45 protein-coding genes and 1 pseudogene (2 of these 46 running past the window's edge) are annotated in these 57671 nt (G+C 57.9%); 31 read left to right on the forward strand and 15 right to left on the reverse strand.

Features of this window, described 5'->3' with window-relative positions; genetic code table 11:
* The 13 genes from glgP to ACPOL_RS11445 all read left to right on the forward strand — a co-directional run.
* Window positions 1–1060, forward strand: the 3' portion of a protein-coding gene (glgP, locus tag ACPOL_RS11385; RefSeq protein ID WP_114207173.1) for an alpha-glucan family phosphorylase. It extends 713 nt beyond the left edge of the window; only the last 1060 of its 1773 coding nucleotides appear in the window; its start codon lies beyond the left edge, outside the window; it ends in the stop codon at window positions 1058–1060.
* Window positions 1061–1140: 80 nt separating this feature from the next.
* Entirely contained in the window at window positions 1141–2349 is a 1209-nt protein-coding gene (locus ACPOL_RS11390; protein ID WP_114207174.1) for an acyltransferase family protein, read from the forward strand.
* Window positions 2350–2935: 586 nt separating this feature from the next.
* Window positions 2936–5584, forward strand: a complete 2649-nt coding sequence (locus ACPOL_RS11395; RefSeq protein ID WP_236657528.1) for a non-ribosomal peptide synthetase — start codon at window positions 2936–2938, stop codon at window positions 5582–5584.
* Between the two features lie 30 nt (window positions 5585–5614).
* A complete protein-coding gene (locus ACPOL_RS11400) occupies window positions 5615–6355 on the forward strand; it encodes a DUF6875 domain-containing protein (RefSeq protein WP_150132959.1) in 741 nt (246 codons plus the stop codon).
* Window positions 6356–6422: 67 nt separating this feature from the next.
* Entirely contained in the window at window positions 6423–7028 is a 606-nt protein-coding gene (locus ACPOL_RS11405; RefSeq protein WP_114207177.1) for an SIS domain-containing protein, read from the forward strand.
* Entirely contained in the window at window positions 7025–7639 is a 615-nt protein-coding gene (locus tag ACPOL_RS11410) for a D-glycero-alpha-D-manno-heptose-1,7-bisphosphate 7-phosphatase (RefSeq protein WP_161557301.1), read from the forward strand. The genes ACPOL_RS11405 and ACPOL_RS11410 overlap by 4 nt, the downstream gene beginning before the upstream one ends.
* Before the next feature lie 123 nt (window positions 7640–7762).
* Window positions 7763–8518: a sugar phosphate nucleotidyltransferase gene (locus ACPOL_RS11415; protein WP_114207179.1), complete on the forward strand. Its 756-nt coding sequence runs from the start codon at window positions 7763–7765 to the stop codon at window positions 8516–8518.
* A complete protein-coding gene (locus ACPOL_RS11420) occupies window positions 8515–9549 on the forward strand; it encodes a GHMP family kinase ATP-binding protein (RefSeq protein ID WP_114207180.1) in 1035 nt (344 codons plus the stop codon). The genes ACPOL_RS11415 and ACPOL_RS11420 overlap by 4 nt, the downstream gene beginning before the upstream one ends.
* Before the next feature lie 265 nt (window positions 9550–9814).
* Window positions 9815–10981, forward strand: coding sequence for an efflux RND transporter periplasmic adaptor subunit (locus tag ACPOL_RS11425; protein WP_236657406.1), 1167 nt, complete (start codon window positions 9815–9817; stop codon window positions 10979–10981).
* A complete protein-coding gene (locus tag ACPOL_RS11430; protein ID WP_114207181.1) occupies window positions 10982–14119 on the forward strand; it encodes an efflux RND transporter permease subunit in 3138 nt (1045 codons plus the stop codon).
* Window positions 14119–15468, forward strand: a complete 1350-nt coding sequence (locus ACPOL_RS11435) for a TolC family protein (protein WP_114207182.1) — start codon at window positions 14119–14121, stop codon at window positions 15466–15468. Before ACPOL_RS11430 ends, ACPOL_RS11435 begins: the two co-directional genes overlap by 1 nt.
* A gap of 145 nt (window positions 15469–15613) precedes the next feature.
* The gene (locus tag ACPOL_RS11440) at window positions 15614–16171 is read left to right on the forward strand and encodes a GAF domain-containing protein (RefSeq protein WP_114207183.1); all 558 of its coding nucleotides are present in this window, start codon (window positions 15614–15616) and stop codon (window positions 16169–16171) included.
* Between the two features lie 107 nt (window positions 16172–16278).
* Window positions 16279–16614, forward strand: coding sequence for a hypothetical protein (locus ACPOL_RS11445; RefSeq protein WP_114207184.1), 336 nt, complete (start codon window positions 16279–16281; stop codon window positions 16612–16614).
* Between the two features lie 59 nt (window positions 16615–16673).
* Here the strand turns inward: ACPOL_RS11445 and ACPOL_RS11450 are convergent, their stop codons facing one another.
* The 5 genes from ACPOL_RS11450 to ACPOL_RS11470 form a co-directional block, all read right to left on the reverse strand.
* Complete coding sequence (locus tag ACPOL_RS11450; RefSeq protein ID WP_114207185.1) at window positions 16674–17426, reverse strand: P-loop NTPase family protein; 753 nt, start codon at window positions 17424–17426, stop codon at window positions 16674–16676.
* Complete coding sequence (locus ACPOL_RS11455) at window positions 17407–19005, reverse strand: GumC domain-containing protein (protein ID WP_114207186.1); 1599 nt, start codon at window positions 19003–19005, stop codon at window positions 17407–17409. The genes ACPOL_RS11450 and ACPOL_RS11455 overlap by 20 nt, the downstream gene beginning before the upstream one ends.
* Complete coding sequence (locus ACPOL_RS11460) at window positions 19002–20489, reverse strand: hypothetical protein (protein WP_114207187.1); 1488 nt, start codon at window positions 20487–20489, stop codon at window positions 19002–19004. Before ACPOL_RS11460 ends, ACPOL_RS11455 begins: the two co-directional genes overlap by 4 nt.
* Window positions 20486–21139 (reverse strand): polysaccharide biosynthesis/export family protein, encoded by a 654-nt coding sequence (locus ACPOL_RS11465; protein WP_114207188.1) that lies wholly within the window; start codon window positions 21137–21139, stop codon window positions 20486–20488. The genes ACPOL_RS11460 and ACPOL_RS11465 overlap by 4 nt, the downstream gene beginning before the upstream one ends.
* Window positions 21140–21268: 129 nt before the next feature.
* Entirely contained in the window at window positions 21269–23017 is a 1749-nt protein-coding gene (locus tag ACPOL_RS11470; protein ID WP_236657407.1) for an NHL repeat-containing protein, read from the reverse strand.
* Between ACPOL_RS11470 and ACPOL_RS34670 the strand changes: the two genes are divergently transcribed.
* The gene (locus ACPOL_RS34670) at window positions 23010–23570 is read left to right on the forward strand and encodes a hypothetical protein (RefSeq protein ID WP_236657408.1); all 561 of its coding nucleotides are present in this window, start codon (window positions 23010–23012) and stop codon (window positions 23568–23570) included. The two genes, ACPOL_RS11470 and ACPOL_RS34670, sit on opposite strands and share 8 nt — an antisense overlap.
* 95 nt (window positions 23571–23665) lie before the next feature.
* Here ACPOL_RS34670 and ACPOL_RS11475 read toward each other — a convergent pair whose 3' ends face one another.
* The gene (locus ACPOL_RS11475) at window positions 23666–25576 is read right to left on the reverse strand and encodes an AI-2E family transporter (RefSeq protein WP_236657409.1); all 1911 of its coding nucleotides are present in this window, start codon (window positions 25574–25576) and stop codon (window positions 23666–23668) included.
* Between the two features lie 230 nt (window positions 25577–25806).
* Here ACPOL_RS11475 and ACPOL_RS11480 point away from each other — a divergent pair, with 230 nt between their 5' ends.
* The 10 genes from ACPOL_RS11480 (at window position 25807) to ACPOL_RS11525 (ending at window position 36547) form a co-directional block, all read left to right on the forward strand.
* Entirely contained in the window at window positions 25807–26169 is a 363-nt protein-coding gene (locus tag ACPOL_RS11480; RefSeq protein WP_150132960.1) for a hypothetical protein, read from the forward strand.
* 420 nt (window positions 26170–26589) lie between these two features.
* Window positions 26590–26853 carry an acyl carrier protein gene (locus tag ACPOL_RS11485; RefSeq protein WP_114207191.1) on the forward strand — a complete coding sequence of 88 codons (264 nt, stop codon included), beginning with the start codon at window positions 26590–26592 and terminating at the stop codon, window positions 26851–26853.
* Window position 26854: 1 nt separating this feature from the next.
* Window positions 26855–28090: a beta-ketoacyl-[acyl-carrier-protein] synthase family protein gene (locus ACPOL_RS11490; protein WP_114207192.1), complete on the forward strand. Its 1236-nt coding sequence runs from the start codon at window positions 26855–26857 to the stop codon at window positions 28088–28090.
* A gap of 97 nt (window positions 28091–28187) precedes the next feature.
* Window positions 28188–29093 carry a hydrogen peroxide-dependent heme synthase gene (gene hemQ / locus ACPOL_RS11495; RefSeq protein WP_236657410.1) on the forward strand — a complete coding sequence of 302 codons (906 nt, stop codon included), beginning with the start codon at window positions 28188–28190 and terminating at the stop codon, window positions 29091–29093.
* A 79-nt stretch (window positions 29094–29172) separates the two neighbouring features.
* The gene (locus ACPOL_RS11500; RefSeq protein ID WP_236657411.1) at window positions 29173–30066 is read left to right on the forward strand and encodes a formate/nitrite transporter family protein; all 894 of its coding nucleotides are present in this window, start codon (window positions 29173–29175) and stop codon (window positions 30064–30066) included.
* Between the two features lie 265 nt (window positions 30067–30331).
* Window positions 30332–31069, forward strand: a complete 738-nt coding sequence (locus tag ACPOL_RS11505) for an ROK family protein (RefSeq protein WP_114207193.1) — start codon at window positions 30332–30334, stop codon at window positions 31067–31069.
* A gap of 167 nt (window positions 31070–31236) precedes the next feature.
* Window positions 31237–32007, forward strand: coding sequence for an SDR family NAD(P)-dependent oxidoreductase (locus ACPOL_RS11510; protein WP_114207194.1), 771 nt, complete (start codon window positions 31237–31239; stop codon window positions 32005–32007).
* A 2-nt stretch (window positions 32008–32009) separates the two neighbouring features.
* Window positions 32010–33839: a glycoside hydrolase family 15 protein gene (locus ACPOL_RS11515; protein ID WP_114207195.1), complete on the forward strand. Its 1830-nt coding sequence runs from the start codon at window positions 32010–32012 to the stop codon at window positions 33837–33839.
* A 53-nt stretch (window positions 33840–33892) separates the two neighbouring features.
* Entirely contained in the window at window positions 33893–35620 is a 1728-nt protein-coding gene (gene treZ, locus ACPOL_RS11520) for a malto-oligosyltrehalose trehalohydrolase (protein WP_114207196.1), read from the forward strand.
* Window positions 35621–35668: 48 nt separating this feature from the next.
* Window positions 35669–36547 (forward strand): CPBP family intramembrane glutamic endopeptidase, encoded by an 879-nt coding sequence (locus ACPOL_RS11525; RefSeq protein ID WP_236657412.1) that lies wholly within the window; start codon window positions 35669–35671, stop codon window positions 36545–36547.
* Here the strand turns inward: ACPOL_RS11525 and ACPOL_RS11530 are convergent.
* On the reverse strand, window positions 36533–37258 hold the full coding sequence (locus ACPOL_RS11530; RefSeq protein ID WP_114207198.1) for a CPBP family intramembrane glutamic endopeptidase: 726 nt from the start codon (window positions 37256–37258) through the stop codon (window positions 36533–36535). The two genes, ACPOL_RS11525 and ACPOL_RS11530, sit on opposite strands and share 15 nt — an antisense overlap.
* Before the next feature lie 119 nt (window positions 37259–37377).
* Here ACPOL_RS11530 and ACPOL_RS11535 point away from each other — a divergent pair, with 119 nt between their 5' ends.
* Window positions 37378–38466: an ATP-dependent DNA ligase gene (locus tag ACPOL_RS11535; protein WP_114207199.1), complete on the forward strand. Its 1089-nt coding sequence runs from the start codon at window positions 37378–37380 to the stop codon at window positions 38464–38466.
* Window positions 38467–38472: 6 nt separating this feature from the next.
* Here the strand turns inward: ACPOL_RS11535 and ACPOL_RS11540 are convergent, their stop codons facing one another.
* Window positions 38473–39807 carry a DNA polymerase domain-containing protein gene (locus tag ACPOL_RS11540; RefSeq protein WP_114207200.1) on the reverse strand — a complete coding sequence of 445 codons (1335 nt, stop codon included), beginning with the start codon at window positions 39805–39807 and terminating at the stop codon, window positions 38473–38475.
* A gap of 70 nt (window positions 39808–39877) precedes the next feature.
* The gene (locus ACPOL_RS11545) at window positions 39878–41461 is read right to left on the reverse strand and encodes an acido-empty-quinoprotein group A (RefSeq protein WP_114207201.1); all 1584 of its coding nucleotides are present in this window, start codon (window positions 41459–41461) and stop codon (window positions 39878–39880) included.
* A 15-nt stretch (window positions 41462–41476) separates the two neighbouring features.
* Between ACPOL_RS11545 and ACPOL_RS11550 the strand changes: the two genes are divergently transcribed.
* Window positions 41477–41686: a hypothetical protein gene (locus ACPOL_RS11550; RefSeq protein ID WP_114207202.1), complete on the forward strand. Its 210-nt coding sequence runs from the start codon at window positions 41477–41479 to the stop codon at window positions 41684–41686.
* Here the strand turns inward: ACPOL_RS11550 and ACPOL_RS11555 are convergent, their stop codons facing one another.
* Window positions 41687–43282: a rhamnogalacturonidase gene (locus tag ACPOL_RS11555; protein WP_114207203.1), complete on the reverse strand. Its 1596-nt coding sequence runs from the start codon at window positions 43280–43282 to the stop codon at window positions 41687–41689.
* 731 nt (window positions 43283–44013) lie between these two features.
* On the opposite strand from ACPOL_RS11555, the pseudogene ACPOL_RS36140 reads away from it, so the two are divergent.
* Together ACPOL_RS36140 and ACPOL_RS35715 are read left to right on the forward strand one after the other, a co-directional pair.
* Window positions 44014–44393: pseudogene (locus ACPOL_RS36140) on the forward strand (PAS domain-containing protein); the annotation flags it as partial.
* Window positions 44394–44420: 27 nt separating this feature from the next.
* Window positions 44421–45155, forward strand: coding sequence for a sensor histidine kinase (locus ACPOL_RS35715; RefSeq protein ID WP_414633367.1), 735 nt, complete (start codon window positions 44421–44423; stop codon window positions 45153–45155).
* 7 nt (window positions 45156–45162) lie between these two features.
* Here ACPOL_RS35715 and hutI read toward each other — a convergent pair whose 3' ends face one another.
* The 3 genes from hutI to hutH all read right to left on the reverse strand — a co-directional run bounded on the left by hutI (window position 45163) and on the right by hutH (window position 49798).
* Entirely contained in the window at window positions 45163–46455 is a 1293-nt protein-coding gene (hutI, locus tag ACPOL_RS11565) for an imidazolonepropionase (protein ID WP_114207204.1), read from the reverse strand.
* The gene (gene hutU / locus ACPOL_RS11570; RefSeq protein WP_201759165.1) at window positions 46452–48146 is read right to left on the reverse strand and encodes a urocanate hydratase; all 1695 of its coding nucleotides are present in this window, start codon (window positions 48144–48146) and stop codon (window positions 46452–46454) included. The genes hutI and hutU overlap by 4 nt, the downstream gene beginning before the upstream one ends.
* A gap of 80 nt (window positions 48147–48226) precedes the next feature.
* Complete coding sequence (gene hutH / locus ACPOL_RS11575; RefSeq protein ID WP_114207205.1) at window positions 48227–49798, reverse strand: histidine ammonia-lyase; 1572 nt, start codon at window positions 49796–49798, stop codon at window positions 48227–48229.
* Between the two features lie 94 nt (window positions 49799–49892).
* Here hutH and ACPOL_RS11580 point away from each other — a divergent pair, with 94 nt between their 5' ends.
* Window positions 49893–50411, forward strand: coding sequence for an Lrp/AsnC family transcriptional regulator (locus tag ACPOL_RS11580; protein ID WP_114207206.1), 519 nt, complete (start codon window positions 49893–49895; stop codon window positions 50409–50411).
* Window positions 50412–50445: 34 nt separating this feature from the next.
* Here ACPOL_RS11580 and ACPOL_RS11585 read toward each other — a convergent pair whose 3' ends face one another.
* Window positions 50446–51747, reverse strand: coding sequence for a sugar MFS transporter (locus ACPOL_RS11585; protein ID WP_114207207.1), 1302 nt, complete (start codon window positions 51745–51747; stop codon window positions 50446–50448).
* A 290-nt stretch (window positions 51748–52037) separates the two neighbouring features.
* Here ACPOL_RS11585 and ACPOL_RS11590 point away from each other — a divergent pair, with 290 nt between their 5' ends.
* Window positions 52038–53336, forward strand: coding sequence for a hypothetical protein (locus ACPOL_RS11590; protein WP_150132961.1), 1299 nt, complete (start codon window positions 52038–52040; stop codon window positions 53334–53336).
* Window positions 53337–53396: 60 nt separating this feature from the next.
* Window positions 53397–56426: a TonB-dependent receptor gene (locus ACPOL_RS11595; RefSeq protein ID WP_114207209.1), complete on the forward strand. Its 3030-nt coding sequence runs from the start codon at window positions 53397–53399 to the stop codon at window positions 56424–56426.
* A gap of 75 nt (window positions 56427–56501) precedes the next feature.
* Here the strand turns inward: ACPOL_RS11595 and ACPOL_RS11600 are convergent, their stop codons facing one another.
* Window positions 56502–57671, reverse strand: partial view of a prolyl oligopeptidase family serine peptidase gene (locus ACPOL_RS11600; protein ID WP_236657413.1) — the 3' portion only. 987 nt of this gene lie beyond the right edge of the window; 1170 of the gene's 2157 nt are visible here — the last part of the coding sequence; its start codon lies beyond the right edge, outside the window — the gene reads right to left on this strand; the stop codon is at window positions 56502–56504.

Here is a 57671-nt window from a genome sequence, read left to right on the forward strand (position 1 = left end):
TTCGATGGAACAGGCAAAGCGGATTCTCGGGGAGGATTGTGCGGGGACCTTGGAACGCCTTGGTTGCTGCCATGAGAATCTGCTGAATATGACCTACATCGCGCTGCGTTTTTCGCGATTCGTCAACGGCGTCGCCATGCAGCATGGGATTGTTTCCCGGGTGATGTTCCCTGAGTACAAGATCGATGCAATCACAAATGGGGTGCACGCCGCGACGTGGACGGCATCCTCGTTTCAGGCGGTCTTCGATCATGCATTGCCGCGATGGCGCACCGACAACCTTGCGCTACGCTACGCAATCGATATTCCTGAAGACGATATTGCGGCAGCGCACGATGTCTCGAAACGGATCCTGCTCAGTGAAGTCGAGAAAAGGACCGGGGTCCTGCTCGATGCCAATGTCTTCACAATCGGGTTCGCGCGGCGGGTGGCGACCTACAAACGGGCCGACTTGCTGTTCTCCCAGCCGGAGCGGATCGTCGAACTCGCCGACAAGTTCGGGGGATTGCAAATTCTTTATGCGGGAAAGGCGCATCCGGCAGATGATCCTGGTAAAGCACTGATTCGACGAGTGGTGGAACTGGCCAAGGGATTAGAATCGGGGAAACTCCACATCTTTTATCTGGAGAACTACGAATGGACTCTCGGCAGCATGATGACGGCGGGCGTCGACCTGTGGCTGAATAATCCCAAGCGCCCCTATGAGGCATCGGGCACCAGCGGCATGAAGGCGGCGCTGAACGGCGTGCCCAGCTTGAGCGTACTGGATGGATGGTGGATCGAGGGCTGCATTGACGGCGTGACCGGCTGGGCGATTCCCGATTTCGAAGAGGAAGCGCAGGAGAGCGCGTCGATCTACGATCAATTGGAGAAGACGATTCTTCCCATGTATTATCAGCAGCCTAAGGTCTGGCATGGGATCATGCGCTCCACCATTGCCTTAAACGGATCGTTTTTCAATACTCAAAGAATGCTAGGGCAGTATGTCCTCAATGCATATTTTCCGCAAAAGAGGATGGATTTCTCAGCTGCCGCTCTCGAACATGCGCTCGCTCGCTGAATCGATAGAATAAATCGTCGGTCGTGCCGATCTTTAAATTAGGCGACCACTCCGAGCCCACGGCTCGAATCTAAACTCGTATGCCCACGCTGACCAAGGAACGTGACCTCGAAAGAGGCGAAGTTGACGCTCGCGCTGTTCCTGAATATTCCGTCCACCTTGATGCGGTTCGAGGCGCAGCAGCCTTGTTGGTCTTCCTCGTGCACGCGCGGATGTTCTTTTTACAGTCCCTGTTGAATCATCATCGAGCCGTCAGCGCGTCCACTCTCGGCCCGGTTGCGTCCTCCTCTGTCCATCTCTCCCGTACCGTACGCAGCGACTACGCACACCAGGCGGTGATGGTCTTCTTTGTTTTGAGCGGCTACCTGGTAGGGGGAAGCGTACTCCGATCCATCCACCGGAACGATTGGTCCTGGAAGCGCTATCTGGTCCACCGGACGGTGCGGCTTTGGATGGTGCTCGTTCCGGCGCTGATTCTCGGGCTGGTCTTCGATCTGGCGGGGAGCCATCACTTTGCTGGAGAAGGGACAATTTACAGCGGCCCCCCGGGGCAAGATCTGATCCCTCCCGGCTTGAGCAACCGTCTCAGTCCGGGGACTCTTCTCGGCAACCTGTTTTTCCTGCAAACCATCCGGGTCACTCCGCTAGGCACAAATCAACCGCTTTGGAGCTTGGCAAACGAGTTTTGGTATTACCTGGCTTGTCCATGTCTAATGCTTAGTCTTCTTGCTCCCTGGAGTTGGTGGAAGAGGATGCTGGCGATAGCGGGCATGGGCGCGATTCTCTTGTTCGCCGGTCAAGAGATTGCCTGGTATTTCAGTATTTGGCTTTTAGGCGCGTTGGCGGCGTGGCTTCCTTTGAAGATCCCGGCGAGGCAGCAAAGGGCGTTCGTCTTCGCAGCGCTGACCATTTTCCTGGCTGGGAATCTTTTAGTAAGCTACGACCATCCCAATCACTTTCCGGTCGACTTCTTCTTGGGAATTTTATTTTCGATTCTGATTTATGGTCTTGCTCACTTGCGGCTGCCAGCACGGAATGGGATTTACCGGCGGAGCGCCAGATTCATGTCAAAGATCTCGTATAGCCTTTACTTGACCCACGGCCCGGTTTTTTGCCTGATGAGCGCGATCCTGGTCGGTAGTTGGAGGTTGTTGCCGATGGGCGGTCATGCCGTCGCAGTGTTGGCCGAAGCCTTAACGGTTGCCTTCCTAATCGCCTGCACTGTTCACTTCCTCTTCGAGTCGCGAACCGATCGGGTGCGGAGTTATCTGGAGGCGAGACTGCGGTGAGAAGACTATGTCCTTGATGCTTTCAGGAGGAAGTGCTCCATTTTTTGCCAAGGGAAGTGTCTCTCACGGGATCCTTTCAAGCTGCAGGTCTTTGTGTCTGAGAGAGAAACTTTTCGTGGTACGGGGGGTTAGTCTTCTTCAATGAGTGGGATAGCGCACTCGGTACTGCTATTTTCGTTGGCTTTCACTGGCTGGAAAGGTTAAAATTGCAACTTGTCGCACGGTGTTCTCATGAAATGGCTCCATTCGCCGATTTTGGAGAATAAGGAACAGAGCGGGTTATGACGAAACTTCTGGTAGAATCCGCCGATAACTGGAAACGGGATCATACTAGAGACGTTCCTGGTAAGTGAGGCAAAGGACCGAACGCCAGGTTGCGAATTTTCTTTTGTAATTCTGATTCACTTAAGTCTGCCGAATACTTTTCTCTCTGACCGGAAATGGGTTTATCGGGCGTTCAATGCCGATATTCGTCCCGGGCAGGTTCGTTGAGGGGTGCCTATTTTAGGGCTGATCTTCCTCAGGCTACTGCATCCGACTCAGGGAGAGTACCTCTCTTTCTGTGCGAGGGCCCGCTTTGACATCAGTGCTCCGATTATTTGAAGAGCGTACGCGGTCGCAACCGGATGCGATTGCCATTTCGTTTGCCGGACGCAGGGTGACGTATGCCCAGCTGGATGCGAGGGCCAATGAAATCGGGTGTGTGCTACGCAATGCCAAAGTCACCACCGAGTCACTTGTCGCGATTTATCTGGAGCGATCTCCGGAGCTGATTGCCAGCCTGCTGGGGGTTTGGAAGGCGGGGGGTGCTTACCTGCCGATCGATCCCACGAATCCCCGTCAACGCGTCGAGTTCACCCTGAAGGATTCTCAGGTCAATTACGTCCTAACGGAACGGAGTCTGCTCGACTCCCTGCCCCCGACTAGCGCTCGAGTCCTGTGTGTCGAGGACGTTTGCGGGCAATTGGACACAACAGCAAGCCCGCTCGCACCGGGGACCTTCGTTCCCGCCGACCCGATGCCGGATCAATTGGCCTATGTGATTTATACCTCTGGCTCGACCGGAAAGCCCAAGGGGGCCGGCGTTTGCCACCGGGGGCTGTTGAATGTAGTCCAGGCAATCGGGAAGGACCTGGCGCTTGAACCGGAACAAGTGGTTTTGGCCACCGCAACGATTGTCTTCGATATATCAAATCTAGAGCTGTATGTTCCGTTGACGGCCGGGGCGACGATCCATCTGATGGAGCGGCATTTTGCCGGGGACGGTCCAAAGCTGATCGAGATGATTCGGAGCACGAGTGCAGCCCTGGTTTTCGGCACTCCGACGTCGTGGCGGCTTATGTTGGAGGCCGGCTGGACGGGTAGCCCCAATCTGCAGATCATTACGGGAGGGGAGGTTTTGCCCCTCTCGCTGGCGAATACGCTGACCGGGCTGACCCGGGCGTTGTGGAATCATTACGGGCCAACGGAAACCTCCATTTGCGCCACCCGCGAGCGAGTGTTACCTGGTGCGGAGCTGATCACTCTGGGCTGGCCGATCGACAATGTCAGCATTTATGTCCTAGACGAACACCAAGAGCCGGTACCAGAAGGCGAGACGGGCGAGATCTATATCGGCGGCGTGGGCGTCGGGCGAGGGTATATCAACCGTCCCGAGCTTACCGCCCGCACCTTTTTGCCGGACCGCTTTGACAAGACGCCCGGGGCGCGGATGTACAAGACCGGAGACCTGGGTCGACTGTTGCCTGACGGCCGGTTAGATTTCCAGGGCCGGGCCGACAATCAGATAAAGCTCCGAGGTTTCCGGATCGAGCTGGAGGAGATTGAAGCAGCGATCCGCGAGTACAGCGGTGTGCACGCGGCGGTCGTCCAGGTTGTCGAGTATGGCCCTGACGATCAGCGGCTGGTGGCCTATTTCCTTAGCGACGAGTTGGTGACCGTGATCCACTTGCGCGACTTTCTGCGTCAGCGGCTACCCTATTACATGCTGCCTTCGGAGCTGATTCCGCTCGCGACCCTGCCAATGACGATCAACGGAAAGATTGATCGGCAGGCACTGGATGCGATTCGAGTGGAGTTTGAGGCGCAGCAGCATGCCGAACCGACTCAGCTGCCGGCAGATGATCTCGAAGGGCGGCTGACCATGATCTGGGAGCGGCTTCTGAAGGTCCATAGCATAGGGCCCTGGGACGACTTTTTCGATCTCGGCGGCCATTCCCTGCTGGCGACAAGGATGTTTACGGAGATTGAAAAAATCACCGGCCGCAATATACCTTTGTCGGTGCTCATTCAAAATCCAACGGTCCGGCAGCTGGCCAACTACATCCATAACCGGCCCGACATCGGCTGGCCGGGGCTGGTTCCCCTTCAGGACCGGGGAACTATGCCTCCGCTCTTCATCGCCCACGGATTGGGCAGCAACCTCCTGCTTTTCCGAGAGCTAGCCGAGGAGCTAGGCGACAATCAGCCGGTTTACGGCATCCAGCTTAACGCGCCGGCGAACGCCACTTTGCAGGAGCTGAGGCTCGAGGCCTTCGCTGCGCGTTTCATCGATGAGATCCTGGCCGTGGACGCTCTGGGACCGTACTATCTTGCCGGCCACTCTCTCGGTGGATTTCTGGTTTTCGAGATCGCCGCACAGCTGCGCGCCCGCGGCAAGCAGATCGGGATGCTGGCGCTGCTGGACTGTGATTTCCACGTTGCCCAACGGGCCGAGAACGTTCCACCTCCCCCCCAGGTAGCGCTGCGCGATAAGCTGATTTACTGGAGGAAGAAAGTCAGCCGCCTCGCCGAGGGGGGCCTCATCAACACCACCTGGCGGAAGATCCTGTACAACAAGCTAATGTTGAAGATCCGCCTGCTGCGAAAGGTCCACAAGGAAGGATCCTTTTATCCCCATGTTTTTGGCTTGGATCCTTATATTGCATTGTTCGCCGAGCGGTACCGGCCGCAAGCCATGGAGCAGGACGCTGTCCTGTTCGTAGCGGAAGACCAGCTGTCTCCAGAGGCGGTCGGCGAAGGGTGGTTGCAGGTCGTAAAGGGGCGGTTGGACATCCAGAAGGTTCCTGGCTCGCATCAGACGATATTCTCTCGTCCGAATGTGGGTGTGCTCGCCGAGGAGTTGGAGAAGAGGCTCAACGTTTCGGCGCGTTCGATGCGCGAGGCATCGCTTCCAGCCGGCAAAGAGGGTCAGGAGCCTAGAATGAAACCCTTGCTGGAATGTCACGGAGGCTGAGAAATGCGAACAGATGCGGAGCAAATCCCTATGTCATCAGATTTCGTCTTGACCCCCGGAGGCTTCAGGGCCAACCTGTATAGCGCCGACGAGGTGCGTGCCCTCAATCCGGGGGGAACGAACGATCTGCTCATCGAGACGGTGGATTGGTGCGAGCACTTTCTGGGGCGGCCGAGCAGCCTGGTGGGGCGAACCGGAAATGTGTGTCCGTTTGTGCCGCAGGCGATGATGCTCGGGTCGCTGAAGTTCTCTGTCATCTCGCTGAAGAACCGCGGGGAGAATGCGATGACCGAGATCGAGGAGATCGTCACTGCTTTCCGTGAGCATTTCCTGGCCAATGAAAAGGCTCACGGGAAGATCGATATCTTCGGCTCCTGGGTGATGATCTTTCCCGATATCACTGCGGAAGAGGCGTCGCGAGTGATCGACGTTCCCCAGCGACAGCTGAAACCTTCATTTGTCAGAGAGGGTTTGATGTTGGGTGAATTTCATCCCATCAGCCGCTCGCCGGGCCTTCGCAATTCGGCCTTTCGACCCTTGCGCAGTCCGATTCCGCTCCTGGTTATCCGACATATGGTAGAGTCGGACATTGATTTTCTCTCCCGTCCTTTCGATCCGCCGCTGATTCGCACCCAATCATTGAAGTCTTACCTGCAATTTCTCGGTTCTTCGCTCAGTGTCGCTAGTCAGGTTAAAGCGAAAGAAGCGTTGAAGATAGCTGAAGCTGATTTATCTTCCGAGACGGAACGGCGGGAGCCCAGCGCCTGTTAGGGCCTGTGAACCGGCCTTGGTTTACGAGTGGCATCTCCTGGGGACGACGGGGCTGCTAAGGAGCAACTTGAGCTCGAGCGAATTTACGGCTCGTTATCTGGCCGAAGCGGGGACGATCGCAGCAGCCGTTGATCCAGATAAGATTGGCCGGATAGTCGTCCTGCTCCGCGAAGTTCGCGAGACTGGCGGCCGAATTTTCTTTCTTGGAGCGGGTGGCGGGGCTGGAAACGCAAGCCATGCGGTCAACGATTTTCGAAAGATCGCGGGCATTGAGTCCTATTCGCCCAGTGACAATGTCTCCGAACTTACCGCTCGGATCAATGATGATGGTTGGGAGACGGCTTACGCTAATTGGCTGCGGGGAAGTCGCCTCAATGGCAAAGATGTCGTCTTTGTCTTCTCCGTGGGCGGCGGCAGTGCGGAAAAGGGCATTAGCGTCAACCTGCTGAATTGCTTGGATCTGGCGCGAGAGGTAGGCGCAAAGATTATCGGAATCGTCGGACGGGACGGCGGATACACGGCGGCAATCGGCGACGAAGTCATCGTCATCCCGGCCTTGTCTGCGGACACGGTCACTCCGCTGACTGAGAGCTTTCAGGCGATCATCTGGCACTGCATCGTCTCTCATCCCGATCTCAAGCTGCACGCCATGAAGTGGGAATCGCAAGGGTGAGTCAACGCTCGGCGATTTTTCTTGATCGCGATGGAGTGATCAACCGCAATGTTCTCGATCCCTTGACGCACGAGTATGGCGCTCCACTTCGAGCAAAGGACTTCGAGCTTCTGCCCGGAGTGCTTCCGGCGTTAGCCACCCTGCAGCAGGCTGGATTTCGTCTGTTCCTGGTTTCAAACCAGCCGAACTATGCGAAAGGAAAGAGCAGCCTTGAAGAGCTTGCCGCCATCCATCAATGTCTGGCCTCGGAACTAGGCTTCGCCGGCATCATGTTCACGGAATTCTATTATTGCTACCATCATCCGGCGGGAATTGAGGCTGGGTATTCCGGCCATTGCGACTGTCGAAAACCCTCCCCCTATTTTCTCCTGCAAGCGAAAGTCAAGTTTGATCTTGCTCTCGAGGAATGCTGGATGGTTGGGGACCGGGAGAGCGATATCGAGTGCGGGCAGGCCGCGGGGGTGCGAACGATTCGCGTCGCAGAGGACCTTTCAGCGGCCGGTGAGTCCAACCTGATTGCGGCTGATTACCAAGCCAGAAGCCTCGCTGATGCAGTTCAGATCATTTTGACCAGTCAAAAACGGTCGCTGCCGGAGCTAAGTTCCAGCTAGCGCTGGGCGCAGCAAGAAGAATGCTTCTCGACGGGAATGATGATAGAAAAGCACTTGTTCAAATTGTTTCAAGAATGTGGAACCGAAGGTGCATTTGGGACAATCCGGATCCGGTGAAGATCGATGACTCGGCAAGAGGCTTCCGCGGCTCCGACAGTGGCGATCCTGGCGGGTGGGCTCGCGACCCGCCTGCAGCCTCTCACCAATGTCATTCCTAAATCAATGATCCCGGTTGGCGGCGACCCCTTCATCGCTCATCAACTCGCAAGCCTCGCTCGTCAGGACTATCGGGATGTGGTGATTTGCGCCGGACATCTCGCAGATCAGATTGCAAGTTTCGTGGGAGATGGAGCGGCATTCGGGTGCAAGTTACGTTACTCGTTGGATGGAGAGCAGGCGCTCGGCACCGGCGGGGCGATTCGGAAGGCTTTGCCGCTCCTGGGAGAATCCTTCTTCGTGATGTATGGGGACAGCTATCTGATGCAGCCGCTTGCGCCGGTCTGGCAGGCCTTTCGGCAATCTCGAAAAGCGGCGCTGATGACCATACTGCGCAACGAGGGCCGATGGGATGCGAGCAACGTGGAATTTCGTGGTGAAGAGATCATCCGCTACGACAAGACCGGCGATCGAAGCGGGATGCACTACATCGATTATGGTGTAGGTTGCATCCGCGCCGACGCCTTTTCGAGTTGGGTGAACGAAGGCGTGGTGAGCGAGGAATGTTTCGATCTCTCCCGGTTTTATCAGGATATGACGAGCAAGGGTGAGTTGGCCGCCTTTGAGGTAAAGGACCGTTTCTATGAAATCGGCTCTCCTCAGGGATTGGCAGAGACTGACATGCTGATCCGGCAACTTCATCGGCGAGAAGTAGACCAATGATCCTGACGCGAACGCCCCTCCGCATCTCGATCGGAGGTGGAGGCACGGATCTGCCGTCTTACTATCGCGAGTTTGGCGGCTTTGTCGTTTCGGCGGCGATCGACAAGTACGTCTATGTCGGCGTCAACAGGAACTTTCTATCCGGATACATTTTGAAGTTTTCTGAGCTTGAGCACTCATCGTCGCGAGAGGCAATCCGTCACCCTTTGGTACGGGAAGCACTGAGGCTGCTGGACGTTGAGGACGGACTGGAGATTGTCAGCATCGCGGATGTTCCAGGAGGAACCGGCCTGGGATCATCCGGCAGCTTTTTAGTGGGGCTGTTGCATGCGCTTCATACTTACCAAGGGGTTCAGCCGAAGAAAGCCGTGACTCCCGAGACGCTGGCGACGGAGGCCACGGAGATCGAACTGACCCGGCTCAAGCGACCGGTCGGCAAACAGGATCAATTTATAGCGGCATACGGCGGTTTGTTGTGTCAGGAATACCATCCGGACGAAACGGCGACGGTCACGCCGCTTCGAATTGCACCCCGAGCCATTGCAGAGCTCGAGAATTCTCTCATGCTTTTTTTCGTGGGACAGACGCGGAGTTCCTCACTCTTGCTTGAAGACCAAAGGCGCAAGTCTGAAGAGGGCGACTCGAAGATAATCGACAGCCTCCACTTCGCCAAACAGCTGGGGCTCGAAATACGTGACCTGCTTCAAGCCGGCGAGGTGCGATTCTTTGGACCGTTGATGCACGAGCACTGGCTGCGAAAGAGGGCTCGCTCTTCCGGAATTTCTACCCCTTCTGTTGATGAGGCATATGAACTTGCTATGCGAGAAGGAGGCGCGACCGGCGGCAAACTGGTAGGCGCCGAGGGGGGCGGCTTCTTACTCTTCCAGACCGAAGATCGTAGCCGGCTTCGGCTGGCGATGGCGAAGACGGGGATGAAAGAGATGCCATTTCGCTTCGATTTCGAAGGTTCGGTTGTAAATCTGCGCCATCCTTTCGGAGCCTCTACAGAAGGCGATAAGACCGGCTCCTAGAAAAAGGCACGCAGCGTTCGCCTGCAGTGAGACTCCTGGGCTGAGACATCCATCTACAATAGAAGAACAGAATCAGAAGCGGGACAGGAACAGCCAGGCTGGTTGGGAGAATCTGCCCTGGGGCACAGCCGTCGACGGCGGCGTTCGTTAAATTATGATTTCGAAGCTCCTTATCCCTTCCTTACGGCCCGAGTTCTACCCTACATTCAAGAAACTGCCCGGTCTAAGCAACTGGAAGCATGTTCGGGAGGCACGAGGTCCATTGATGAAGCAAGAGTTAGCGATCGCCAGGAGCGTTTATGTGGCGACACTGATGATGACGGCCTTCCTCGCCACCCTTTTCACCGCTGGTTGTGAGAAAGCAAAGAGCGATCCGGCGGCGGAGGCTCCTCCTGCAGCGTCTGTGGAGCATGTGAACGATCAGAATGTGTTCCAGGTAGATAAGCCGGAACGGTTTCCCTTGGTAGCGGCGATAGCGCATGAAGCGACTTCAACCCTCAACGTAACGGGGGCGGTCAATCCCGATGTTTCCCGAGAGATTCCTGTGGTTTCTATCGCCTCGGGACGGGTTGTGGCGGTCCATGTCCGGCTAGGCGACTACGTCAAGAAGGGCCAATTGATTATGGAGGTGCAGAGCACCGACATCAGTGGCGCGTTTGACCAGTACCTGAAAGCCGTGAATGACGAACATTTGGCCAACACGCAACTGGAGCGGGCCAAAATTCTCTACGAGAAAGGCGCGATCGCCAAGAGCCAGCTGGACATTGCTCAGGCTGGCGAGGATGACGCCAAGGCTGACCTGGTTGCGGCGGAGCAGCAGCTTCATGTTCTGGGCATCGACAAGAATCATCCCGGCGAGACCGTCAAGGTCTATTCGCCGGCATCCGGCTTCATCATTCAACAGAACGTGACCGAAGCGTCCACTGCCGGAGTTGCGCTCGCGGGTTCGCCGAACGCCTTCACGATCGCCGATCTCTCCCACGTCTGGATCATCTGCGATGTTTACGAAAACGACATTGCTACGGTGCGCCTCGGACAGGACGTCGATGTGCGGCTGAACGCGTATCCCAACCGAGTGCTGAAGGGAACAGTCGGCGACATCGGCGCCGTCCTCGACCCGACTATCCGCACTGGCAAAGTTCGTATCCAGGTGCAGAACCCGGGTAACCTGATGCGTATCGGCATGTTCGCGACAGCAACCCTCCACGGCAAGAGGCTGGAGACGCATACTGCGGTGCCCGCCTCTGCGGTGCTGCACCTGCACGATCGCGATTGGGTCTATGTACCGGATGGCGACGGCAAGTTTCGACGGGTGGGGGTCGAAGGCGGAGACATGTTGCCAGGCAACATGCAGGAGATCAAGTCCGGACTGAATCAAGGCCAGCAAGTGGTGTCGAACGCCCTCGAGCTGCAAAACTCGGCGGAGCAATAGATGATTCGTGGTCTGGTCGACTTTGCGCTCAATAACCGCTGGCTGGTGCTTGGATTCGCTATCCTGCTGTTTGCCTGGGGTATCGTCTCGTTCCACAATCTGCCGGTGGAGGCGTATCCCGACGTCGCCAACAACTACGTCGAGATCATCACCCAGTGGCCCGGACGCTCGGCGGAAGACATCGAGCAGCAGGTCACGATCCCGGTCGAAATCCAGATGGCCGGCATCCCCCACCTTCAGCATTTGCGGTCGTTTTCGCTTGGCGGTCTCTCCGACGTCAAGCTGATCTTCGATGATGACTCCGTCAACGATTGGAACCGGCAGAAAGTTGGCGAACGGCTCAACCAGGTGAATTTGCCGGCTGGTCTGCAGCCGCAGATGGGTAGCGACTGGAGCCCGGTCGGGCAGATCTATTGGTATACGCTGACCAGCACCAATCCTGAATACGACAACATGGAGCTGAAGTCGATCCAGGACTGGCAGCTCGAGAAACAGTTCAAATCAGTTCCCGGCGTTGTCGATGTTTCGAGCTTCGGGGGGATGACACGGGAGTATCAGGTACGCGTCGATCCCGACAAGTTGATCGCTTACGGCATCAGCATCGGCCAGGTGGAGCAGCAGCTCGCCAACAACAATATCAACGCTGGTGGCGAGTTCATCGAGCAGGGAATGCAGCAGATCAACGTCCAGGAAGCGGGTCTGGTCCGCAACGTCCAGGACATTGAGAATACGCTGCTGAAATCACAGTCAGGAGCGGCGCTTCATCTGCGCGACATCGCGACGGTGGCGCAGGGCCCGAAGATCCGGCTGGGACAGATCGGGAAGGCGATCCATAAAGAGGACGGGAAGATTGTCGACTTGGATGACACCGTTGAGGGCATCGTCCTGCTGCAAAAAGGGGAAGACTCCGATAAGGTACTTGAAGGTATTCACGCCAAAGTCGATGAATTAAACAACCACTTCCTGCCGCCGGGAGTGAAGATTGTTCCCTTTCTCGATCGCAGCGATCTGCTGCATTTCACCACCCACACGGTGCTTCATAACCTTACTGAAGGCATCGTCCTGGTTGTCATCATTCTGTTTTTCTTTCTGGGAAATATCCGGGCGGCGTTGATCGTCTCGCTGACAATCCCGTTCTCGCTGTTGTTCGCCTCGATTTGTCTGGACCTCCGGCACATTCCCGCGAACTTGTTATCTCTCGGCGCACTTGATTTCGGCATGGTCGTTGATGGCGCAGTGGTGATCGTCGAGAACATTGTTCGCCACCTGAATCGCAAGAACGACAAGCACGAGACGGTGATCGAGCAAATCCGCGATGCGGCGCACGAAGTTCAGCGCCCGGTGTTTTACGCGATCGGCATCATCATCACCGCCTATCTCCCTATCTTCACGCTGCAAGCGGTAGAAGGGCGCCTATTCCGGCCGATGGCCTGGACGGTCGCCTTTGCGCTTCTGGGCGCGCTGATTTTTTCCTTGATTCTGGCGCCGGTGCTTTCCAGCTTCCTGTTCTCGAAGGGGGCGAAGGAATGGCATAACCCTCTCATGGCATGGCTAACCGACCGCTACCGTTATGCGGTCACCTGGGCAATCGAGCACCGCTATGTGACGGTTGGGGGTGCGGTCCTGGCCCTCTGCATCACTGCGTACCTGGCCTTTGGCGGGGTTATCGGTTCGGAGTTCCTGCCCCACCTCGATGAGGGCGCCATCTGGGTGCGCGGCACACTGGCGCCGAGCACCGGTCCGACTGAAGGTATAGCCGTTATGAATAAGGCGAGGGTTGTTCTTTCGGCGTTCCCCGAAGTGATCAAGGTTATAAGCCAGGTTGGCCGTCCCGACGACGGCACCGATACGACCGGCTTTTTCAATACCGAATACTTTATTGACCTGAAGTCGAAGGCGCAGTGGCGCGGTGCTTTCCGTCAGGACAAAGAAGAGTTGATCGGCGCCATGAATCGCGAACTCGAGAAGATGCCAGGAGTGAACTGGAGTTTCTCCCAGCCTATCTCCGACAACGTCGAAGAAGCGGTCAGCGGGGTGAAGGGTGAACTCGCCGTGAAGCTTTACGGCGACGATCTGAAAACATTGGAGGCCACCGCAGATAAGGTCGTCGATGTGATGAGTCGTGTCCAAGGCGTTGCCGATCTTGGTTTATTCCGCGTGATCGGCCAACCCAACCTGACCTACACCGTGAACCGACCGGCTGCAGCCCGTTTTGGAATCAATGTCACCGATGTGCAGGATGCAATCCAAACCGCCGTCGGCGGCGGCGCGGTCACTCAGGTGCTGAAGGGAGAGGCCCGCTACGACCTGGTAGTTCGCTATCAAAAGCCCTACCGCGATACTCCTGAAGCAATCGACAACATCCGCCTGCTCTCTCCTTCTGGCGAACGAGTCTCGCTCGCGCAACTCACCGACGTTGCAACGGTGGATGGCGCTGAAGAAATCTACCGTGAAGCGGGACAGCGTTACGTCGCGATTAAATACAGCGTTCGCGGCCGCGATCTCGGCAGCACGGTGGAAGAGTCGATCCGGAAAGTCAACGCGGAAGTGAAGCTGCCCCCAGGCTATAAGTTCGACTGGGCTGGCGAGTATGAAAGTCAGAAGCGTTCGTCGAAGCGGCTGATGCTGGTGTTGCCGATCACGATCATCATCATCTTCGTGATCCTGTACACCATGTTCAAGTCGGGCAAGTGGGCGCTGTTGATTCTCGGCAACGTGGCGATGGCGCCTCTCGGTGGCATGCTGGCCCTGCTTTTGACGCACACCAACTTCAGCGTCTCATCGGGGGTAGGTTTTCTGGCGTTGTTTGGCGTTTCGGTGCAGACCGGCGTGATCATGCTGGAATACATCAACCAACTGCGAGTGCGAGGGCGTTCGATCGAGGAGTCGGCGATCGAAGGTGCGGTGCTGAGATTGCGCCCGATTATGATGACCATGCTGGTGGCTACTTTAGGGCTGCTTCCCGCGGCGACCTCGCATGGCATCGGTTCGGACTCGCAGCGGCCCTTCGCGATCGTGATTGTCGGCGGGCTGCTGGCGGCGCTGAGCATCAACGTCTTCCTGCTTCCGACGCTGTACGTTTGGATTGCGGGAGAAGGCGATGTTCTACCGACTCCGGAAACGGAGTTCGAAAACTAATGGCGCAACTCCGTTCCGTGCTAACCCATCTTCGCGGCGTCGTTCAAGGCGCTCGGCAAACTGTAACCGCTGTTGGATCTTATTTTCCGGCACGCGGCTTTGCACTCTTACTTGCATCCTGCATAGCCAGCGGAGTCACAGCGTGGGCACAGGCGATACCGCCAGCTCCTGTGGCCGCCAATGCTCTGACATTGCAGCAGGTTATCGAGCTTGCGCGCACCAAAAATCCGAACCTGCTCGCCGCGCAACAAAATCTGCTCTCCGTGAGGGCGCAGGAGATTCAAGCCGGTGTGAGGACAAATCCAAACTTGACGGGGGTGGGCACGGACGTCACCAATAGCGCCAGCAACCCGGCCTCGCCTTACAACTACGGTGTCCAGGTGTCTCGTCTTTTTGAACGCGGGGAAAAGCGCAGGTGGCGGCTTGACACGGCCCGCTCCACGACCGACCAGACGCGAGATCAGTACGTGTTGCAAGAGCAGCAAACGATCTTTGCTGTAAAACAGGCATTCACCTCGATGCTGCTGGCGAAGGCGGCGGTGAAGCTTGCCCAAGACAACTTAAGGGATTTCAGACGCCAACTGGATATCAACAAGGCGCGCTACGATGCCGGGGACATCGGCAAGCTGGACTACGAGCGGCTGGATCTGCAGATGGCACAGTTTGAGACAGACGAATCGAGCGCGGAAGCCAGTCTGAGCCAGACGAGCTATCAGCTGCAGACACTTATTGGGAGCGACCACCCGAATAACTCCTTCGACATAGCTGGGGACATTGTTCCGCCGGGGGTGACTTCTACGCTGACTGACCTGGAGCAGAGAGCGCTGGCGGCGCGGCCGGATTATAAGGCTGCACAGGCTGCAATCCGGGTCGCTGACGCCGAGGTCAAGCTGGCCTACGCGAATGGCACAACGGACCCGACACTCGAGGGTGAGTACGACCGCGTCGGGACCTATAACTCGGCTGGCTTCAACATCAGCATCCCATTGCGAATTTTTGATCGAAACCAGGGAAATAAGGAGACCAGCAAATACGTTGCGCAGGCGAGCCGTTTCTCGGAAATAGCAGCGCGCAACCAGGTGTATTCGGATGTGGATCAGGCATGGGTTGGCTACACGACTTCGAAGGTCCTGGCCGACCGCTACAACGGTCATTATCTGGACGAGGCAAAAGACGTGCTCTCGATTGCCGAATTCGCTTATCAGCACGGCGGTCTCGGCCTGATCGACTATCTCAATGCTCTGCAGGATGATCGCACCACCACGCTGAATGCGCTGAACGCCTATGCGCAGACCTGGATGGCGATTCACCAACTGAGCTTTGCGACGGCGACCGAAGTTATTCCTTAAAAGGAACTCATTTCCTGGGAAAGAGACCTAGGCGCCTGCTATTCTGCCTTCTGGCTCAGCTACCTGGATGTCAGGTTCGAAAGTAGACTAGAAGAAGAACCGGCTTTTGCGAGTTGGTCAAACCTGGTCAAAGAGAGAAGTTGAAATGAGCACGAGCGAGCTTGATCGACCCCAACTTGATCAAACCAAACTTGATCGACCCGAACTCGATCGAACAAGGACAGAGATCCTAGAGTGGCTCGAGAAGGAAAGTGCGAAAGCCGCTGACTCTTCGAAGCTGTTTCAGCAGACCGTTGAGGCGATCCACGCAAAGCTCCCGACCTACAACTGGGTGGGCTTTTACATGCTCGATCCAGGCGATGCTTCGATGCTGGTTCTAGCGCAGTTCGCCGGCGCGGCGACCGAGCACACGCGCATCCCGGTTACTGAGGGGATCTGCGGCGCGGCGGTCGCTCAGGGCGAGACAGTGGTGGTCGATGATGTCAGCTTGGATCCGCGCTACCTCTCTTGTTCGATCGAGACGAAATCAGAGATTGTGGCTCCCATTCGAGTGCATGGCTCGATCGTCGGGGAAATAGACATCGACAGCCATACCGCCGCCGCTTTCAGCGCGGCCGATCGTCTTTTTGTGGAGCGCTGCGCCGAGATTTTGGGCGGCTCTCTGGAATCTGCGGCAACGTCGTCTAAGATCGTTTCGAAGTAGCGCTGCGATTGCGTCCCACGGGAGTGGCAGCAACAAGCGTCAGATTCTGGCAATACGGGTTTGAGAGATTGTTGTCACTGATCGCCGACCTATTGGAGAACCATCCTATGAAGAAGTTCGGGTATTTTGCTTTGATTGCGGTTCTGCTGGGCACCTCAGCGTTCGCCGAAAAACAAACGAACCAGGCCACGTTGAGAGACGTACAGCCAACTAATTTCGGACCGGCCAAGAAGAAGCATCAACAATATGATCTTTCCATCCTTGTGCCAGGCCGCAGCTATCAATGCCGTACGCCGGACAACAGGAATTTCAATGCCACGGACTTCCTCGTCGGTTCCATGATCACCTTCACGGCGAATGGGAAATCGGGCGAAGTGAAGACCGCTGCGGGTAAAAAGGAGAAGTGCACCATCACCCGGGTCGAAGATGCCCCGACCCAATAGAACCGAGGCACTTGCCCTTGAGTGTGCCTCGTCGCCCGGCCGACTTACGGCGCTCTGTTTTACGAAGCGATATCGTTCAGAATCACGTAGTCAAGATCACTGCCGAGGGTGTTGGTGGCCTTGCGGAAAACCGCGAGCTTAGTTTTGTAGGAGCGCGCGACCATGACCACGGGGCCCGCCTGGGAGGCGAGTTCCTTGACTGCTGGGGATTCCTCGATCGAGGGCACATCAAGGATCACCCATTCGCACTTCGACTCGCCAAAAGCGATGAGTTTGTGTAGGCTGGCACGCTTGTTCAAGAGCTCATTGTCGGGCATCGGCGCGCCGACGCTGGTCACGGCAACCCCGGTTTCGCCGAGTAGAAATGTGACTTCTTCCGGAGTCGCTTCACCCCTTAGTACCGACTCGACGCCGCGCAGCGTGGGGGGAGCGCCAAAGACGAAGCGGTATCTGGGGCGCATCAGGGTCAACTCGGCGAGGAAGACAGAATGGCCTTTCGCCGCCAGCGCGAGCGCAATATTGACGGACGTAACGGTCTTTCCTTCCCCCGGCGCGGGGCTTGTCACCAGCATCCGTTTCCGTGGCCACGCGCGACCGAGAATCTCATCGACGATTTGCTTATAACGGCGAGCGGCTTCGCCTTCCGGGTCGGTGACGAAGACGAAGCCATCTTTGGCAGACATGTTAAGAGTGGAACTGCCTTTTCCGGCGACTCGCGGCTTTTCCTGAACAAGTTGTCCGTCGGGGGCGGGAAAGTCTTTCAATTTTGCTAGTGCGTAGGCAAATGAGAGGCTATTCAGCGATGACCTCATGTCTTATCCTTGGGATCCCACCGAGATACATGGCGGATGCGGGAAGTTCGTGGCGCAGCATGCCCTCATCTCTGATGGAGGGGTCACGCCGCTCAGCAAACCAAGCCGCAAAAAAGGCGACCAGGATTCCGAACACAAGGCTTAAAGGTAATAATAACTCGATCGCGAAGATCGCAGGGCGAGTTGTAATCGACGCCCGTTGAACGAGGATGAATGGAGAAGACCCAAGGCTCGACGAATCGCCAGCGACTGCGCCGGGATCCGGCGAGAGGTGCGTGGTGGCATTGGCATTGAGGTGCTCCGGCGCGGGGCGAGCGTCGTTGTTGTGGTCAGCAGGCCTGGCAGCTCCATCTGAGCGGCGGGCTGCTGCCAAGCCGGCCTGCAGGCGCGTTGTCTCCTGTTGATCCTGTTGCAGGCTTTCCTGAAGATTGTCCTGCGCACTTTGAGCCTGGGCGATCTGAGTTGAGATTTGTTCAAGCTCCGCTGCTGCTGCCTTGGCCGCTGCGGCGTGGGCCTCCGCCGATGCTTGCGCCGTCACCGAAGCCTTGGTGGGCCGCGGGGCGATGGCGGCGATTCTGCTGATATCGAGTTGCAGGTCCTGCACTTTATGGCGAGCAGCAACGACGTCAGGATATTCATCCGTGTAGCGGTCGCGCAATTGCGCGAGCTCCTGCTGCGCCCTTGTCAGTTCCTGATGGAGACGTTCTTCCTGAGGATCCGGCTTGATTTCAACGGGCGGCTGAGGCGGTTGCGAGGCTACCTCATTCTTGTGCCGGGCCGCTTGAAGTTCTTGCTGCAATTCAGTGAGGGTGGCAGTGTTCTGATCGAGGGCCTGCTGCAGAGTGACTCCTCTGGCAAGGCTGGACTGCAGCTTATTGGAGAGGACGGCGATGGAAGCTCCATTGGAATTGCTACTGGAGTTGCTCTGCGGCGAGTTAGCGAGCGGCAAGTTTCTCTGCCGGTGCTGCGTACTGCCAGGCTCGGCAAAGGGCTCGATCGTGGGTAGGATCACAGGCGCGTAGAGCGAGTCGGAGTTGCTCGCTGACTTCGCTTTAACGTTGCCGGCGGCTTTTGTGAAGCCGTCGGTGATCGCGGTGGTGACGCCGAGTACCTGCGTGAGGTCGGTCCCGGTGTAGGTGATGAGGACGGCATCGCTTTTTAGATCAGGCCCAGGAACGGGTTGCAGCGAAATCTGCGAAGCAAGTTCTGATGCGGCCCGCGAGATCTCTCCGTTCCTGGTCATCTCCGGATAAAGATGAAAGCGCGTGACGATGCCTGTCCAGTCCTGCTGAGCGGCAACGCGGCGGATCAGGGCAGCGGTATAGGAGGTCTGATTCTCGGCAGCTGGAACCGGAAGCGGATCCGGAGCTGGCTGGCTCAGCGACGCATAGAGCGGATTGACCGCGAGCGTCGCCGATCCGCTATAGTGCTTCGGATAGATCTCTCCCAGGGAGAGCCAGACGAAAACCCCGAAGACAAAAGCAGCAAACGCGGGCCGTCTATGATTGCGGAGCAAGAGCAGCCAATCTTTGCCGATGCGGGCCACAATCGCGACTGGTCTTTTGTGTCTCGATGTCATTTGCGGGCCTGAAGGGTCTGCTGATTTCTTTTTGGTGACCACCAAAGAGTAAAAGTCACCACGTCCCGATTGTCTCCACCGGGAATTCTGGAGACCTGATAGTGGCGATAGGCGGTCTCCTGCAAGAAGCCCTTACCAAGAGGATAGCTGATAGCAGCCTCCCCAAAGGTACCGTTATAACCAATCTTTGTTTTAGGATCGGTGCCGTAGATGGCGGCTCCGCTGAACCGGAGGCTGGTGTTGCGGGTGAACTGGTGGCGAATGCCGGCGCCGGCGGAGTCGAGCAGCGCGAGATTCTCGACCACACCGTCGCTTAGATCGCGATTTCCGGTCAGGTAGACATCATCGCGATTCCCGGCGCGAATATATAAAGATGCATCTCCGGTGAATTGCACCGACTTGCCGCACTCGCTGGATGCTCCATTGGCGGTGCCGTTGACGCTGAGCGAGGCGCGCGAGCCCCACTGAAACAGGCCGAGCATACCTGCGCCGCCGAGGGTACATGGGGTAGGTCCGGTCTGGTGGGCACCGCCGGCTTCGAAGCCCACGGCGACGTTGCGACTGGTAGCGTGGAGGTAGTCGGCGCGACCGCGCACCGTCTGTACGTCGACACCATCATCGGAATAGTAGCGGAGCGTATGGGCAGCGGAAAAATCCCAGCTGGATCGCCGCGATTCGGCGGTGCGCAGCTTGAAATCTTCCTGCTGATCGACAATGTTGCCGCTGTGCAGACCGTAGGCGACGGTGTCCGTCACCGGCGCTTCAGTGTTGCCGACGGTGCGGTAATCGAGGGGAGCGAAGACCCGCAGAGTGTCATTGCCGTAGGCATTGGTCGCGCTTCCTTGCCAAAGCCAGCGGGCATTCAACTGTCCATTAGCCCGAAGGGCAGCCCGGTTGAGGCCCACAAGATTTGAGCCATTGAGCTGGAAATTGCCGAGCGCCCCGCCGTCTTCGTACATAAGTTCCCAGCGGCGGCGCTGAATATAACCCGACAGAGCGCCGGCTCCGGCATAAGCATTGGCGTCGTTCGGCTGATTGAAGAGCAGTCCGCCGACTCCTCCGACAGCGAAGGTGAAGTGATTCCGGCCTTCATTTTCGGTCGGTAGAAAGCCAGGGCCGCCTTGTACCGTTGGACCATTGGCGAGACTCATCGTGTTCCAGTGGTCCACGGTGCGAATGTCGGCCCAGCAAGGGCTTCCGCCCCCGTCCTGCTGGAGCGCGGAGGAGAGAGTATCACCACAACTGCCGATGTCGTCCAATGGGCCTGCATCGGCGTCACCAGGGTCATAGTTGGCGCCGCCGGGATTTGGCCCGGGGTTGCTCGTGCCCGGGTCAAGGGCCGCATTATCGATTGCTGCCGGCCTAGGGTTGGGACCAGAGGCCGCGTACTGACCGCTCATCGGCTCTGCGCACAGGACTGCGATGCTGAAGAGCCCTAAGCAGAAGGCCGCTTTTTGAGTTCCTGCCTTGCTCGTTGTTCTCATGGAACTACCACCGTGTCGCCCGGGATGAGCCCGATATTTTCTTCCAAGTGCTTACCAGCGAGAACCATCTGATAATTGACCTTGATCCTGACGCCACCCTCCTGGTGCAGGACGTAGACTTCTTTCCTCTTCGCGAATTCCGTGGGACCACCGGCGCGGGCGATCAACTGCACGACGTTCATTGGGCTGATGAGGGGGTAGGCGCCGGGATGCTGGACCTCGCCGGTAACGTAGACGATCCGGCTGTGAATTTCCTCGATAATGACGGTCACGCGGGGATGCTTGATGAACCGGGACAACTGCTCGGCGAGTTGGCGCTGTGCAGCATCCGGTGTCATTCCGGCTACGGGCAAGTCCGAAATCAGAGGAATTGAAATTTTTCCATCCGGGCGCACCACCGCGCTGGTGGAGAATTGCGGCTCCTCAAAGACTGAAACCCGCAGGACGTCCCCGGCCCCGATGCGGTAGTCGGGGCCAACTGGCACCGTCGGGCGAGCCTGGAGAGTGACTGACTGCTGAGTTCCGGGCGAGGACGGATCGGCCGCAGACCCAGAGACGGCTTGGCCGTCTGAGGGCGACTGACCCTCAGCACCACTTATCAGACAAAACGCGAACAGGGAATAAAGTAAGACAGGACCGCTTAACTGCATGTGATTGAATCCCGGCGCGATGGCCTTATATCAAGTACGACGCGTCAGCAAAATCGGATTTCGCGCTCTTGGAATTGCCCCGATAGTAGCACGAAAGAGTGCTTATCTAGTCAATATTCAGAGCGATACCTAACTAGCAGGAATCAATCCAAAGACCGCGACCCCGGTCGTTGTACCGACGTAGACCTTACCGTTGACGATTAAGGGGGTAATGAACTTATTACCGGCCCCAGGGACATCCCGGCCATTCGCGGCCTGGTTGCTGTTGTAGAGTTCGTTGGCAAGATTGGTGGCATCGTACGCGTGGAGCACGGCCGGGATGGGAGCGAAGCCAGCCGACGCCTTCGTGGATTCGAGGGCCCATACGATCCCGTTTGTCGTACCGTTCGCCGATATCCCGGGTGTAGCTCCGGGATAAGGGAAAGGAGTAGCAGACTGACTCGAAGGAGCTATCGCCAGCTGTGCGTTGGTTATCGGGAATGCTTTCAGGGAGTCTGTTTCTGCCGCGTAATAGATTGTGTTGTTGAAGTACGCCGGAGTGGAGTAGACCTTGCCGGCTAGTTGCCCGCTGACCTGTTGATAGATGTTGCTGTCCCCAGTGCTGTTGTATTTGCCCATATTGTCGCGGTCGGCAATGTAGATATTCATGTCCTTGCCGGCCCCGACGATCAGATGGTGAACAGTTCCAGTGGCATCGGTCAGATCAGGCAAAAGGATCTCGCCGCCTGAACCCAGATCGGTATCTACGCCACTTTCAGAGACGGTGTTGTATTCATTGAAGTAGTCGGCGACTGCAAGCGTTCCCGAGGTAGACAGCTTGATCATGGCGTTGCCATAGTCGCCGCTGGACGGGAGGCCGCCGCTGGTCAAGGTAGTCTCGAAGGTGCCGTTAGCGTCGAGGAAGTAGATATTGCCGCTGCTATCGGCGGCCAGTCCGTCGCCACTCATCCAGATGGAACCTTCCGATCCATTCGGAGTGACGTTCAGGATCTGGGTTTGTTGGAGGGTCGATTCGCTGTATCCCATAATCCAGCCGGTATAAGGCTGAATATCGCAATGCGAGGTCCATGCCAGGTAGATATTTCCATTGAGCAGCAAGAGCGCCGCCCGCTCGGCATATTGCGCAGGATCGAAGACTACATTGCCGCCCTGAGAGTTGGCGCCAGTGCCGGGGTAAGTGCCGGTAATCTCGGTAGGACTCCCGCTAATCTCTGTCCCGGTGGTCAAATCGAGAGCATGCAGCCGGTGGTGGTATGCGCCACTAGCATCCTTGGTCATGCCGACGGTGAACAAGGTGCCGTTCGGGCCCTGCTTGCGATCGATCACCGGAGTTGAGGTGATGCCGATTTCCGGGGTGATCTGGTCGCATTTGTGGTCATCGCTGGTCGTCTCACCAGTACCCAGGATTGAAGTCATCCAAAGCTGCGCCCCGGTATCGGCGTCGAAGGCGTAGACGCTGTCGTGCTCAGTGGCGACGTAGAGAACGTTCCTCAGCGCGCCACCAACCGTGATGTTGGCGATGTAGAGCGGCTCTGCGTCGACAAGGCCATCTACCGTGTCAAAGCCGATTTTGCCGAATTGGGTTGCGTTTACGTTGGTCAGGTTGAGGATGGTCTCGCTGGCATTCAATCCATCGCGAGCATTGTCATAGTGATAGGTGGGAACGTCCGGAGCATTTGTCAGAATGGCGGCCTGTACGGTCAGGGCTACGGTGGCGGCATGACTTAGAGTGCCGGAGGTGCCGGTGAAGGTGACGGTTGCAGCCCCCGCGGCCGTCGCAGCGGCGGCCGTCAGCGTGACACTCTGTGCAGTTCCCGGGGTAAGAGTCAACGATGCGGGATTGGCCGTTACACCGGCTGGAAGGCCCGTTATGGCCACAGTGACCGCGCCGGTGAATGAGTTCGCAGGAGTAGCCAGAACGCTCACCTGGGCGCCTGCGCCTCCAGCAGTCAAGCTGAGCGTAGCCGGCGAAACAGCGAGCGCGAAGTCCGGCGGCGGCGCCGCGACAGTGAGGGCGATTGCTGCAGTATGGCTGAGCGTCCCCGATGTGCCGGTCAAGGTAATGGTCGCTGCGCCGGCAACTGCCGTCGAGGCTGCCGTGAGCGTCATGGTCTGGGCCGCACCTGGAGTCAAGCTGACCGTCGCAGGCGTGAATGTCACGCCTGCAGGAAGTCCGGCGGCGGTTACCGCCACTGGCCCGGTGAAGCCGTTCAGTGCAGCGGCGGCGACACTGATCGCCGTCCCCGTGGCGCCGGATGTCAACGTCACCGTTGCGGGCGTGGCAGCCAAAGTGAAATCGGGGGTCGCAGGCGTAGCTGGCGTTGTCGGATGGGACGAACCGCTACAGGAGAGTAGTCCTAGGCAGACAGCAGACAACGAAAGCGCCATCACGGCGCCGAAATGGGAGCGCATCTCCGACCTCCGGGTTTAATCCGAGATTCATGCGAATTTCGAATTGCCCACGTGAGATGCGAAGACTTCGCTCTGCGTTTGCATGTGCAGTGTCGCCTAATTGACGAGATTGAGCTAGTTTTCGCGCGATGCGCGCACAGCCAGTTCGGGATAGAGACCCGGCTCTTGCCACTCGCGCGCAATGGCCAGAGCCTGTGACAGGTTGGTTACAACCCGGTCGGGATGACAGGTGCTGAGTCGCTCCCGGACGCGCTCCGCGTCAATTGTCGAATCCCATAGGCCGACGACGATGCGATTCTGAGGAAGCCGGTGGCGGATTCTCTGGCAGAGAGCGCGCGTGTCGGCGAAGGCAAAAGGAGGAATCGCCGAGATGTAGATGACGGTGTCAGTCTCTTCAGCCAACCTGGAAAGGATTTCATCCGATAAGGCGTGGGAAGGCAGCTGCAAGGTTCGATTGCCAGCCTGCTCTAGTATCTGCGCCAGCATGGTCGCGACAATCTCATCTGCCTGGTCCTGGGTCGATACGCAAATAACTGGAAACGATTTAACTCTCAGTCGTGAACTTCCCTGGGGAGTTCCATCGGCAGAGAGGATTGCGGTGTCGGAGAGCTCAGCGATGAGTTCGTTGGCGCATTGGAAGACGAAGTTGGCACGAACCTGATCGAGGGAGCCCTGATGCCGGTCACGTTCGGCGAGGAAAAGCGCGGGCAGCAGGATTGTGTCATAGAGCTCCGCCATTGGGTGACTGGCGAGGAAGCGTTCGGCGATCGCGCGTGCCTCCGCCTGATCCATGGCGAGGAGACGTTCATAGAACTTAGCCTCTGGCGCCAGCTCGGCATCGTCCCCTAACAGGGTCTTGAGGAAAGACATCTCGGGTAGATGAAGACCCATAACGATCAGGCATACAGTGAGCGGGGTTGATAGTACGAGTCCAGGCCAACCCCAAAGCAGCGTCCAGAAGACCGCCATGATGAGAAGTGCCAGGGTGGAGATACCCGTATGGCTTCCGTAAAGCCATGGTTCCAGAAAGTTACTGACGGAAAACTCGAGTAGACCGAAAAGCGCGAGCACCACCAGCGCGGGTCCCCACGGCCCATAGACTCCAAGCGCAAAGACAAACGGCAGCAGCACTCCCATCGAAGTTCCAATGTAGGGAACGAAGCGTAGGATGCTCGCGATCACTCCCCAGAGCGTGGCATTGGGGATGCCGATTGCAAATAGACCCAGGCCGAAGCAAAGCCCATAGCCTGCGTTCACCAGGAAGTTGATCGTCAGGTAGGTGCTGATCCGCTTGCCAGCATCATCAAGCGCCTTGGTCACCAGGTTGAGGTGACCCATTCCCGCTAGCAGCAACAGGCGGTTGTGGAGGTCTTCCCGGTTGATGAGCATGTAGATGGTCAAAACCAGGACAAAAACGGTCTCTCCAAGCGGCCGAACCACCGGAATCAGGGTGGCGATCAGATCCGGAATTCCTCGGGAGGGCTGGACGACCACTACTGGCGTGGGCGCGGCTTGGACCGGGACGGGAGCAGGTACGGCGTCGGATTCCGCAGTTTTAGTCTTGCGCGGCCGGCTCGCCGGGGCTGCGCCCGTTGCAGGTAGAGCTGCAGGCGGCGTAGGCGACTGAGCAGTGCCGTAGAACTCCTGGCCTACCTCTTTGACTCCGTTGATGGCCCGGCTGAACGGACTGACTGAGGGGGCATGGAGCGCTTCCATTTTTTGATGGAGATTTTCCCGGTAGTCAGGCATTTGGTCGGCGATGCGAACGAGTTGACGAGCGACCACCCAGCCGACGCTGCCAACGATGCTGCCAGCGATCACGACGACAATAATGACCGCGGGGACGCGTCGAATACGGAAGCGGTGGAGATAGATAACGGCGGGAGCGAGCAGGAAATTCAAGGTCAGCGCCAACGCGACCGGGATCAGAATGGGCCGGCCGAAGTAGAGAACGGCGATCACGATGGCCAGGAGAAGAACGGGTTCGCTGGCCAGCAGCCCGTTACGTGCGCGTTGAATTTCCACGAGTGTTGGTGTCCTTCAAAGAGCGAAGTGGCTCGATCGCGATAGGAACTCAGCATAAATCACGAATGCCTGCTTCTGCAGTTGGGAGCGAGCGGCGGTGCGGCGTGCAGGCTAAGTATCAGTTGAAATCTCGTGGGGAGAAATTCAGGAGACGAAGACGAACTAAGAAACCAAACAACTTGAGCGCGCCTGCCCTGATCCTAGTGGTTTGTCAGATGGAGGAGCGATCCGTGACCACAACGAGCAACAGTAAGGCTTATTCGAAGACCTCGAGATGCTGGCCGGGATATGAACCCGTGCCAGGCAAGGCTGAGCACGAAGAAGGCAGCTGCCGCAAGAAGCCGGCCAGCCGCAACGGTGGCGTCGAGCCGGACCGCGAGGTGGCTCGCAAAGAGCAGATCGCCCGGGGTGGTGAGCGAGCCCAACAGGCAAAGTCCAAATCCCCGCAGAGATCAGAGCGAGCCGCTGCATCGAAGAAAAAAACCAAGTCAGGATCTCGATCAGCAAGGAATGGAGAGATTGCCGGAAAGAGCCAGGCAGCCAAGAAGCAATCCAGCAAGTCCAAGAAGCAATCCAGCAAGCCCGGAGCTTGAAGCAGGAAGCAGATCTCAGTCGCCGCCCGAGAGCAGAACCGCAGGCTCAAGACACAAGTGCGGTTACGGAGCGGTCCTTGGCGGCCCACATGAACCAGTTTGCGTAGAAGCAATATGCTCATGTGCCGGGCTTTATGTATCATCAGCAGTGGCTTGCTCGGCTAAAATACTATTGCAGTGGTAGTTCGCATCACGCACCATGAAGGAATCGAAACCAGCTGTCAGCCAGATGTTCGCAGAAAAATAATCGCTTTGGTCAGGCGCCAGGACTGGAGCATTTCGCAATCGATGCAGATCAAAGGAACATGCTCTGGTGGCATTTTCCTTGAGAGAAGGTCAAGATGGCCTTTGCTCGAAAGTCCACAGTAGTTGCGAGATGCTTTGGTGAATGGGAACAGCCTGAGAGGCGATGGAAAACTTATGCCCGAAACTATCGAAGAGAGAGTTCTTAAAGTTATCGCCAAAACACAGCGGATTCCAGTGGAGACGGTGACTCCGCAAAGCTCCTTCGAGGAACTGGGGATCGATTCGATGGACAGCATCAACATCCTGTTCGATCTCGAGAGCGAGTTCGAAGTCGAGATCGATGATGAACAGGCCCGGCACATCCGCTACGTTCACGAGATGATCGCCGGTGTCACCAAGCTGCTGGAGGCGAAGGAAAAGGCCTCGCAAGAAAGCTAGGATGCCAGTCGCCCAAAGCCCGCAGGTCCAGCGCGTCGTCATCACCGGAATTGGCGTCATTTCCGCCCTCGGCTTAAACCAGCATCAGTTCTGGGCCTCGCTGATCGAAGGTAAAGCGGGCATCGTTCCATTTGATCAGCCGGAGTATGGTCAAATCCGCTTCAAAAATGCTGCGGTGATTCAGGGGTATTGTCCTGAAGACCACTTCCCCGACAAAAACGCCGCCTTCATGGATCGTTTCGCTCAATTATCGGTGGTGGCTGCCCGGGAGGCCGTCCAGCAATCCGGAATCGAATGGAACGAAGATCTCCGGGAGCGGACCGCGGTGATTACCGGTTCCTGCATCGGCGGCCGGATTGCGGAAGAGGTCGGGTACTGGAACCTGTTTCATCTCAACAAAAACCGCGTTCATCCGCTGACCATTCCCCTCGGGATGGCGAATTCCGGAGCCAGTCAGATCTCGATGGAATACGGGATCCACGGTGCTACTTTTACGTTCTCGACAGCGTGTTCCTCTTCGGCACATGCATTGGGACATGCTTTTTGGATGGTGCGATCGGGGGCCGCGCCGATGGCGATTGCCGGGGGCGCCGATGCTCCTATTTATTTTGGGAACCTTAAGGCGTGGGAGGCGATGAGGGTGGTCAGCCCCGATACGTGCCGCCCATTCTCTCTGGATCGCGCGGGAATGATCCTGGGTGAGGCCGCATCGATGCTGGTGATCGAGCCGCTCGAAGCGGCGCTGGCGCGCGGAGCGAAGCCGATCGCCGAGATTATCGGCTTCGGAATGTCCTCCGACGCAAGCCATATTACTCAGCCCTCGGCGGAAGGCGCTGCCCGGGCCATTCGCGGGGCGATTCGCGATGGCGGGATTGCGCCAGAACAGATCGGCTATATCAATGCTCATGGAACCGGCACCGAAGCTAACGACAAAATGGAAGTGGCGGCGATCCGACTCGTTTTCGGCGAATACGCCGAACGGCTGCAGATCAGCTCCACCAAATCCATGCACGGCCACACCCTCGGCGCGGCCGGTGCGATTGAGGCCTCGGCAACCGCTCTGGCTCTCGACCGCGGCATCCTTCCCCCGACTGCGAATTTTACCCAGCCGGATCCGGAGTGTGATCTGGATGTCATTCCCAACCAGGCTCGCACCGAGTCAGTTGAGATTGCATTGTCGAACTCGTTTGCCTTTGGGGGCTTGAATGCCGTGCTGGCGCTGAGGTCGATGCAATAAATTTTGCGTTCCGATTGACAGCCAACACTCGATGGCCGGCTGCGATGATGTCAGGCCGGAGCCAAAAAGGCTATTATCCGTAAGAAGAGGGCGCGGGATGGCACCATTGATGTTGCCTCATCTTGCGACCGTATTTGGGGGTTTTTGCTTGGCTGATATGTCGCCGGTGCCATTAACGCTAGAGGGTGCAAGTGTTCTGCATCAGATGTTTCGTTTTCGCTGGATAGCTTGGCGCGCTCTGTCGCTGCCGGAGCGTGAACGAGTGATCGATGAAGCCATCGAACTCCTCGAGCCGGCGGAAGAAGGCGACGGGCCGCCGCGGCCTAACCAGTCCGCGCTCTATTCGTTGGTGGGGCACAAGGGCGATCTGATGATGGTTCACTTCCGCGACACAGTCGAAGACCTGAACCGCTTCGAGTTGGAGTTGGCACAGACCGATCTGTACGAATACCTGGAACCGACAAGCTCCTACTTATCCGTTGTGGAACTCGGTCTGTACGAATCGTCCGGCAAGCACTACGCCGAGTTTGCACAGCACGGTATTGAGCCGTACTCCCCGGCATGGAATGCCGAGGTGAAAGAGGTGCTCGATCGCCAAAGCGTTGCCATGGCGTCGCGGCTCTATCCCGAAATCCCGGAGAGCAAATACCTCTGCTTCTATCCGATGGATCGGCGTCGCGGAGAGCAGGCGAACTGGTATACGGTCTCCATGCAGGACCGTCAGCGGATGATGCATGAGCACGGATTGATCGGCCGCCGGTATGCTGACCGGGTCAAGCAGATCATTTCGGGATCTATCGGTCTCGATGACTGGGAATGGGGCGTGGATCTGTTTGCCGATGATCCAGTCGTGTTCAAAAAACTTATCTACGAGATGCGCTTTGATGAGGTAAGCGCCATCTATGCGCTTTTTGGGTCCTTCTACGTTGGCGTTCGAGTGAAGTTGGCGACCCTGCATCATTGGCTCGGAGGTAATTTGGGAGCTTCTCCAGCCAAGTCCTAGAGACTAGCGTAGATCGGCTGACACAATCGCAGATCGCCTTCCCTCCGTTCCGCATCGAACAGGTACCGGAGGGTACCGATTGATCGTCGCTGACGAACAAAAAGAAAAACCGGAGCAAGCCGAGCCCGAAGAGTCTGGTTCTTCCTCAGGCAATGAATCTCTCTCCGATCTGCTGTCGCAGGAAGCGCAAGCGCAGCCCGCACAACGTGATCTCGCTCGTCCAACCGCCCATCAAATCTTCGCTCAAGTCGCTGACAATGCGCGCCACGAATTGGCTCGTCCGGTTGCGGCGCTGGCGATCGCGGGTGTCGTGGGTGGCCTTACGATGGGCCTCACCGCGCTGAGCACTTCCATTGTTCGCGCGGAACTTGGCTCGAGCGCGACTGCTCTGTTTATTGCCCACCTCCTCTATCCAATCGGCTTTATGGCGGTCATCCTGGGGCGGGGTCAGCTGTTTACCGAGAACACGCTGTATCCAGTGGCCCTGGTGCTTGCCGAACGCCGTCACGTGGGCCGCACGCTGCGGCTGTGGGCAGTGGTCTTCCCCTCCAATGTTGCCGGGGCACTTTTGTTTGCCCTGCTGGCAGTCAAGACGGGGGCGTTGCGTCCAGAATATGTGGAGGCGATGACGAAGTTTGGCCTGGAAGCTGCCAATGTTCCCGCCAGTCATGTTTTCTGGAGTGGGGTTTTTGGCGGATGGATCATTGCGTTGGTCGCCTGGCTGGTGAGCGGCAGCCATTCGATCACCGGATCGGCGTTGTTGATCTGGGTCTTCACTTTTGTGGTGGGGCTGGGTCAGTTCGCACACTGCATCGCTACGAGTGGAGAAATTCTTGCAGCGGTGTTCACGGGGCAGTATTCTGCCGCCGGTTACGGGACATGGCTGGCGATGGCGACGCTCGGAAACATCGTAGGCGGCGTCATGCTGGTGACACTGCTTGAATATGGACAAGTCAAGAGCGGCACTTCATGAGATTCGATCGCGTCGGGTGAAATGGCTACGATGCGACATGTCCGCCACCATTTCAGGCACAATAGAGCGGAATCCTTGAGAGCAGAGCGAATCCGAATTCTTGATGAGCAGAGCGAATTGGAACCTTTTAATGAGCAAAGCGCAATTCTTGTTGAACGCTGGCTAGGGAGTTCAGTCCAAGCCTTGCGCATGTATACCGAGCAGTAACAGAAACATGGATTAACAGGGACGCGGCAGTGCCACCACTGCCGCAGGAAAGAGAGAGATGGCGACCAAAGCAGCAGAGACAGAGAAGACCGACGTGATCACTCTGGCCGTAGATACTGGCGGCACTGGGATCAAGATGATCACGCTCGACAGTAGTGGCAAACCGACGAACGAGAGAGTTCGGGTTCCGACGCCTTCACCGGCGACAACCACAGCGGTGCTGGCCGAGTTCGAGAAAGTCAAGACGCAAATGCCGCCATTCGACAGGGTGTCGGTGGGCTTTCCGGGGGTGATTAAACACGGAACGACCTATACGGCCGCGAATCTGGATCCAAGCTGGGTCGGCTTCCCGTTGCAGGCGACGCTCGAGAAGCAGTGGAAAAAGCCTGTCCGGGTTTGCAATGATGCTGCGGTCCAAGGTTATGCGGCGATCAAAGGCAAGGGCGTCGAATTGATGTTGACGCTCGGTACCGGACTTGGCTCCTCACTCTTTACGAGCGGGCACCTTTGCCCCGGACTGGAATTGGCACACCATATCTGGCGAAAAAAGGACCGTACCTACGAGGATTATCTGGGGAAACGCGGCTACGAGAAATATGGCGTGGACAAGTGGAACTCCTTCCTGCAGGAAGCAATTGAGAATACTGCCAAGCTGTTTAACTGGGACACCCTGTACCTGGGTGGAGGCAATTCCAAAAAGATCTCTTTCAAGCTGCCCGAGAACGTACAGACGGTTTCGAACGAAGACGGGTTGCTGGGTGGGGTGGCATTGTGGAGAGACGAGGCAATGCTCTGACCCGCAACCTGCCTGAAGGATCCGTGGACGAACATCCTGTCTTGAGACGAAGATCCACACGGATGACGTTTGCCTGAATCTGCATCCAACTGAGCGGACGAAAGTCTCCGGACAGTTGGTGCCAGGGGAGTTGCATCTTCTCATCAGAATAGTCTTAGAGGTTCATTATGAAGCGGTTGGAAAACCGGGTTGCGGTGGTCACGGGCTCGAGTTCAGGGATTGGACAGACGATCGCGCAGAAACTAGCGGAAGAGGGCGCCCACCTTGTCATCGATTACATCGGTCATCGCGAGGGCGCCGATGAGACTCTCAGGATGGTGCAAGCTGCGGGCGCAAAAGGGATCATTGTCCAAGCCGACGTCTCCAAACTCGATGCTGTGAAAGAGCTCATCGATCAGGGGTGGTCGGCGTTCGGCAGCGTCGACATCCTGGTCAATAACGCCGGCATGGAGAAACGCGCCGCATTCGTGGACGTGACCGAGGAAGAATATGATCAGGTGCTGGCAGTCAATCTAAAAGGCCCATTCTTTCTCACTCAAGTATTTGTGCAGCGCTTGCGGAGCGCGAAAAAGAGTGGACGAATTATCAATATCAGTTCGGTTCATGAAGACATGGCGTTCCCGAATTTCTCTACTTATTGCGCCAGCAAGGGTGGCGTGCGAATGCTGATGCGCGACCTTGCGGTAGAACTTGGTCCGGAGGGCTTCACCGTCAACAATGTCGCGCCCGGAGCGATTGTCACGCCGATTAATAAAAGTCTGCTTGACGACAAACCCAAGCTCAATGCCCTTCTGGCGAACATTCCATTGGGACGACTGGGCACGACCGATGATGTGGCGAATCTGGTCGCGTTTCTAGCCTCCGATGAAGCCGCGTACGTCAACGGCGCCACCTACACGATCGATGGCGGCCTGTCGCGCAGCTATCACGAGCAGTAGCGATGGCCTGCCGCATCGAGGACTATGGCCTCATTGGCGATTGTGAGACCTCTGCGTTAGTTGGCAAGGACGGCTCCATCGACTGGCTTTGCTGGCCGACATTTTCCTCGGGAGCCTGCTTCGCCGCTCTACTGGGAAGCCCCGAGAATGGCCGTTGGCAGATCTCGCCGGCAACGGAGATCGTCAAGGTCTCCCGCAGGTACCGCCCGCACACGCTTATCCTGGAAACGTTGTTTGAGGCGAAGGACGGACGCTTTACGCTGATCGACTTCATGCCGGTGCGCGGCAAGCACTCCGACGTAGTAAGAATCGTTCGAGGCGTACAGGGTGCAGTGGCGGTGCGGATGGAGCTGGCAATGCGTTTCGACTACGGACGAGTTGTTCCGTGGGTGACGCGCTGCGAGGATGGCTTGCAGGCAATTGCCGGCCCGGACATGACCGTTCTTCGAACCAGTGCCGAATTGCATGGCGAAGACATGAAGACCGTCTCTGAATTCGAGCTGAAGGAAGGAGAGGATGTCACCTTCGTCTTGACTTATGGGGCATCGCATGAGCCACGGCCTCGAGCCATCGACCCACATAAGGCGCTTGAAGATACAGAGCACACCTGGCTGAAGTGGACGCAGAGAGGAAAGACTGCCGGCCCCTACTCGGAGGCGATCGAGCGTTCGCTGATAACCCTGAAAGCGCTGACCTACAAGCCGACGGGAGGTATCGTGGCGGCGGTGACGACTTCGTTGCCCGAGGCGCTAGGCGGAAACCGGAACTGGGATTATCGCTACTGTTGGCTGCGGGATGCCACCTTCACGCTGCTGGCGCTGATGAATGGCGGCTACTACGAAGAGGCCACGGCTTGGAAGAACTGGCTGCGACGCGCGATTGCCGGCAGTCCGGAGCAGCTGCAGATCATGTATGGCATCTCTGGAGAGCGGAACCTGCTGGAGTGGGAAGCGACGTGGCTGCCGGGATATGAGCAGTCAGCTCCGGTGCGCATGGGCAATGCGGCGTCAAACCAGGTGCAACTCGATGTTTATGGAGAAGTGATGGACGCCTACCTGCATGCCGAATTGGGAATAGAGGATGGCGATCCGGAGAGTTTCAAGCTTCCCCAAAACATGGTCGAGCACCTGGAGACTATCTGGGACCAGCCGGACCAGGGCATCTGGGAGTCGCGCGGCGGGCCGCAGCAGTTCACCTATTCGAAAGTCATGGCGTGGGTGGCATTTGACCGCGCCATCCGGGCCGCTGAACACTTTGGCTACAGCGACCCGATCGCTCGCTGGACGGAGCTACGCGATCGTATTCATGCAGAGGTCTGCGCAAAGGCATTCGACAATGAATTAGGCAGCTTCGTCCAGACATACGGGTCGAAGATGCTGGACGCATCCTTGCTGTTGATGCCGCTGGTCGGTTTTCTGCCGAATGAGGACCCGCGCATCAAAGGCACTATAGAGGCCATCGAGAAACACCTGGTGAGCGATGGACTGGTTCTGCGCTATGACACCAGTAAGGTCGACGACGGTCTACCTCCGGGAGAAGGGGTCTTTCTTGCCTGCAGTTTCTGGATGGTCAATGCATTGAAAAGGATCGGCAGGGAAGAGGACGCGCGCAAGTTGTTCGAGCATCTACTCTCTCTACGCAACGATCTGGGCCTGCTGTCGGAGGAATACGATACGACGCAGAAACGGCAAGTGGGAAACTTCCCCCAGGCCTTGTCGCATATCGCGCTGGTAAATGCAGCATTCAGCCTCCAGGGCGATGGGAATTTGCGGCATCGCGCGCCGCGCAACAAGGAATCAAGCAGCCGACGTGCATCTAAACAGCAGGCTTAAACACTGCGTCGAGCCAAATTTCAATTCACAAACGATGCTGAAAGCGAGATGTCATGTATTCATTTCGAGTCTGGGCCCCTGTAGCAAAAAAGGTCGAAGTAAAAACTGGAGACCAGAAGACGGAACTGCAAGCCCAGGACGGCGGCTGGTGGCAGGCAGAGGTAGCAACAGCCGGGCCGGGCACGGACTATGCCTACATCATCGACGGCGAAGAGCCTGCGGTCCCCGATCCTCGATCGATGTGGCAGCCGGAAGGCATCCATGGACCCTCGCGAGTTCTAGACCATGCCGCATTTGCGTGGAGTGACAGCGAATGGCGCGCGCCCGCCTTTTCGAGCGCAATCGTGTATGAGCTTCACGTGGGGACGTTCACTCCGGAAGGCACCTTCGATGCAGTCATCGATCACCTCGATTACTTGAAGGATTTGGGCGTCACTCATGTCGAGATACTGCCGGTTGCCGCATTTCCCGGGAAGCGTGGCTGGGGCTATGACGGAGTTGACCTGTTTGCTCCCTATGAACCATATGGCGGGCCCGAAGGCTTGAAGCGCCTCGTTGATGCCGCGCATCGGAAGGGCCTGGCGATGGTGCTGGATGTCGTCTATAACCACTTCGGCCCGGATGGAAATTACTCCGGCAAGTTCGCTCCCTATCTGACGAGCCTGCATACAACCCCGTGGGGTGACGCGGTGAATTTTGAAGAAGGAGGAAGCCATGAGGTTCGGCGCTTCTTCATCGAAAATGCGCTGATGTGGATGCGAGACTATCATTTCGACGGGTTGCGGCTCGACGCAGTGACGGCCTACATGGACCGTTCGGCAACTCACTTCCTGGAGGAACTGGCGCGGGAGGTACGGGAGCTTGAAGCGGAGACGGGGCGCATCCTCGTCCTGATCGCGGAGAGCGACTTGAACGATCCAAAGCTAGTCAAGGCGCCGGAGGCGGGCGGCTATGGCGTTGATGCGGCCTGGAGCGACGACTTCCATCACGCGCTGGTCACTTTCTTGACAGGCGATCGCTCTGGATACTACGTCGACTTTGGTGCGCTGGCCGATCTGGCAAAGGCGCTTGAATCTGTCTACGTTTATGACGGCAGCTATAGCGAACATCGCGACCGGCACCACGGACGCCCAGTATGCGGGCTGCCGGGATGGCGCTTTCTGGGGTATTCGCAAAATCACGACCAGGTCGGAAACCGCGCACGGGGCGAGCGGTTGGTGCATCTCGTCGGTGAAAAGCGGGCCAGGATTGCAGCGGCACTGGTCATCACCGCTCCATTCGTTCCTATGCTGTTTCAAGGGGAAGAGTTTGCGGCTTCCGCCCCCTTCCAATATTTCACCGACCACGAAGAAGAACTTGGCCATCTGGTATCGGCGGGACGCAAGCGCGAGTTCACGGCTTTCGGATGGAAGCCGGAGCAGATCCCGGACCCTCAAGCGGAGGCGACCTTCACCGATTCAAAGTTGGAGTGGAAAGAAGTGACAGAGGGTGCGCATTCGGCGATGCTCGACTGGTATAAGCAGCTCATCCATTTGCGAAAGACCACTCCCGAGTTGGTGAATGGCCGTTTGGACGACGTGATCGTCTCGGTCGATGAAGACGATCAATGGCTGGTGATGGATCGCGGCACCATCCAGGTGGCTTGCAACTTCGGTGCAGAGCCGCTTCAGATCGAACTGCCTTCAGGGTCAACTTTGTTGTTGGGATCGGATGAGGTCGCTCTCAAGGAAAATGAGCTGACCTTGCCTCCGGATGGCGTCAGCGTGGTTCGTGTAAGCTGAAGAGCCTTTGATACCTTAGGGATATGCCACCCTTCCTGGTAGCGGCAGTTGATTTTTAGCCCACCGGTCATGATCGCGGCGGGTTTGACGCTTCTGCCTTTTCTGGCGGCAGCGTTCTTCGGCGAGTGGGTCCTCCGGCAAGCGGCCTCGCTTCCCGCCTGGGGACAGATGCTCTGCCCTGGAATCCTGTGTATTCCCTATCTCCTGGTGGCGCTTGCTACCGGATTTTTCCACTGGGGGTGGTTCGCTCTCTACCTGGGGCTGCCGGTAGCGCTGGCTGTGCTTCTCTGGAGCGCAAGAGAGCTCGATCCCCAGCAGCGCGGTGACTGGCGCGACTTTCTCATACTGGCGGTCCTGGGACTTGCCGTCGATCTTCGTTGGTTCGAACCTGCTTGGCCGCCTTACCTAGCCGTCTTCAACAAGATGCTGATGCTCGATGCCGGAATTTACGGGTTTCTCGTCATCCGAAGACTGGATGGAGTGGGCTTCGACCTTCGGCTGCGCTTCCGCGACCTCGGCATTGGTCTGCGTGAGTTGCTCTTCTACACCCCAATGGCTGTAGCTCTGGGATTGAGTCTAGGCTTCTTGCATTTTCACCCCGTCTGGCCGAAGCTGAGCCAGGCTCTCGGCGCAATGGTCTTCACCTTCTTCTTCATCGCCGTTCCTGAAGAACTCTTCTTCCGAGGATGGATGCAGAACCTTCTAGAACGGCGCTTAGGCCGTTATCCAGCACTCTTGTTGACGGCATCGTTGTTTGGTTTGTCGCACTTCAACAAGCGGGCAGTTCATTTCAATTGGCGATATGTCCTGCTGGCGGCCCTGGCCGGAGTGTTCTATGGCAGGGCATGGCGACAGGAGCGCCGTGTCGGGGCCTCGGCCATGACCCATGCCTCGGTGGATACAATCTGGTCGCTATGGCTGCGGTAGAGCAGATGGGATCGAGCGCCGAATGTGACCGTGACGCGGCCGATATGCCAGATAGCCTAGTCCTACCCTCATATTGTGAGTGACATTGCCCAGAAATGTGATCGCTATGCAGATCCCCAGTACTGCATGAGCGATGGCCAGAGGAATGAGGTTGTGGTAGTGAAGAAAGAGCCAGCAGGCGGCGAATCCCCACACCACCGTCGCGACAGTAAGGATCGGATTAGGCAGATGAGCCAGAGCAAAAACTCCGGTTGCCAGCACCACGGCCAAGACCTTGCTCTTGAACAAACGGCGGAAGCGGGATAAGAAGAAGTCCTGCAATAAGAATTGTTGCGCAAATGCCCATATCGCATAGCCCCAGAAGCGCTGAATCAGCTCGAATGGACCTCGCCACGGACGTAATGTTTGGAGCTTTTCCGCAACCATGACGGCGATCGCTGCCGCCGCGATTGCCGCGACAACGATCCAGATCGACTGGAGAAGATTCTCGGTGCGCAATCCAATATCGGCCCAGTCGTCGAATGATTTCCAGCTAGCGGCAAAGATGAAGATGGCCGCAGCCAAGTAGAGGGGCCGCTGCCAGGGGCTGGGCATCCAGATCACGAGAAGGATAAGCCCGTAGCCTACAGATAGCTCGACGATGTCGCGCTGCCTGCTGGCCGTAGCTCCAGGATCCTCTACCAGAGGGAGCTCGGCTTTCCCAACCGCCATGCGCTCATTCTAGAGCTTTTCCCGCAGCAGCGTGCGCTGAAGCATGTAGGTTGAAAAGATCCGCTCTACTCCAGACGAAGGGCAGCGCCGGGAGACGTCGGTGCGGTTAACATGGAGGCGTGCAGCTTCCTGTCAATCCGCCGATCCTGCCGATGCTTGCGAAGCGGATCGACCAAATCCCCAGCGGAGATGCCTGGATCTTCGAGCCCAAGTGGGATGGATTTCGTGCGCTGATCTTTCGCGATGGCGATGAGGTGCTGATCCAGAGCCGCGACGGAAAATCGTTGAACCGCTATTTTCCCGAGTTGCTTGCACCGATACGGTCGCAGCTGCCGGCTCAATGTGTCTTCGATGGAGAAATCGTCATAGCCGGCGCTGACGGGTTGGATTTCGACGCGCTCCAATTGCGCATCCATCCTGCCGCCTCGCGGGTCAAGCTCCTGGCGTCACAGATTCCGGCTTCGATCGTATTCTTCGACCTTCTCGCCGTCGGGGACCAGGACCTGCGGGGCGAGTCTTTCCGGAACCGGCGCGAGCGAATGATTTCGCTGCTCGCGGCGGCTACGCCTCCAATCCATGTGACTCCCGCGACCTCGGACAAGGAAGTCGCCTCGGATTGGTTTCGCCGCTTCGAGGGCGCTGGGCTTGATGGGGTGGTGGCCAAGTCGTCCGCGCTAGGGTATGAGCCTAACAAGCGGGTCATGCTCAAGATCAAGCATGAGCGTGATTGCGATTGCGTGGTCGCTGGTTTTCGTTGGTACAAGCAAGGCGAACATACGGCTGTCGGCTCCCTGCTTCTCGGGTTGTTTGACGATTCCGGCATGCTGCAGCACGTTGGAGTCTGCGCCAGCTTCACGCAGGAGAAGCGGAAAGAGCTCGTCGCGCTACTTGCCCCTTATCGTGAGAACGCGCTCACTGGTCATCCGTGGCAGAGAGAGGGAGCGAACGAAGCCGCATCCGGCGATGGGGAGCGGCGGATGCCGGGAGGACAGAGCCGCTGGAGCCAAGGCAAGGACCTGTCCTGGGAGCCGCTGCGACCCGAGTTGGTCGTGGAGGTCGCTTATGAGCACATGCAAGGCAGCCGCTTCCGCCATATGGCGCAGTTTCGCAGATGGCGGGTGGATAAGACGCCGAGTGAATGTACCTATGCCCAACTCGAAGTGGTTCCTCCGCAGGAGCTGATGTCTATCTTCCCGGGCAATCGCTGAACCGCTTCATTCGGCGATTCTGGGAGGGGCGGCCGATGGGCGTCTGGTTGGATCGTCGTCGGGATCAGGAGTCTCCTGCGACGGCCTGAGCTCTTCAGGAATATGGCGTAGATTGATCCGGATGCGCGTCCAGGTAGAAAACCTGCCGCGCATCGAGTCGACCAGCACGTCATCGACGGCCAGCAGCGCGGCGGCCTGGCTGTGTTTGCGCTTCCATCTCTCCAGGCCTTCTAGCGCTGCTTCTTTATCAGGCGAGTTGGCCACCACGAGCAGCGGCATCTTCGTCCTTGCCTTCTGCGCAGCCGGCTTTGCGGCTCCGGACTTGGCTGCGGCGGACTTGGCGCGGGACGGAGCGACCCGCGGCGCTTCCCCCTCCGCCTTTCGAAAATGCGGTGGCCAGGGAGCGTCGCCGAGCCCCTCCGCCTCATCTCTGGCGGCTAGTTCGAGCAGAGTCTCAAGGGATCCGGCTGCGGAGTCCATCTCCGCGTGCGGGTCCCCAATTTTCTCGAATCGTTGGGGAACGGTGAGTACGGTAAAGTCGGCTGGCTCGCAGTCGGGCACCTCCCGCCAATCAAGCGGGGTCGAGACCCGCGCGTCGGGAAGCGGGCGGACGGAGTAGGCTGAGCAGGTCGTCCTGTCCTTGGCGTTCTGGTTGTAGTCCAGAAAGACGCCATGGCGTTCCTCTTTCCACCACTTTGAACTGGCCAGGTTGGGTAATCGGCGCTCGACCGCGCGGGAAAACGCGAGCGCGGCGCGGCGCACTTCGCTGAAGCTCCATCGCGGTTCAATGCGCACATTGACGTGCATGCCTCGAGAACCGCTGGTCTTAGGCCAGCCGCGAAGGCCCATCTCTTCGAGCAGCGCTTTAACCTCCATCGCCACCTGGCGCACCGCGGGCCAGGTCACGCCAGGACCGGGATCGAGGTCGACACGAAGCTCGTCAGGATGATCGAGATCGGCCGACCGCACGGGATGGGGATGCAATTCAAGGCAGCCCAGATTGACGATCCACGCGAGTCCTGGCGCATCGTCGATGACCAGTTCTTCGGCGGTTCGGCCGGATGGGAAGGAGAGGGTGACGGTGCGAAGCCAGGCAGGGCGTTCGCCGGGAGCGCGCTTTTGATAGAAAGCCTCAGCTTCGGCGCCGTTCACAAACCTCTTGAGTACGATCGGGCGATCGCGGATGCCGCCCAGGGCTCCGGGCGCCACGGCAAGGTAATAGCGGACTAAGTCCAGCTTCGACAGCTTCGTCTGCTTCGAAAAGTAAAGCTTTTCGGGATGGGTGACGCGAATTTCGCGCCCCTCCACGGAGAGCAGTTCGCAAGCCTCTTGTTGCTTCACGAAGTCAGGCTACACCTTTCGAATCGAATTGTGTCGAAGCGCCGTTTCGGCTTTGCTCCGCGTGGAGAGCTCAGCGCGCTGCTTGCTCCTGCTTGGCTTCCATCTGCGGCAAGGTCCAGGCAAACAGGACGCCTCCGCTCCCCGTCAGAACATACTGGCGGCCGTCGAGCATGTATGTGATGGGGGAGCTTTGCATCGGCGATCCCAATCCAGCATGCCAAAGGGTCTTGCCATCGCTGGTATCGAGAGCAAGAGCGTTGCCGCGACCGTCGCCGGTGAATACCAGCCCTGCATCGGTGGTCAGGATGCCGGCGCCGGAGCCTCCGTGTCCAAGTTCATGGCTCCAGCGGATTTTTCCGGTCTGGTAGTCGATGGCTTCGAGCACTCCGTTCCCCCAGAGGCTATAGTCCGCGCCTGCCCAGCCGTAAGAACCGTCGGCGGGTTTCGCGAAGTAAAGGCTGTAGCTCGGTTTGGCGCTGACCAGGAATAGCCCGGTGGCGGGATCAAAGCTGGGTGCGCGGTAGTTAGTGAGGCCGCCCTCGTCCGGAGCGATGAGGCGTCCGTCGGGGGCCGGCTCCTTGGCCGGATTGGGAATAGGCTGGCCCTTGTCATCGAGGCCAGTAGCCCAATTCACTGGGCCGAATGGAGTGGTAAGCAGGTTTTCCCCAGTGGCTCGATCGAGGACAAAGAAGTAGCCGTTCCGGGAGGCTTGCATCAGCATCTTGCGCGGCTTGCCCTTGAAATCGCCATCCACGAGAACCGGGGTTTCGACTGCGTCCCAGTCGTGAGTATCGTGTGGAGATGCCTGGAATGCCCAGACGAGCTTACCGGTATCGGGATTGAGCGCAACGACGCTGCAGGTGTAGAGATCGTTACCAGGCCGGGTGGATCCATTGAGCACCGGAGTGGGATTGCCAGTTCCCCAGTAGAGCAGGTTGAGTTCGGGATCGTAGGTCCCCGGCATCCAGGTGGTTCCGCCGGTGGTGGCATCCTTCGTTCCTGGAGGGGGATCGACGTTCCACTGCCATTGCAGCTTCCCGTCTTCCGGGTCGATGGACTTGACGAAGGTAGGCAGATTGTCAAGGTCGCCGCCGATACCGACAATTACATGGTTGCCGACGATCAGCGGAGCTTCGGTGGTCCAGTATCCCTGCTCGACGTCGGCAATCTGGACGTTCCAGCGCACCGTGCCATCTTTCGCATTGAGCGAGATCATGTGCGCATCCGGGCTCATGAAATACAACCAGTCGTGATAAATGGCTACGCCCCGCTGGCCGATATGATCACCCTTGTTTGGCGGATAGTGATAGTGCCAGAGTTGATGGCCGGAGCGTGCATCTATGGCCCAGACGTTATCGGGCACGGTGAAATAGGCAATGCCGTCGACCACGATGGGGGTCGATTTGATGCTGGCGTTCTGTCCAGTCTGGAAGGCCCAGGCAAGACTGAGATCGTTTACATTTGACGCCGTAATCTGGGTCAGCTTGCTGTGACGCCGGCCAGAATAGTCACCATGATACCCCGGCCAGCTGTCAGATGGCGGATGAAGCAGCCACTTGTCGTCCACCTTCTGGGCTTTCACGGGAATGGTCACGGCCGCAGGTAGAGTGGCTGCGGCGACTGCAAGAATGGCTGCGATTCTACGAAACTTCATGCCTGATGTGACCCTATGACGGCGATGCTGGGCGGCATCGCCGAATGGGAGAAGTATTTCATATTCTCGGTCGTGCAGGCCATGGATACCTCGGCTGTTCCTCAATCGAACTCGATAGAGGAAAACGGCTGTCCTGGAATGGTGTTGCTGCTGAGAAAATCAGCAGCCGCGAATACCACGTATCGGATGGTGATCGAACGTCTACAAGTGTGGACGGCCGAATGATCAGAGATTTTTCTTCTCGACGCGATCCACAAAAGTGTCGGAGATCGGCCGGCTTCCGGCGATGCTGAAGCCCGTCACTTGGTTGAGGGCGAAGGTGGTCCCGCTCGCCGCTTCGGGCGCTTTGATGCGAAAGAAGTCGGCATTTTCGACGTCCTGCAGAACAAAAACCGGACGAGCGTCTGCCTTTTCTGAGGTGATTTTGATGTCGCTCGCTTCAAGACCCTTCACGTGGCGGAAGTAGATACCTTGAGAGGGAGTGTCGCCGAACATGGTGGGCTCGGGATAAGCGGATTCCTTTTCGGGGAGGACGATGTTGGCTTGTTCCGGCGTTCCCCCACCCTGATGGTGAATATGGATATTTGAGAGCTTGAGATCTTCGATGGGATGACCGGGAACGCCACTGATGAGCGACGAGATCCTTGGATGGGAGCCGGATGACACGACGTTTGAAATGGTGACCCGCTTGATGGTGCCAACCGGCACACCCACTGGACCGCGCATCCGGCTGCCGAGCCGCAAGAACAGGGGCGCATCGACAACATCCCGCATGGAGATATTGGTAATGGTTACATCTTCAAGAAGAGCGCCGTCTTCGGACTCGAGCGCAAATCCGTGGCAGTTGTAGAACACGCAATTGGCGACCGTGATATTGCGGAATCCACCATTCGATTCGGTGCCGAATTTGATGCGGCCGGTCCCTCCGAAAGGCTTGTAGGTACGATCGAGCAAGGTGCCCTCCACCATCCCACTGACTAAACAGTCGCTGATGGTTACAAACTCGGTGGGACGCGCATAGCCGAGGGCGAAGGAACTCTTTGGGCAGATACCGTCGTCGTAGGGGGAGTTGACGCTGCAGTTGGAGACCCGGACGTTGCGGCAGCAGTCGATGTCCATACCGTCTCGATTGGTGTCGATGGTGAGATTGTCGATGGTCAGGTTATCGACTCCAGTCGCGAGGATGCCGAAGTGACCGCCATGGAGGATCGAAAAGTCACGAAGGTTGACGTTGTAGCAATTCTTGAGGGCGATGGATTTGTTAGCGACACCGGGTGTTTCGGCGCGTGCTTCGGGTCCGCGGTCCCAGCCGCGAGTCAGACCCTTACCCCATATCAAACCTGGTCCCAAGATGGAGAAGTCATGGATGTCTTCGCCCCAAATCAGGGAATTGTGCCAGTGATTGTGACCATAGTCCTGGTAACTTTCATAGGCCGGATTCTGGGGCTCCGCGAGATCATAGCCCCCAGTTGTCCCGGGGGGCAGAGGAGGAGCGGCCAGGATGGTGGCTCCCTGATCGAGATAGAGAGCGACGTTGCTGCGAAGATGAATGGAGTAAGACAGGTAAGTGCCTGCGGGGAAGAAGACCGTGCCGCCACCGTGACTTGCGGCGGCATCGATGGCCTTATTGACTGATGGCGAATCGATGGTCTGACCGTCCCCTGTGGCGCCATAGGATTTAACGTTGTGGCTGCCCGCTGCTGGTGCGCTGTTTGTTGACGCCGTCTGAGCGCCGGCGCCAGCTGAGGGCAGTACACTGCCGGCAAGTCCCGCAGTGGCGATACGGAGAAAGTCACGGCGCGGGGTGAACTCCATTGTCATCTCTGATCGGCGCTCCTGAGGCCGGTTCAACTTTATTCGGCGAGTGTAGCAGTCCTTCTCCTCTTCGCAAAGATGTCGAAAGCGGGCAGGAACTTAAAGCATCGGAAGAGTTCGCGCGGACTATCATCTGCCCTGTAAACAACGCACATGGATATTTCTGAGCTGCGAACGGCTGTTGCTGAGCTTCCCGGCATCCTAGAAGGGATTGCAATTCCTCTTACATTCAGGCTTCTCAGCGAGTGCTGATCTTTCGGCAACCCTGATTGTCCTGGGAGATTGACTGCCGAATGGAGTCTCTGCGCCTATCTGATCTGGAAACTGGACGCCAAACCTCGCTTGGACGGCAGGTCGCGTCTCCTGCCGCAAGGAATGGAATGGGCATCCTCATTCAAGACCCGGTCAATCAGCGCCTCATCGAGGCTGCTTCCGTGCAGTTGGAACTAAATCCGGTCCTTCTGAGCGAAGACTTGTTGAGGCCGGAACTACTCTCGGATTTCGAATTAATCATTGCCGATGAGCCGGTGGCTCATCGGATTCGTTCGAAGTTTTCGTCGCGTGAAGAAAATGGCGAAGGGATCAACCCGGCCGTGATTGCGATCATGGTTCGAGAGCAAACAGGACTATCCAATGCTCTGGAGCCGGTCCCGGAGCAGGCCGCCTCTGTTAACGAACATCACTATTTCGATGGTCTGCTCCGGCTGCCGATGGGGCCAGCACCACTAGCAGCCCAGATGAGCCTGATCCTTTATGCGCACCGCGCCTTTGCACGGCGATATCAGTCCGCCCTCGAGGAACTCAATCTGAACCGGCGCATCTTTCGTTCGGTGACCAGCGGCATTTCAGTTTCGGATGCAAAATTGCCGGATTTGCCTTTGATCTATGTCAATCCAGCCTTTGAAGTGATGACGGGATATTGTCTCGAAGAGGTCCAGGGAAAGAACTGCCGGTTCCTGCAACGCGGCGATCGCGATCAACCAGCCTTGACGCTCGTTCGGGAGGCCCTGCGAGACCGCCGGGAGGCGATCACCATTTTAAAGAATACCGGAAAGACGGAACTCCATTCTGGAATGAGCTATCGCTCTCGCCCATCCGCAGCCGGCAGGGAGAGGTGACGCATTTCGTGGGGATCCAGACCGACGTGACCTCTCGAGTTGAGTTTGAAGCGGCACTTCGCGAGAGCGAAAAACTGGCAGCGGTTGGCCGGCTAGCCTCCTCAATCGCCCACGAAATCAACAATCCGTTGTCTTCGGTGATGAACCTGCTCTACATTGCACAGAATTCCGAGAACCTCGCCGAGATCAAGGAACACCTGGCGGTAGCGGACAAGGAGATGCAGCGCGTCAAGCTCATTGCATCGCAGTCTCTCCGTTTCTACAAGCAATCGACCAAGCCCAATGCCGTTAAATGCAGTGAGCTTATCAATTCGGTATTGGACATCCACAAGTCCCGGTTCTTGAACGCGCAGGTGATGGTGGAGCGCAGGGAACGTTCGGCGCAATCGATCGTTTGTATGGAGAGCGAAATACGGCAGGTGCTGAATAATCTGATCAGCAATGCAGTGGATGCAATGCACGGCAAGGGAGGGCGCTTGCTCATCCGGAGCCGCGAAGCGACAGACTGGCGAACCGGCGCGCGTGGAGTCATGATGACTATCGCTGACTCCGGCACCGGCATTAGTCCAGACATTATCAAGCACATCTACCAGGCATTTTTCACCACCAAAGGAATCGGGGGAACTGGCTTAGGCCTATGGATCAGCAGCGAAATCGTCGAGCGCCATCATGGCCGTTTGCTGGTACGCAGCCGTCAGGGAAACGGACAGGCAGGGACAGTCTTCGAGCTTTTTCTGCCGTTCCAGGGGCTTTCGTCGTAAAACCTATTCAGGCTTGCGCCAGGCGCTCTCCCCCCACCAAAACCACGGCTGGTCTTTGGCCGCCGAACCAGTAGGGAATCTCGCGATAGTCCTCGGCTTCATGTACGACGATGTCGGCGACCTTGCCGACATCCAGCGAACCTACATCGTGCTGCACATCCAGGCTGCAGGCGGCGTTGATGGTTGCGGCAGTGAGGGCTTCCGCCGGGGTCATCTTCATCTGCGTACAAGCGAGCGACATGACCATCGGCATCGACGCGGTCGGCGAGGATCCAGGGTTGAAATCGGTGGCAAGGACAACCGCTAGGCCGGCCTCGATCATCGCCCTTGCCGGAGCATATTTCTGCGAACCGATGGCATAGACGGAGCCGGGCAGCAGGACCGGCTGCACCCCCGCAGCCTTCAATGCGGCGATCGAAACGGAGTCGGACTGCTCGAGATGATCGGCCGTCTTTGCCCCCAGCTCCGCCGCCAACAAAGCCGCGCCGGAGCAAGTGAATTGATCGGCGTGCACTCGCAGCTCGAGACCAAGAGCCTTGGCAGCGGTAAGGATCTGGCGAGCCATGCCGACGGAAAACACCTTGGGTTCGCAAAATACATCGCAATACCGGGCCAGCCGCTGCTGGGCGACTGCGGGCAGCATTTCGCGAATGATCAGTTCGACGTAGGACGGCCCTTCATAGTGGTAGTCGCTGCTGTACTCTTCCGGTACCTCATGCGCGCCTAGAAAGGTGGGCACACAACGGAGCGGGGTCTGTTCGCTGACGGAGCGCACCGCCCGAAGGATCTTCAGCTCGCTCTCGAGGGTCAAACCGTACCCGGATTTCGCTTCTACGGTCGTGGTGCCATTGCGTAGAAACCACTGGGCATGCTTCCGCCCGGTGTCGACCAATTCACCTTCAGTCGCGGTTCGAGTCTTTCGCACGGTGGAACGGATGCCTCCGCCTTGTTCGGAAATCTGCTGGTAGGTCATTCCCGCGCAACGCAGCTCGAATTCATCAGCGCGGTTGCCGGCGAAGATGAGATGGGTATGGCCGTCGACAAACCCGGGGGTCACCACCTGCCCAGCGGCGTCGACGATCTCTGCGTCCCGGCTGGCTAGCGGCTCGACTTCAGAGCGAGGGCCCACTGCGACAATCCGTCCAAAGTGCATCAGGATTGCCCCATCGCGGACAATTGAAAGCTCGCGCATTTCGGCCCCAACGCGCGGTCTGCTTGGGCCACTTAGAGTGACGATTTGAGAGCAGTTCGTCAGCAACCGTTCAGACACAGTAGCGGCGGTCTCGAGCTTCGAACTCATTCGCGATTCCGCATCGGCACGTGAATGCCCGCAGTGCCGGCGAAGTTTTCAGCGATGGCATATCCTGCATCCACGTGCCGCAGAACACCCATCCCGGGATCAGTGGTCAAGACTCGCTGTAGCCGGCGGGCAGCCTGGTCAGTTCCATCGGCGACTACGACCATTCCCGCATGTTGGGAGTAGCCGATCCCCACGCCGCCGCCATTGTGAATGCTTACCCAGGAAGCGCCGGCGGCCGTATTCGCCAGCGCATTAAGCAGCGGCCAATCGGCGATGGCATCGGAGCCGTCGAGCATTCCTTCGGTTTCGCGATAGGGCGAGGCGACCGACCCGGCGTCGAGATGGTCGCGGCCGATGACAATCGGGGCCGAGATTTCTCCGGAGCGGACCAGTTCATTGATGGCCAAGCCCAGTTTCGCCCGGTCACCATAGCCGAGCCAGCAGATCCGTGCGGGCAGGCCCTGGAAGTGAATCTTGCGTTGCGCGAGATCGATCCAGCGGCGCAGCGGCAGATCTTCCGGGAAGAGCTCGAGCACGAGGCGGTCGGTTCTGTAGATGTCCTGGGGATTGCCGGAGAGCGCCACCCAACGGAATGGTCCTCTTCCCACACAAAACAGCGGACGAATGTATTCGGGCACGAACCCGGGAATATCGAAGGCGCGCTCGACGCCCGCCAGCTTCGCCTGGGTGCGCAGGTTGTTGCCATAGTCGAAGGTCACTGCGCCACGCGCCTGCAGAGCGAGCAACGCCTCGACGTGTCGGCCCATCGCCGCCATCGAGAGCCGCGTGTATTCCGCGCTGTCCCGTTCGCGCAAACGAATTGCTTCAGCAAGGGTCATCCGGTTCGGAACATAGCCATTCAGCGGATCATGGGCGCTGGTCTGGTCGGTCAGCAGGTCAGGAACGACGCCGCGCTCAATCAACTCCGGCAAGACGTCGGCGGCATTGCCAACCAGCCCCACGGAGAGCGCTCTGCCGTTCGTTCGGGCAGCATTCAATCGCGCCAATGCATCGGGGAGGTCTCTGGAGATCTCATCGCAGTAACCGCCGGTAATCCGCTTCTCGATCCGCGCCGCATCGACATCAATACCGAGGAAACAAGCCCCCGTCATGGTCGCGGCCAGCGGCTGGGCGCCCCCCATGCCGCCCATGCCTGCGGAGACAATGAGCCGGCCTTCCAGGTTCCCCCCGAAGTGTTGTCGTCCGGCCTCGGCAAAGGTCTCGTAAGTCCCCTGGACGATTCCCTGGCTGCCGATATAAATCCACGAGCCAGCTGTCATCTGGCCATACATGATCAGGCCTTTTCGTTCGAGGTCATGAAAGCAATCCCAGTTCGACCATTTGCCTACCAAGTTGGAATTGGCGATCAGCACCCGGGGCGCCGACTCCTGGGTACGAAGAACGCCTACCGGTTTGCCCGACTGGATCAGCAGCGTTTCGTCGTTTTCGAGCGATCGCAGTTCGCGCACGATCGCGTGGAATGACGGCCAATCTCGCGCCGCCTTGCCGGTGCCGCCATAGACGACCAGCTCCTCAGGCCGCTCGGCGACTTCGGGATCGAGGTTGTTCATCAGCATCCGGAGCGCCGCCTCCTGCTGCCATCCCTTGCAGCTCAACGCCGTCCCGTGCGGAGCGCGAACCGGCTTCACTGGACCGTGCGGCTTTGTTTCCAACGGCTCCAGTTCCGGCATAGTCATCTCCTTCATTGTCAGTGCGCCCCCGGCTCTTTCAAATGGGGCTCCTTCACAGCGCCCCTTCAATACATCAACGATCATTGCACCCAATGGTCGAAGCTTCCATTGCGAACCGCCTCTGCCAGCACTTCGATATCGCCCGCCAGAACCCGGTCCTCACCCAGACGCGCCACCAGTTCGCGGACCCGGACCCGGGCCATCTCGACCTCGCGTGCGGCTTTCATCGGTGCGCGATAATCTAAACCCTGGGCCGCGGCCATCAGCTCGATTGCGAGCACCAATTCTGCATTCTCAACGATTCGCTTGAGCTTCAAGGCCGAAGTCATGCCCATTGAAACGTGGTCTTCTTTGCCTCCCGAAGTCGGCACGCTATCGATGCTCGCCGGATGGGCCAAGACTTTCGCCTCGTTCAACAAGGCGGCTGCCGTCACATGCGCAATCATCAGTCCGGACGAGACGCCGGGCCGATCAGATAGGAACGCTGGGAGCCCTTCATTCATGTCGGGATTGATGAGGCGATCGATACGCCGTTCGCTGATGCTGATGAGATCGGTAACCGCGATGGCGGCATAATCCAGCGCCAGAGCCAGCGGAGCGCCATGGAAATTGCCGCCCGAGAGGATCTCTGCGCTTTCGGGATCTCCGTCAAGACCATCCTTTAAGAAAATCAGGGGATTGTCGGTGGCGGAGCCGGCTTCAATTTCGACGACTTCGCGTCCATGCTCAAGGGCGCCGCGTGCCGCTCCATGCACTTGCGGCATGCAGCGAAGACAATACGCATCCTGCACTCTGGAATCGTTCAGACGATGCGACTCTCGAATTTCGCTCTCTGCCAGCAACTCGCGAAGGTGCTTGGCCACCGCGATTTGTCCGGGATGCGGCCGTGCCTGATGAATGCGTGCATCGAATGGCGTGGGCGTTCCTCGCAACGCCTCGAGCGACATCGCTCCCGCCAAGTCAAACAGTTTGGCTATGCGAAGTCCGCGCTGGAGCGCGAGACCGCCGGTAGCGGCCATCGCCTGCGTCCCGTTCAAGAGCGCCAAGCCTTCTTTTGCTTCGAGGATCAGCGGCTCCAAGCCTGCCATTCGCAAGGCATCGTTGGAGGAAACACGCTCTCCGCGAAAAAGCACATCTCCTTCCCCGATCAAGGAAAGGGCGAGATGCGCGAGCGGAGCAAGGTCTCCACTCGCGCCCACAGAGCCTCGGGAGGGAATGACCGGGTGGATCTTCTTGTTGAGCATCGCGACGAGCAACTCGGCGACGCGGGCCCGGGCCCCACTGTGCCCTTTCGCGAGGACATTCGCCCTGAGAAGCAGCATCGCGCGGACTTCCACTTCGCCCAGCGGTTCGCCGACGCCGCAAGCGTGGCTCCGCACCAGGTTGCGCTGCAATGCGGCCAGCTCATTGAGAGGAATCCGGAGGTCGGCCAGCTTGCCGAATCCGGTATTGATGCCGTAAACCGTTTCCCCCCGCTCTACAACCGCTTCCACGACCCGCCGCGAAGCGTTCATACGGGTGCAAGCGACCGCCGAGATCGTCACTCGGCGACCTCCGTCCGCCACTGCGGCTATTTCCTCCAAAGACAGCGGCTGGCCGTCAAGTTCGACCAGATCCAACCCTGCCTGAGGAGCTTCCAAAGCGATGCCCATGAGCTTTCATGATAGAAAGAGGGTGCGGGAATAGGAACCCATAATCAACGGATAAAGTGCCAAAATGGTATAGAAACCGCGGGGGATTCCCAGAATGACCATTGAAAACGCGCCTCAGATCGATGACTACGGACGAAACCTGCTTCATGAGCTGCAGCAGGATGCTCGCCTCTCCTATGCCGACCTTGGGCGCCGGGTCGGTCTTTCTCCGTCAGCGACAGCCGAACGCATGCGGCGGATGGAGGAGGACGGCATCATCCGCGCTTACACGACTGAAATCGACCGCGAATCGTTAGGCTTGCCCATCCTGGCGTATATCCGGATGACCTGTGATGGCCAGCGCTATCAGCCTTTTCTGAAGTTCGTCCATTCGCTCAACGAGGTCCGGGAATGCCATCACGTTACTGGCGGCGATGCTTTTTTCCTTCAGATCGCGACTGCCTCTATCGCGGAGCTGGAGCGAACCATTGAGCGGCTGCTCCCGTATGGAATTCCGACGACCAGCATCGTGCTTTCCTCGCCGATCGTCAGGCGTGCCTACGAAGTGCTCATGAAGGCAGGGAGGAAATCATCGCACCCGGCGGTGCCTCGACAGGGCGACTTGATTGAGTAACCACTCGATCAAGTGAACCAGGAAGGCGGTGTTTCTAAGCCACAGCGGTTCGCGAAGGCCGAGAACCGCGGAATCCATAGTAGGCAAGATAGATGTAGCAGACTGCTGGAATGATAAAGGCGTGGTGAATGCCGATCGCATCCGCAAGCCGGCCTTCCAGGTACGGAAGGATCGCGCCACCGACAATCGAGGCCACCAGGATACCGGAACCCTCACCCGTCAGCGGCCCGAGTTCGGCGATGCCTAACGTGAAGATGGTTGGGAACATGATGGAGTTAAACAGTCCAACCAGCAGGATGCTCCAGACGGCCAGGTGTCCGACACTCAAGATTGAGACGGAGACCAGGGTGCACGCAACGATGGCCACCACGCCGAGAGCCCTATTGGGCCGAACCTTTTGGAGCACGGCAGAGCCGATGAACCTTCCGATCATTGCGCCGCCCCAGTAGAGGGACACCAACTTCGCCGCAGTCTGTTCGGTCATGTTGCCGGTATCGGGATGGCTGAAGTAATTCACCAGGAAGCTGCCGATCGAGACTTCTGCTCCGACATAAAGGAAGATCGCCAATGCCCCTAAGATCAGGTGGGGATAACTCCAAATGCTGTCCGGCTTGTCTCCGACCTGCGGACGAAAGTCTCGGGTCGTTTCGATGCGGGGCAACTTAAAGAGGGCGATGGCGATAGCCAGAAGGACCAGGGCGAGAGAAATCGCCAGGTAAGGAAATTTCACGGTAGAAGCTTCATGGAGGCGATAGGCCTGCAACGCCGTCGCGGACATGGCTCGCACTTCATCCGTTGTCTTCGGAGCGGCGCTGAGGATGAGCGCTCCTCCGATCCATGGAGCAATCGTCGTGCCGAGAGAATTAAATGCCTGGGTCAAATTAAGCCGGCTGGAGGCGGTACGTTCTGGCCCGAGTACGGAAACGAAGGGATTGGCGGAGACCTGAAGCACCGTTACTCCCGCCGCCAGGACGATCTCCGCTCCGAGAAATAGCGGATAGGACGGTACGTTGGCTGCCGGGATAAAGCAGAGTGCGCCGACCGCCATGGTCAATAGCCCGATGACCATGGTTCTCTTGTAGCCGATCCACTCGACGATTTTTCCCGCAGGGAATGCAAATACCGCATAGGACAGGAAGAAAGCAAGCTGTACAAGCATCACCTGCGCGTAATTCAAATCGAAGATTGCCTTCAGGTGCGGGATCAGGATGTCATTGAGACAGGTGAGAAATCCCCACATGAAAAAGAGGGTCGTCACCACGGCCATGGCCGACGTATTCGTCGAGGCTGGCTGCTTCGTAGTCGTCGCCGTTTTGCCTACACTCGCAATTGCCATGAGTCCAATCTCCTCGCACCTCGCGGTTTTCCCCAAGGATCTGATCGTCCGTTTATTCTGGCGTTTCAGTCCAGCCGCGGTGCTCAGTGCGCACCCGCGATCATATCGTATCTGTAGAAGACCGATTACAACCGGCCTCCGCTCGTAAACTCTTGCTATCCCCAACCTGAAACTTTACCGGTTAAGAAACGTCTTTCCTTTTGAATCGAGGCTGCAGGTTGAAGCGAGGCCGCAGTCGCAAGCCATTTCAAGCACAGACAGCGAACGGTCAGCCAAAAAATATGGTGTCCATGCCTAAGAATCGGATGCGCTTTCGGGCCGCGCTGCTGGCCGGGAGCTTTTTCTCTGGTGTAGCTCTGCTGGGCGGCTCGGCCCGCATGGTTTACGCGGCGCAGGCTGCCGACAGTCAGCCAGCCGCCGCCAGCCGGGTAGCGGGAACCGTCGTCTCCATCGCCGGAAGTGTCATCGTGGTGAAAGACGACAAGGGAACAGAATCCAGGATTACTGTTCCGGATTCGGCGCGGGTGCTGCAACTGCCTGCGGGCGCCAAGAGCTTGAGCGCGGCAACCTCGATCAAGGTTCAGGATATTGCCGTCGGCGACCGTGTTCTGGCGAAGATCGCTGCCGACGGACCCAACTTCACCGCGTCCACCGTCCTGGCGATGAAGCAGGCGGATATCGCGCAGAAGCAGGAGAAGGACCGGCAGGATTGGCAGGCCCGCGGAATCAGCGGCCTGGTCACTTCGGTCGATCCGGCTGCCGGAACGATCAGCGTTACCACCGGCAGCGGAGCTGGCGCCAGGAAGATTGTCGTGCAGGCGTCCAAGAGCACCACGATCCGACGCTATGCCCCGGATTCGACGAAGTTCGACGACGCCAAACCAGCAACCCTCGACCAGATCAAGGCAGGGGACCAGCTGCGAGCCAAGGGTAGTAAGAATGCCGATGGCACAGAGTTCGCCGCCGAGGACATCGTCGCGGGAACGTTTCGGAACATAGCAGGAACGGTCGTTTCCGTGGATTCCGCGGCAAACACGGTGACAGTCAATGATTTAGGAACCAAGAAGCCGTTTGTGGTTGCCATCAATACCGATTCGCAGCTCCACAAATTACCGCCGATGATGGCCCAGGGCATTGCAATGAGGCTTAAAGGTGGTGGGTCTGGAGCTGGTGCTGCACCGGGCGCCGGCAGCCCGCGGGCAGGTCATGGAGGCCGATCCGGAGATGTAGGCACGGCGTCCGCTGGCACTGGAACTCCAGCGACGAGCGATACTTCTAGCAATCCCTCAGCCGGCCGAAACGCCGGTAACCCGGGAAGTTCCAGCGCGGGAGCGGCTGGGCAGCGCGGTGGCGAGCTTCAGCAGGCTTTAACTCGCGCCCCTGTGCTGCAGCTTGCCGATCTCAAAAAAGGAGACGCGGTGATGGTGCTTACCACCGAAGGGCAGTCTCCGGGCGCTGCTACTGCAATCACTTTGATCGCTGGAGTGGAGCCGATTTTGCAGGCCTCACCCAGCGCCAGCCAGAGTGTGCTCTCCGCCTCCTGGAACCTCGGCGGCGGCGCCGCTGGCGGCGGACAAGACGCTCAATAACTGCACGCTCACCCCACGCATCGAATCGACCTGACCTATTGAATCGACAAGAGAGGTTCTGTGAGACTTTTTGCATTTCCCGTTTACTCGATCCCTGTTCTGATGGCGCTTCCGCTCAGCGGACTTTTTCTTTCGGGAGTGATTCCCTCGGCCGGCGCACAAACGACGACCGCCCAGACAGCCACGCCTGCCTCTACTGGTGCGCTGCGCGGGTCGGTCACGGATCCGAGCGGCGCGGTTATTCCTCAGGCGACAATCACCGCGACTTCTACCTCCGGGCAGAGCTTCAGCGCAACATCAGACAGTGGAGGCGCCTATGTCCTTCATGGTCTCGCTCCGGGCACTTACACCATCAAGACGACGGCTCCGGGATTTTCTCTCAATGTGACCCAGGGTGTAACCGTTGCCGCCGGCGCGCCCAAGCATCTGGATATTGCTCTGATCATTGAGGTCGCCCAACAGAATGTGCAGGTAACTACCGACAACCCGACGGTCAGCACGGACGCTGGAAGCAATGCCAATGCCGTCGTTCTGAAGGACAAGGACCTCGATCAGCTCTCCGATGATCCGGATGAGCTTTCCTCCGAGCTGACGGCGCTGGCCGGCCCGTCCGCCGGTCCGAACGGAGGTCAGATTTACATCGATGGGTTTACTGCCGGGCAGTTACCGCCAAAGTCGGCGATCCGGGAGATCCGCATCAACCAGAATCCATTCTCTGCTGAATACGACAAGCTGGGCTATGGGCGGATCGAGATTCTGACCAAGCCCGGCACCGACAAACTTCACGGCCAGTTTTTCGTTCAGGGAACGACAAAGAGCTTCAACTCGCAGAATCCCTTCGCCCAGACGATTCCCGATTATCATACCGTCCAATATGACGGAAATGTCAGCAGCGCTCTGGGTAAGAAGGCGTCGTTCTTCTTCAACTTCGATCGCCGGAACATCCAGGACAATAACATCATCTCGGCGATTCTGAATGGCCCATCGTCGACGTGCGATCCGTCAACCGTCAACTACAGTACTTACGATCCGGTGACCTGCAGTCTGGCGCTGCCAAATCCTCGAACGCGCACGAATTTCAGTCCACGCTTCGACCTTCAGCTCGGCCCGAAAAACACGCTAACGGCGCGTTACCAATATTGGAATGACAACGAAGTCCAATCCGGCGCGGGACAACTGAATCTGCCGGCGACCGCCTCGAACGAGGACGAGACAGAGAGCACCGCCCAGATCAGCGATACCCAGGTGATTAGCGACAAGGTTGTGAATGAGACCCGTTTCCAATACATTCACGATCGCGACACCCTAAGCCCGGTCAGTGGAACGCCGTCTATCCAGGTCCAAGGGGCGTTTACAGGTGGCGGCGCGAGCCAGCAGTTCAGTCAGGACAACACCAACCGGTACGAAGTCCAGAATTATACGTCTCTTTCCGAGGGATCCCACTTTATCAAGTTTGGCGTAAGGCTTCGCATCGATCGTGACGCCAACAACGCCACCTCAAACTACAACGGCTATTACACCTTCAGCCAGGCGAACTGCCCGGCCACCGGCTGCCCTACTCCTGGTGAGCAGATCATCCCGGCTCTGCAGGTGTATCAGATCACTGAGAATCTGCTCGGACAGGGATTTACGCCCGCTCAGATCCAGGCTCTGGGGTATGGCCCGAAGCAGTTTACGGTCACTACCGGAACTCCCGCGGTGACGAGAATTCTGACCGACGCCGGCCTCTACGCTCAGGACGATTGGAAGATCAAGCCGAATTTGACCCTCAGTTATGGTCTTCGCTGGGAGTCTCAAAACCAGATCTCCAACCACTCCGATTTCGCGCCACGAGTGAGCTTCGCGTACGGCTTAGCTCGCGGCAAGCAGCCTGCTAAGACGGTAATTCGCGGCGGTTATGGCTTCTTCTATGATCGCTTTCAGATTGCTCAGGTCCTGCAAGCAGCGCGTCAGAATGGCATTAGCCAGACTCAGTACGTCGTGACAAACCCGGCCTTCTTTCCGAACTTCACTGCAGCCGATCTCGTCGGTGATAACGTTACTCCGACCATCTATCAGGTAGCTCCGAATCTGAAGGCTCCCTACACGGCGCAGACGGCTATTGGCGTAGACCAGCAAATTACCAAGTCCGCCACGGTGTCGGTGACTTACTTGAATTCTCGCGGCGTTCATGCGCTCGATACCCGCAATATCAATGCGCCGCTCTACGGCCCGAATACCGACAACTCCGGCCTGCGTCCCTTCGGCACGAATCAGAATGTCTATCAGTATGAATCCGCGGCGATCTTCAAGCAAAGCCAGCTGCTGGTCAATTTCAATCTTCGGGCCGGGTCGGCGCTGTCGCTCTTCGGCTTTTACGCTTTAGGCACCGTCCACAGCGATACCGGTGGAGTGACCACCTTTCCCTCGGAGCAGTACGACATCAGCGCCGATTATGGGAGGGCGTCGTTCGATGTGAGGCAACGGCTCTTTTTAGGTGGCAGCTACCAGACGCCGCGGTGGGGAATTCGTCTGAGTCCCTTTCTGATCGCCTTCTCCGGGCCGCCTTTTAACATCACCACCAGCCAGGACCTCAATGCGGATTCGATCTTCAACGATCGACCGTCATTTGCCCCTGCCGGCCAGACGGGCCCCAACATCGTCAACACTAAATACGGAAACTTTAATACCGCACCCGCTCCCGGCGATCCGCGTATCCCAGTCAACTCTGGTCAAGCTCCCGGACAGTTCAATTTGAACTTGCGGGTAAGCAAAACTTTTGGAATTGGTCCAAAAGTAGAGCACGCCGGGCCGGCTGGAGGCGCGCCGGCGGGCGGTGGCGGAGGCGGCGGGGGGCATGGCGGTCCAGGGTTTATTGGGTTTGGCGGCCACGGCGGTGGACCTCCGGGGCCGGGTGGGACTTCGAATCGTCGCTATAGCGTGACCTTGAATGCACAGGCGCGTAACCTGTTCAACAACGTGAACTATGCTGCGCCGATCGGCGTTGTCGGTCCCACTTTCGGCCGGTTTACCGGCCTAGGCGGCGCCTTCGGCGGAGTCTCGCAGTCCGCCAATCGCCGCATTGATCTTCAGGCCGTCTTTAACTTTTAGGCCGATCGAGATGAGGTATACGCTGCCGGTGCCCTCGCCTCAGTGGCGATCGGGCATCCGGCGAGCTCAGAGTATCTAGCTGCCGGTTTCCGTCCAGAGAAATGCCATCTCGTCGGCATAGTCCTCGACTAATTGGGTCTGTGAGACGCCAGCGCTATGACCGCCTTTCAAGCTGTAGTGGAGCAGGATCGGCCGGCCGCTCGAGCTCGAGGTTTGCATCAGCGGTGTCATCTTTCGCGCATTCATGGGATCGACCCGAGTATCTCCATCGCCAGTGAAGAACATGATGGCCGGATATTTGGTTCCTGCCACAACATGCTGATAGGGCGAATACTTGTAGATGTAAGAGAAGTCACCGGGATTTTCTGCCGAGCCATACTCGGTTGTCCAGGTCCGGCCCATCAGAAAACGCTGATATCGAAGCATATCGAGTAGCGGATAGCCGCACCAGATTGCGCCAAACAAGTCCGGCCGCTGGGTCATCGAAGCACCCATCAACAAGCCGCCGTTGGATCGGCCCCGAATGGCGAAATGCTCGGGCGAGGTATATTTCTCCCGGATCAGGTATTCCGCTGCGGCAAACCAATCGTCGAAGACATTTTGTTTCTTCTCGAACATCGCAGCCTTATGCCAGGCTTCGCCATACTCATTGCCGCCGCGAAGACTGGGCAGCGCAAACCATCCGCCCTGCTGAAGCCACCAGGCGTATTCGGAGTTCCAAACCGGCGTCTCGCTTGCGGCGAAGCCACCGTAGCCAGTCATCAGCAGGCGCTCGCTGCCATCCCGTTTCAGGCCTTTGCGCCCTGCGATGAACATCGGAACGCGGGTGCCATCCTTCGACGTATAGAAGATCTCCTTGACCTCGTATTCTTCTGAATGGAAAGGAACCTTGATTGCCGCAAAGACCTCGGAGCGTCCGGTGGTTGTGTCGTAGTGGTAGATTGTAGGCGGCGTGACGATCGATTGGAACGAATAGAAGCCGTCTTTCTCTTCGCCTCGGCCAATGAGCGTCGATCCAGCGCCGACTCCGGGGAAATCGATCTTTCCGCTTTCCTTGCCATCGAGGGTATAGACCGTGAGTTCGCTCTTCACGTCTTTCAGCCTCAAGACGTAAAGCTTGCCATCGACGAGCGCCACCTGCTCTATGACGTCTTTGGCTTCCGGAATGATGGTTTGCCACTGGTCGGGTGTCTTACCCAACTCGGCCTTCAGGATGCGATGATTCGGCGCCTGGTAGTCGGTGTC

This window comes from Acidisarcina polymorpha (genome assembly GCF_003330725.1).
Lineage (GTDB): Bacteria > Acidobacteriota > Terriglobia > Terriglobales > Acidobacteriaceae > Acidisarcina > Acidisarcina polymorpha.

What these genes read in the sequence shown, in the direction of transcription:
- ACPOL_RS11390 (WP_114207174.1), top strand. Translation starts at nt 1,141, where the DNA reads ATGCCCACGCTGACCAAGGAACGTGACCTCGAAAGAGGCGAAGTTGAC.
- ACPOL_RS11400 (WP_150132959.1), top strand. Translation starts at nt 5,615, where the DNA reads ATGTCATCAGATTTCGTCTTGACCCCCGGAGGCTTCAGGGCCAACCTG.
- ACPOL_RS11415 (WP_114207179.1), top strand. Translation starts at nt 7,763, where the DNA reads ATGACTCGGCAAGAGGCTTCCGCGGCTCCGACAGTGGCGATCCTGGCG.
- ACPOL_RS11420 (WP_114207180.1), top strand. Translation starts at nt 8,515, where the DNA reads ATGATCCTGACGCGAACGCCCCTCCGCATCTCGATCGGAGGTGGAGGC.
- ACPOL_RS11425 (WP_236657406.1), top strand. Translation starts at nt 9,815, where the DNA reads ATGAAGCAAGAGTTAGCGATCGCCAGGAGCGTTTATGTGGCGACACTG.
- ACPOL_RS11430 (WP_114207181.1), top strand. Translation starts at nt 10,982, where the DNA reads ATGATTCGTGGTCTGGTCGACTTTGCGCTCAATAACCGCTGGCTGGTG.
- ACPOL_RS11435 (WP_114207182.1), top strand. Translation starts at nt 14,119, where the DNA reads ATGGCGCAACTCCGTTCCGTGCTAACCCATCTTCGCGGCGTCGTTCAA.
- ACPOL_RS11440 (WP_114207183.1), top strand. Translation starts at nt 15,614, where the DNA reads ATGAGCACGAGCGAGCTTGATCGACCCCAACTTGATCAAACCAAACTT.
- ACPOL_RS11445 (WP_114207184.1), top strand. Translation starts at nt 16,279, where the DNA reads ATGAAGAAGTTCGGGTATTTTGCTTTGATTGCGGTTCTGCTGGGCACC.
- ACPOL_RS11450 (WP_114207185.1), bottom strand. Translation starts at nt 17,426, where the DNA reads ATGAGGTCATCGCTGAATAGCCTCTCATTTGCCTACGCACTAGCAAAA.
- ACPOL_RS11455 (WP_114207186.1), bottom strand. Translation starts at nt 19,005, where the DNA reads ATGACATCGAGACACAAAAGACCAGTCGCGATTGTGGCCCGCATCGGC.
- ACPOL_RS11460 (WP_114207187.1), bottom strand. Translation starts at nt 20,489, where the DNA reads ATGAGAACAACGAGCAAGGCAGGAACTCAAAAAGCGGCCTTCTGCTTA.
- ACPOL_RS11465 (WP_114207188.1), bottom strand. Translation starts at nt 21,139, where the DNA reads ATGCAGTTAAGCGGTCCTGTCTTACTTTATTCCCTGTTCGCGTTTTGT.
- ACPOL_RS34670 (WP_236657408.1), top strand. Translation starts at nt 23,010, where the DNA reads ATGGCCACAGTGACCGCGCCGGTGAATGAGTTCGCAGGAGTAGCCAGA.
- ACPOL_RS11485 (WP_114207191.1), top strand. Translation starts at nt 26,590, where the DNA reads ATGCCCGAAACTATCGAAGAGAGAGTTCTTAAAGTTATCGCCAAAACA.
- ACPOL_RS11490 (WP_114207192.1), top strand. Translation starts at nt 26,855, where the DNA reads ATGCCAGTCGCCCAAAGCCCGCAGGTCCAGCGCGTCGTCATCACCGGA.
- hemQ (WP_236657410.1), top strand. Translation starts at nt 28,188, where the DNA reads ATGGCACCATTGATGTTGCCTCATCTTGCGACCGTATTTGGGGGTTTT.
- ACPOL_RS11505 (WP_114207193.1), top strand. Translation starts at nt 30,332, where the DNA reads ATGGCGACCAAAGCAGCAGAGACAGAGAAGACCGACGTGATCACTCTG.
- ACPOL_RS11510 (WP_114207194.1), top strand. Translation starts at nt 31,237, where the DNA reads ATGAAGCGGTTGGAAAACCGGGTTGCGGTGGTCACGGGCTCGAGTTCA.
- ACPOL_RS11515 (WP_114207195.1), top strand. Translation starts at nt 32,010, where the DNA reads ATGGCCTGCCGCATCGAGGACTATGGCCTCATTGGCGATTGTGAGACC.
- treZ (WP_114207196.1), top strand. Translation starts at nt 33,893, where the DNA reads ATGTATTCATTTCGAGTCTGGGCCCCTGTAGCAAAAAAGGTCGAAGTA.
- ACPOL_RS11530 (WP_114207198.1), bottom strand. Translation starts at nt 37,258, where the DNA reads ATGGCGGTTGGGAAAGCCGAGCTCCCTCTGGTAGAGGATCCTGGAGCT.
- ACPOL_RS11545 (WP_114207201.1), bottom strand. Translation starts at nt 41,461, where the DNA reads ATGAAGTTTCGTAGAATCGCAGCCATTCTTGCAGTCGCCGCAGCCACT.
- ACPOL_RS11550 (WP_114207202.1), top strand. Translation starts at nt 41,477, where the DNA reads ATGACGGCGATGCTGGGCGGCATCGCCGAATGGGAGAAGTATTTCATA.
- ACPOL_RS11555 (WP_114207203.1), bottom strand. Translation starts at nt 43,282, where the DNA reads ATGACAATGGAGTTCACCCCGCGCCGTGACTTTCTCCGTATCGCCACT.
- hutI (WP_114207204.1), bottom strand. Translation starts at nt 46,455, where the DNA reads ATGAGTTCGAAGCTCGAGACCGCCGCTACTGTGTCTGAACGGTTGCTG.
- hutU (WP_201759165.1), bottom strand. Translation starts at nt 48,146, where the DNA reads ATGCCGGAACTGGAGCCGTTGGAAACAAAGCCGCACGGTCCAGTGAAG.
- hutH (WP_114207205.1), bottom strand. Translation starts at nt 49,798, where the DNA reads ATGGGCATCGCTTTGGAAGCTCCTCAGGCAGGGTTGGATCTGGTCGAA.
- ACPOL_RS11580 (WP_114207206.1), top strand. Translation starts at nt 49,893, where the DNA reads ATGACCATTGAAAACGCGCCTCAGATCGATGACTACGGACGAAACCTG.
- ACPOL_RS11585 (WP_114207207.1), bottom strand. Translation starts at nt 51,747, where the DNA reads ATGGCAATTGCGAGTGTAGGCAAAACGGCGACGACTACGAAGCAGCCA.
- ACPOL_RS11590 (WP_150132961.1), top strand. Translation starts at nt 52,038, where the DNA reads ATGCCTAAGAATCGGATGCGCTTTCGGGCCGCGCTGCTGGCCGGGAGC.